Below are 56,978 nucleotides of genomic sequence, written 5' to 3' on the forward strand. Positions count from 1 at the left end.
ACCCACGAGCGCACGAGCGTGCGTTCGTGCTGATTCCGTGGCTGGACGTCGAACCCGACGCCGTGCTGCCGGTCGACGGGACGACGACCCGGGTGGACGCGCTGCTGCCACTGCTGGGCGACGACGAACGGGCCGGTGTGCACCGGACGCAGCTCGTTCTGGACCGGCGGTCGCGATGAAGCCGGAACCGACGGGCACGATGAAACCCACCCGGATCTGGGATCTGCTGTTCCTGGCCGCTCTCGCCGTCGCCGCCACCTGGATTCTGGTCCGTGTGTTCTACGGTTCGTTTCCGCCGATTCCCGTGTACGCCGGGGCGTCGCTGTATCCGGTCGCGCTGATCGAGGTCGTGCTCGCGTTCATGGTGCGATCCCGGGTCAGCAACCATCAGGTGGGCGACGGACCGCGTCAGCTGCACCCGATCACCGCCGCCCGGGTGGCGGCGCTAGCCAAGGCGTCCGCGCTCGTCGGTGCCGCGACGGCCGGGGTGTGGGGCGGCTTCCTGCTGTACCTGCTTCCGCAGCGTTCGGTGCTCCGGGCCGCGGGCTCGGACACTCCCGGCGCGTGGGTGGGCCTTGTCGCCGCACTGGCCCTCGTCGGCGCGGCACTGTGGCTGGAACACTGTTGCCGCACCCCCGACGACCCCTCGGACGAGCCGGCGCATTGAGGACATGGAGGATCGCCGCAGGTCCGATGGAATGCGCGGTGCACCCTTCGCGGCCAAGTACCCTGGCACCATGACGAATCCTGGTCGCCTCAAGTCTGCGCGCCGCAACAAGCGCAGCGCGAGCCAGATGATTGTTGCGGGGTTGCTCGCCCTCGCGGTGATCGCGTCCCTCTTCCTGATCTTCAGCGACAGCGTCCAACTCCTGAGGGTGGGCCTGGTCGCCGCGCTGTGGGCTGCCACGGTCGGCGCCATCGCCATGACGAAGTACCGGCGCGAGTCGGCGCTCGACAAGGCGAAGGTCAACGACCTGCAGACCGTCTACGAGTTGCAGCTCGAGCGGGAGATCTCGGCACGGCGTGAATACGAGCTCACCGTCGAGAAGCGGGTGCGCAGCGAGGTGCGCGCCGACGCCGAAGAACTCGCCGCGCTGCGTGCCGAACTCGCGTCGCTCCGCAAGAATCTCGAGGCCCTGTTCGACGGCGCGATGCCGACCGAACGGATTGCGCTGCGGGCGGATTCGACGCGTGTGCAGGAACTCGCAGGCGGGTCGTACAGCAGCTATCAGCCGGCTGCGTCGGGCCTGTACATCCCGGGAGCAGGGCATGCCGCCGGGGCCGGGCATCAGAGCGGTTCCGCCCAGTCGTCTCACCACTTCGCGAATCCGGACGACGATCCGGTCACCGCCGAGACGTCCATCGTGGAACCCGCCTACGCCGGGCAGACCGAACCTGAGATCGAGGTCGAACCGGAACCGGAACCGGAGCCCGAGCCGGTTGCCGAGACCCGGCCGACACCCGAGCCGGAGCCTGTCGCCCCGGTCGAGCCCGAATCGGTCCGCGAGCCCGACTCAGAGGCAGAGGCAGAGGCTGAGGCTGAGCCCGAAGCGCGGCAGGGCCGCCGTCGGGCGCCCGAGGACGACGAACCGTCGGGTGCGCACTCGAACGGGCTGTCCGTCGCCGAGATCATGGCCAACATGCAGTCGGCATCCGGGACCGGCCAGAGCACCGGTGGCCGGCGTCGCCGGGCCGAGTAAGGCCGGACGCGCCCGAGGATCAACCCGCATCGTGTGAGGCATATATCACTCTGCCGGCGCATGGCGGGGTGCGTTCGAGCCGGGCTATCCTCACCCTGGAACGTCTGGTACCCGCCGAGCGGGACTGGAACGAACGAGAGGACGAAGGTGACCTCTTTCGGGATCACTAATGGCCCTGCGCCTGCGAGGTTGACGGTAGGAATCGTCTCCGCCGGCCGGGTCGGTACAGCAATCGGTGCCGCGTTGGAGCGGGCAGGTCACGTCGTCGTCGCCTGCTCGGCTGTCTCCGACGCTTCACGTCACCGGGCACGGACCCGGCTCCCCGAGACCGAGATTCTGCCGGTGGCCGAGGTCGCGGCCCGATCCGAACTGCTCATTCTCGCCGTCCCCGACGCCGAACTGCCGTCACTGATTGCGGGGCTTGCCTCCACCCGTGCGGTGCCGAGTCGCGCGATCGTTGCGCACACCTCCGGCGCGAACGGCATCGGGATCCTCGACCCCCTCACCGAGCAGGGCGTCGTTCCGCTCGCGATTCACCCCGCAATGACGTTCACCGGGCACGACGAGGACACCGTCCGTCTCGCGTCCGCCTGTTTCGGCATCACCGCCGCCGACGACATCGGTTACGCGATCGCACAGTCGCTGGTCCTCGAGATCGGCGGCGAGCCCGTCCGGGTTCGCGAGGACATGCGACCGCTGTACCACGCCGCCCTCGCGCACGGCAGCAACCACCTGGTGACGCTCGTCGTCGACGCCGTGGCCGCGCTGCGCGTCGCCCTCGAAGGCCAGGAACTGCTCGGCCAGGAGTTGATCGGCGACGATCCGAACGGCCTGGCCGAACGAGTCCTCCAGCCGCTGCTCTCCGCGGCGCTCGACAACGCCCTGCGGCGTGGGCCGTCGGCACTGACCGGGCCGGTCGCGCGGGGCGATTCGGAAGCGGTGGCCACGCATCTGCGGGTACTCGAAGAGGTCGATCCGCGGATCGCGGCCGGCTACCGTGCCCTGTCTCTGAGGTCGGCGCAACGCGCCGGCGCGACACCTGAACTGCTGGAAATCCTGGAAGACCGGAGGTGAGTTCCGTGAGCGATCTGCAGGGCGGATACAAGCGCGGCGAACTGACCGTGCACCACGACCCGAACGTGCTGACCCGGGTCTCGAAGGCGCTCCGCGGTGTCGGCCGCCAGGTCGCGCTCGTGCCGACGATGGGAGCCCTCCACACGGGTCACCTGGAACTGGTGCGGCAGGCCAAGCTCACCGGCGCGGTGGTGATCGTCTCGATCTTCGTCAACCCGTTGCAGTTCGGCGCCGGCGAAGACCTCGACGCCTACCCGCGCACCCTCGACGCCGATCTCGAACTGCTGCGCGAGGCCGGAGTCGAGCTGGCGTTCGTGCCCACCGCAGCCACCATGTACCCGGCAGGACCACGGACCACGATCCATCCCGGACCGCTGGGTGCCGAGCTGGAGGGCGCGTCCCGGCCGACGCACTTCGCGGGCATGCTCACCGTCGTCGCCAAGCTGCTGCAGATCGCGGCGCCGAACGTCGCGTATTTCGGCGAGAAGGACTACCAGCAGCTGACACTGATCCGGCAGATGGTGACCGACCTGAACTTCGACGTCCGAATCTTCGGCGTGCCCACGGTGCGTGAACACGACGGGCTGGCACTGTCCTCGCGCAACCGCTACCTCGACGAGGGGCAGCGCACCGCGGCGACGGCACTGTCCGCGGCGCTCATCGCCGGCGCCCACGCCGCGGCCGGTGGCGCCGAGGCGATCCTGGCCACCGCGCGCGAGGTGCTGGCCTCCGTCCCGGAGGTGGAGGTCGACTACCTCGAAGTGCGGGGCGTCGATCTCGGCCCCGCCCCCGAACGAGGCGACGGCCGGCTGCTCGTCGCCGCCAAGCTCGGAACCACCCGATTGATCGACAACGTCGGTGTCGCCGTCGGCACCGGTTTCCTCGAACGCGACGCCGAACCACCGTCGGGCGCGGCCACAGACGAACTTCTTTCCCGCTAGAAGAGTAAGGACCGGAACATGTTTCGCACCATGATGAAGTCGAAGATTCACCGCGCCACCGTCACACACGCCGACCTGCACTACGTGGGCTCGGTGACGGTCGACCAGGATCTGATGGACGCCGCCGACCTCCTCGAGGGCGAGCAGGTGTGCATCGTCGACATCGACAACGGCGCGCGGCTCGAAACCTATGTGATCGCCGGCGAGCGGGGAAGTGGCGTCATCGGGATCAACGGTGCGGCAGCGCATCTGGTCAAGCCCGGCGACCTCGTCATCCTCATCGCCTACGGCGTCATGAACGAGCAGGAGGTGCGCGACTACGAGCCGCGCGTCGTGTTCGTCGACGCCGCCAACTCGCCGATCGAGCTCGGTGCCGACCCGGCGCACGCGCCGGAGGGCTCCGGTCTCATCACCCCGCGCATGCTGTCGACGCTCGACGCCGAGCGCGAATCCAGTTTGGTGTAACCCATGCTCCTCACCGTCGACGTCCGGAACACGAACATCGTTCTCGGACTGTTCACCGGTACCGGTGAACACTCGAAGTTGGTGCAGGACTGGCGGATGCGCACCGACGCGAGGATGACGGCCGACGAGCTGGCCCTCATCTTCCGGGGGCTCCTCGGCGCGCACACCGATCAGATCACCGGTGTATCCGCGCTGTCGACGGTGCCGTCGGTGCTGCGGGAGATCCGCGTGATGCTGACGCGGTACTGGGGGCACGTCCCGCACGTGCTGGTGGAACCCGGGGTGCGAACCGGTGTTCCGCTGCTCGTCGACAACCCCAAGGAGGTGGGCGCCGACCGGATCGTGAACAGTCTTGCGGCGCATCACCTCTACGACGCACCGTGCATCGTGGTCGACTTCGGGACGTCCACGTGCGTCGACGTCGTGTCCGCCAAGGGCGAGTTCCTCGGCGGCGCCATCGCGCCGGGCCTCGAGATCTCCTCGGACGCACTCGCGTCGCAGTCGGCGGCTCTGCGCAAGGTCGAACTGGTGCGGCCCCGCTCCGTCGTCGGCAAGAACACCGTCGAGTGCATGCAGTCGGGTGCGGTGTTCGGTTTCGCCGGGCTCGTCGACGGGCTGGTCCGCCGCGTGCGCAAGGAACTGCCCGCCTTCTCCGGTTCCGACGTGGTGGTGATCGCGACCGGTGACCGCGCGCCGCTGATCATGCCCGAGACGGAAACCGTCGACGAGCACGAACCGGATCTCACGCTCGAAGGGCTGCGCCTGGTCTACGAGCGGAATCAGGCTCGCCGAGGGGCGCGTCGCAGCCCGCTCGAGTGACGGGTTCCCTCTTCGCGGAAGTTATGTCAGAATGGTCCCCGTGAATCTCTGCACGAGTGCTCAGGAGTGTTGTCGAGGCTGAACGCTGCCTTGACCAATTCACACTTCTGGGAGTCTCTCTCGTGCTCGCTACGTATTCTTCTGCATCTGTACCCACCCGTCTTCGCCCGGCTGACCTGCTGCGCATCACCGACCAGGGTGCTTCCGAGGTCCTCGACGGCCGCCACGACGTCCTGCTCCCGCAGAGCTGGCCCACCCACGAGCGCTGGTCGACCCGGCTGTACTCGGACGACGTCGTCGACGTCTGGCTGATCAGCTGGGTTCCCGACCTGAACACCGAATTGCACGACCACGCAGGCTCTTTCGGCGCGCTCACCGTTCTCAGCGGCGCGTTGTCCGAGTTCCGTTGGGCGGGTGACCGTCTGCGTCACCGCACTCTCGAGGCAGGCGATCAGGCCTCGTTCCCGCTCGGCTGGGTCCACGACGTCGTGCGGGCGCCGGACGCACCGGGGGCGGAGGTGGTGACGCCGACGCTGAGCGTGCACGCCTACTCGCCGCCGCTATCGGCCATGTCCTATTACGAGGTCACCGACCACGGCACGCTGCGCCGTACCCGGACCGAGCTCACCGATCTCCCCGAGGGTGGTTCGAAGTGAACATCGACCAGATGCTCGAAGAGGCCCGCACCCAGATCGACCGCATGTACGCATTCGAGCTGCCCGAGGCCGTGGCGCGCGGCGCGATCGTGGTGGACATCCGCCCGCAGGCGCAGCGAGCGATCGAGGGAACGCTGCCCGGTGCGCTCGCGATCGAACGCAACGTTCTCGAGTGGCGTTGCGATCCCACCAGCTCGGCGCACCTGGCGCTGGCAGTGGACCACGACGTCGAGTGGATCATCGTCTGCTCCGAGGGCTACACGTCGAGTCTCGCCGCGGCGGCGCTGCAGCAGCTGGGTATGCACAAGGCGACCGATCTCGTCGGCGGGTACAAGGCGATCAAGGCGGCGGGACTGCTGGGCTCGCTCATCGCCACGCAGCACTGTGTGCGGGAGCTGGCCACCGTCTCGGCTCACTGACGGCGAGCCGTCGGTTGACACTGACGGCGAGCCGTCGGTTGACACTGACGGCGAGCCGTCGGTTGACGCTGACCTCGAAATAGGGGCACGATCGGCTGTCGATTAGGCTGGTGACCCGTGAGTGAAGTAGCAGCCCAGCCAGTCGACGACACCCCCGAGCAGCTTCGGATCCGCCAGGAGAAGCGTGAGCGCATCCTCGCGGAGGGACGCGAGGCGTACCCGGTGTCGGTGGCGCGCACCCACTCGCTGGCGGAGATCCGGGCCAAGTACCCGGAACTCGAGCCGGACACGGCCACCGGTGACCAGGTCGGCGTCGTCGGCCGGGTGATCTTCGTGCGCAACACGGGCAAGTTGTGCTTCGCGACGCTGCAGGAAGGCGACGGCACCCAGCTGCAGGCGATGATCAGTCTCGCCGCGGTCGGGGAGGACGCTCTGGCCTCGTGGAAGGCCGATGTCGACCTCGGTGACTTCGTGTTCGTGCACGGTGAGGTGATCAGTTCGCGTCGCGGTGAGCTGAGCGTCATGGCCGATTCGTGGCAGATCGCGTCCAAGTCGCTCCGGCCGCTGCCGGTTGCGCACAAGGAGATGAACGAGGAGTCGCGGGTCCGGCAGCGCTACGCCGATCTGATCGTGCGCTCCGAGGCGCGGGAGAATGCGCGTAAGCGGGTGGCTGTCGTCCGTGAGCTCCGGAACGCGCTCGAGCGTCGCGGGTTCCTCGAGGTCGAGACGCCGATGCTGCAGACGGTGGCGGGTGGCGCGGCGGCCCGTCCCTTCATCACGCGTTCCAATGCCCTCGATATCGATCTCTACCTCCGTATCGCGCCCGAACTGTTCCTGAAGCGGTGCGTCGTCGGCGGTATCGAGAAGGTCTTCGAGATCAACCGGAATTTCCGCAACGAGGGTGTCGACTCGACGCACTCGCCGGAATTCGCGATGCTCGAGACGTACGAGGCGTACGGCACGTACGACGATTCCGCCGTCATGATCCGCGAACTCGTCCAGGAAGTGGCGCAGGCCGCTTTCGGTTCGCAGGTCGTCACTCTCGCCGACGGCACCGAATACGACTTCAGTGGTGAATGGAAGACCCTCGAGATGTACCCGTCGCTGTCGCAGGCGATCGGTGTCGAGGTCACTCCGTATAGCACCGTCGAGGAATTACTGGCGCTCGCCGAGAAGGTAGGCCTGGAGGTCCCCAAGGACAAGGGGTACGGGCACGGAAAGCTCGTCGAGGAACTGTGGGAGCACCAGTGCGGCGACCAGTTGTTCGAGCCGACGTTCGTCCGTGATTTCCCGGTCGAGACGTCGCCGCTGACTCGTGACCACCGCAGCAAGGCCGGGGTGACCGAGAAGTGGGACCTCTACATCCGCGGGTTCGAGTTGGCCACGGGCTATTCGGAATTGGTCGATCCGGTCATCCAGCGTGAGCGGTTCGTCGATCAGGCGCGTCTCGCGTCGGCCGGCGACGACGAGGCGATGGCCCTCGACGAAGAATTCCTCGCCGCAATGGAGCAGGGAATGCCGCCGACTACCGGTACCGGAATGGGAATCGACCGTCTGCTCATGGCTTTGACGGGATTGGGAATCCGCGAAACAATCCTCTTTCCCATTGTTCGTCCTTCCACTCGCTGATTCACCAGGGTGAATTCGCGCGGATAAATTCGATCCATTCCTCGTATTCCGAATCGGAAGAACAGGGGTATGGTTACCTCCGGGTCGTAGCTCACGTTGACGATGAGACGTCGCTTCATTCGAGAGGAATTTCATCCCATGGCTAAGAAGGTCACTGTCACCCTGATCGACGATGTCGATCAAGAGGCGTCTGCCGACGAGACGGTCGAGTTCGGACTCGACGGTGTTCAGTACGAGATCGACCTTTCCTCGGAGAATGCGGCGAAATTGCGCGAGCAGCTCGACGTGTGGGTTTCCCACGCGCGCAAGGTGAGCTCGCGCAAGCGCGGCAAGACCGTGGCGGCTCCAGCCGCCACCAAGTCCCGAGTTTCGGTCGATCGGGAACAGAGCGCCGCTATCCGGGAATGGGCGCGCAAGAACAACAAAAAGGTTTCTGCGCGCGGGCGTATCTCCGCGGAAATTATCGACGCCTACAACAAGGCGAACTGAAAGTTAGCTGGGGACCGAATTCGCTGATTCGCTACGCGACGTGACCTGGACTGTTAGCGTCCCGCACTGATCCGTTAATCGGGAGTTCGGGGGGTAGCTGTGCGGCGCTGCGTGACCGTTTCAGGGATTCTGTTCCTGGCGTTCGTGATGTGGTCCGGGGTGGCGTCCGCAGCGCCGACCTATCCGGTGCCGGATTCCTTCCTCGCCGGAGTGCCCCTCGAATTGGGAAATCCGGGCGGTTCGGCCCCGGGTTCGAACGACTGGTCCTGCGTGCCGAGTGACGCGCATCCCGAACCGGTGGTCCTCGTCCACGGGACGGGAGGCGCACGCCAGACCAACTGGGCGGTGTACGCGCCGCTTCTCGCCAACGAAGGCTACTGCGTGTATTCCCTCACCTACGGCAACTTCCCCGAACTGCCGTGGCCGCTCGATGCGATCGGCGGGATGACTCCCATCGACACCGGCACCGCTCAGATCGCCACGTTCGTCGATCAGGTGCTGTCGAGCACGGGGGCCTCGAAAGTCGATCTCGTCGGACATTCCCAGGGCACTCTGCAGGCGAACAACTACGTGAAGTTCTTCGGCGGCGCAGACAAAGTCTCGAAGATCGTGTCACTGTCACCGCCGTGGCGCGGAACGTACGGCAGCGATCAGATCAGCGTCGGGCGGTCCATGCGGGCGCTCGGCATCGACGACGAGGTGGCGGCAGGTTTCCCCGTCTGTGGGGCCTGCCCCGAGATGTTCCAGGGGTCCGCGTTCATCGACCGCATGCGGGCGGACGGGGTCTACGTTTCCGGCATCGAGTACACGAATATCGCCACCCGCTACGACGAACTGGTCGTCCCGTACACGAGCGGCATCGAGCCGGGTCCGAACACCACGAACATCGTCGTCCAGGACGATTGCGAGCAGGACTACTCCGACCACGTCGCCGTCGCCGGTTCGGCACGGGCCGCCGGATTCGTGCTCAACGCGCTCGATCCCGCCCACCCGCGCGACGTGCCGTGCCGTTTCGTCGCCCCCGTCGCGGGGTAGCCCTTTCTCGCCTCCTAGCCGGTTACCGGGGGAGGTCCTGAGCAACCCGCTGGGTATCGCGGCCGACGCCGGCGGAAAGGTATGGGTGGCGAACTCACAGCTCATCGACATACCCTGTCCGGACACGCAGGTCTCGCTTCCTTCGGGGAACGGGTCGCGAACTTCGCGGGCAAGAGGTTGTCGCATTTCTGCGACACCACGGTCACGACGTACCCGCAGGGTCCCGTCCAGGTACGTCTGGATGGTGAACAACTGGAAAGAAGTGTCCATTCGAGCCAGTCCCGGCGGCTACGAAATGGTGGTCCACATCGGCATCGCGGAGCCTGTTCGCTCCAGGCGTACAGCGAAGGGGAAACGATTGCCGGAGCTGGGGCGTTAAATACGGGTAAGCAGGCCTGCTCGTCCATCTAAAGGGGTGGAGGGGCAGCAGGTCGATCGGCAGCCAACTAGAGTAATAGCTGGGGTCGTGGAACCTTCGTCGGTTCGGGGCTTCGGCCCTCGGAGCAGGCGCTGGCGATCTGCTTGTAGTGCCGGAGCGAAACGCGGCGAACAGGGACGAGACACCCGGTCTCGTGACTGCACGTCGGAAAGTGTGAGGGAGAGCGATGTTCGAGAGGTTCACCGATCGCGCACGGCGCGTTGTTGTCCTGGCTCAAGAAGAAGCCAGGATGCTCAACCACAACTACATCGGTACGGAGCACATCCTGCTCGGCCTCATTCACGAGGGCGAAGGTGTCGCTGCCAAGTCGCTGGAGTCGTTGGGCATCTCCCTCGAAGGAGTGCGCAGCCAGGTCGAGGAGATCATCGGCCAGGGCCAGCAGGCCCCGTCCGGCCACATCCCCTTCACCCCGCGTGCCAAAAAAGTCCTGGAGCTCAGCCTGCGCGAGGCACTGCAGCTCGGACACAACTACATCGGTACGGAGCACATCCTGCTCGGCCTCATCCGCGAGGGTGAAGGCGTCGCAGCGCAGGTGCTGGTCAAGCTCGGTGCCGACCTCAACCGGGTGCGTCAGCAGGTGATCCAGCTGCTCTCCGGCTACCAGGGCAAGGAGCCGGCCGAGGCCGGCGGCACTCGCGGCGAGGCGGGCACCCCGTCCACGTCGCTGGTGCTCGACCAGTTCGGTCGCAACCTCACCCAGGCCGCCCTCGAAGGCAAGCTCGATCCCGTCATCGGCCGCTCGAAGGAAATCGAGCGCGTCATGCAGGTGCTGTCGCGCCGTACCAAGAACAACCCGGTGCTGATCGGCGAGCCCGGTGTCGGTAAGACCGCCGTCGTCGAGGGTCTCGCTCAGGCCATCGTCAACGGCGAGGTCCCCGAGACGCTCAAGGACAAGCAGCTGTACACGCTCGACCTCGGGTCGCTCGTGGCCGGCAGCCGTTACCGCGGTGACTTCGAAGAGCGCCTGAAGAAGGTCCTCAAGGAGATCAACACCCGCGGCGACATCATCCTGTTCATCGACGAGCTGCACACCCTCGTGGGTGCAGGCGCGGCCGAGGGCGCCATCGACGCGGCCTCGATCCTCAAGCCGAAGCTCGCCCGCGGTGAGCTGCAGACCATTGGTGCCACCACCCTCGACGAGTACCGCAAGTACATCGAGAAGGATGCCGCACTCGAGCGCCGCTTCCAGCCGGTGCAGGTCGGCGAGCCGACGGTGGAACACACCATCGAGATCCTCAAGGGTCTTCGCGACCGTTACGAGGCGCACCACCGCGTGTCCATCACGGACGGTGCACTCGTCGCCGCGGCCACCCTGGCCGATCGCTACATCAACGACCGCTTCCTGCCGGACAAGGCCATCGACCTCATCGACGAGGCCGGAGCCCGGATGCGCATCCGCCGGATGACCGCACCGCCGGACCTCCGCGAGTTCGACGACAAGATCGCCGACGCCCGCCGCGAGAAGGAGTCCGCGATCGACGCGCAGGACTTCGAGAAGGCCGCGAACCTGCGCGACAAGGAGAAGACCCTCGTCGCTCAGCGTGCGGAGCGGGAGAAGCAGTGGCGTTCCGGTGACCTGGACGTCATCGCCGAGGTCGACGACGAGCAGATCGCCGAGGTCCTGGGTAACTGGACCGGTATCCCCGTGTTCAAGCTCACCGAGGAGGAGACCACGCGTCTGCTCCGCATGGAGGAGGAGCTGCACAAGCGGATCATCGGTCAGGAAGACGCGGTCAAGGCTGTCGCCAAGGCCATCCGTCGTACCCGTGCCGGCCTGAAGGACCCGAAGCGTCCGTCCGGTTCGTTCATCTTCGCCGGCCCGTCCGGTGTCGGTAAGACCGAGCTGGCCAAGTCGCTCGCCAACTTCCTGTTCGGTGAGGACGACGCTCTCATCCAGATCGACATGGGTGAGTTCCACGACCGCTTCACCGCGTCGCGGCTGTTCGGTGCCCCTCCCGGCTACGTCGGCTACGAAGAGGGCGGCCAGCTCACCGAGAAGGTGCGCCGCAAGCCGTTCAGCGTGGTGCTGTTCGACGAGATCGAGAAGGCACACCAGGAGATCTACAACACGCTCCTGCAGGTGCTTGAAGACGGCCGTCTCACCGACGGTCAGGGCCGGACCGTGGACTTCAAGAACACGGTGCTCATCTTCACCTCGAACCTCGGTACCTCGGACATCTCCAAGGCTGTGGGTCTCGGCTTCACGTCCGGTAAGGGCGACGAGTCGAACTACGAGCGGATGAAGCTCAAGGTGCACGACGAGCTGAAGAAGCACTTCCGTCCCGAGTTCCTCAACCGCATCGACGACATCGTCGTGTTCCACCAGCTCACCACCGAGCAGATCGTTCAGATGGTGGACCTGATGGTGGCACGCGTCGAGGTGGCCTTGAAGAACAAGGACATGACGATGGAGGTCACCGACAAGGCCAAGTCGCTGCTGGCCAAGCGCGGCTTCGATCCGGTCCTGGGTGCGCGGCCGCTGCGTCGCACCATCCAGCGCGAGATCGAGGACCAGCTGTCGGAGAAGATTCTCTTCGGCGAGGTCGGCCCCGGTCAGATCGTGTACGTCGACGTCGAGAACTGGGACGGCGAAGGCGCGGGCGAGGATGCGAAGTTCACGTTCCGCGGCGAGACGAAGCCGGTCACGGTCCCCGACGAGGTTCCGGTCGACCTGGCCAAGTCGGGCGCAGCAGACTCGGAGTAGACAAGGCAGTAGTCGAACGACAACGGGCCGCCGGTGGTTTCCACCGGCGGCCCGTTCGTGTGTGCGGCGTCAGATGCTCTTGCGTCCCGACCAGTTGGCGAGGCGCTCGGTGGGACCGGCGGTGGGGTGCGGCTCGACCACGTCCGCGAACGGCACGTGCCCGCCGCGCGTCTCCGCCGGGATCGCGTGCCGTGCGACGGCGAGCATGGCCTCGGCGAGCTCCGGGCGGGTTTCGGAGGGTTGGCTGGTGGCGACGGCCAGGTCCCATCCGTGCACGAGGGTCTCGTTGATGTAGCCCCAGATGGCGGCACGGCCGGGGACCGTGCCCCACGGCGCCGTCACCGTCGCGTCGAGCCGGCTGTCGTCGGTCCAGACGGACCACATGCGGTCCGTGGCGGACCGGTAGGCGTCCGCGTAGCCGTCGCCGGGGAAGTCGGTGACGACGAGCGGAACGGTGCTCGGGTCACCGCCCTCACCGATCACGCGCGCACGCTCCACGGTGGCGACCAGGTGGCCGAGCAGGGTGCGGACGTCGAAGTCGGCGCACGGAGTGGATGCCGTCAGCTGGTCCTCGCGGACTTTCTCGATGAGGCCGGTCGTCCAGGTGAGGGCTTCGAGGTACAGGGGCCGGGGATCTGTCGTGTTCGTCATGAGGCAACTATCGCCGAAAATCATGACATCTCCTGTCATGTATTTCTGACAGACTCTTCCCATGCGCGCCGACCGCCTGCTCTCGCTCGTCCTCCTGCTCCGCAACCGCGGGCGAATGTCGGCGTCGGCGCTGGCCCGCGAACTCGAGGTGTCCCCGCGCACCGTGCTGCGGGACATCGACGCATTGTCGACGGCGGGGATACCGGTGTACGCCGAACGCGGCCGTGACGGCGGCTTCGAGTTGCTGCCGGGATTCACCACCGACCTCACAGGCCTGACTGTCGACGAGGCCAAGGCCCTGCTGGCGGCCGGCTCGGCGGTGACGTCGGAATCACTGGGCATGGCGCCGGCGTTCGCGTCGGCGATGCGCAAGGTGGTGGCGGCGCTGCCGGACGCGCACCGGGCCGCGGCGACGAAGGTGGCGGAGCGGGTGTTCGTCACCCAGGGAACGTGGCTGACCGATCCGGAACCGGTCGACGATCACCTCGGGCTGATCCAGCAGGCGGTTTTCGTGGGCAGGCGGCTGAGCATCCTCTACCCGTCGCGGGGCAACGATGCGGTGTGGCGCGTCATCGACCCGCAGGGCCTCATCCATGCGGCGGGACGGTGGTATCTGGTGGCGACGGACGCCGGCCGCGACCGGACGTACCGGCTCGAGCGGATCGAGGACGTCCGCGAACTCGACGAGCCGGCGCAGAGATCGGCCGACATCGACCTCGCCGCGATCTGGGAGCGTCGCCGTTCGGCGTTCCGGGCGCGCGGGACACCGGTGGTCGCCGATGTTCTCGTGCACCGTGAGCGTCGCGACGACCTGGTGGAGCGTGCCTATGCCGTCCGATCCGAGCAGTCGGTCGACGGCGACCGGGTGCGCCTGGAAGTGGTGTTCGGCGACGACTCCCACGCACGCGGGGTTCTGTGGGCGTTCGGTGAGGACGCGGAAGTGCTGGCACCGGACGCTCTGCGGGCCGCCCTGCGTTCCCGCGCGCTGCGGATGGCCGCCCGGTACGAGTAGGTTCGACACGTAAACCGAAGAACCACGAGAGGATGTGGCATGCCGACACGTACCGCACGGACCGCTTGGAACGGATCGCTCGAACAGGGAAGCGGCCAGGTGGAACTCACCAGTTCCGGTGTCGCGACGTTCGACGTCTCGTTCCCCAAGCGGGCGGCCGAAGAGGCGGGTGGAACCACCAGCCCGGAGGAGCTGATCGCCGCGGCGCATTCCTCCTGCTACGCGATGCAGCTGTCCGCACTCATCGCAGAGGCAGGCGGCACCCCGCAGAGCCTCGAGGTGAAGGCGGATGTCTCACTCGGACCGGACAACCCGGGTTTCAAGCTCACCGGCATCAAGCTGACGGTCCGCGGCGAGGTGGACGGTCTCGACGCCGACGGCTTCGCGAAGGCAGCTCAGGCCGCCAAGGAGTCGTGCCCCGTGAGCAAGGCGCTCACCGGAGTCGAGATCACGCTGGACGCGGCACTCGAGTCCTGAGTGCGGCGGGCTACTGACGGTTGAACCGTGCCCGCACTTCCTCCATCTTCGCCTGGAGTTCGTCCGGGCTGATGACGCCCTTGTCCATCAACGCGTGAGCGGTGGCGACGACGGACCGGGAGCGGACGGGGAAGTCGCGGTACACGGTTTCGCCCAGCTGGTCCTCGGTGTGGCGCCTGTCGAGATTGTCCCAGGCGCCACGCCAGGACAGGCATTCCGCGGTGGCCTGCATGCTCGATTCCCACGGGTCGGGCTTGCGGTCGAGGTCCGGCAGCGTCACGTCGTCGCGGGTCGTCTCCGGCGTCAGCGTGTTCAGGATGACGTCGTATGCCTTGTCCGTCATCATCGCGCGGTTCCTCCGTTGTCCGAGGGTGGTGTGGTCGCGGTCCAATCGACCTGTGGGAGGGCAACACCGATCATGGTGTCGCGGGTGACGATCGACGCCAGTTGTTCCTCGCTCCATCCCTCGGTGCCCTCGGGGCGCATCGGCATCACCATGAACCGTGATTTTTGGTTCGAATCATGCACGCGCACTTCGACATCCGACGGGAAGTGCAAGCCGAACTCCGCGATTACCTCGCGGGGCCAGCGCACCAACCGGCGGCGATAGTTGGGGGTGCGGTACCAGTCCGGAGACATACCGAGAACGGGCCGCGGATAGCACGAACACAACGTGCAGACGATGACGTTGTGGACCTTCGGGGTGTTCTCCAGCACGTAGAAGTACGTGTAGTCGCTCGGCGTGCCCGATCCGGTCGGGTCGCGCCAGTCGATCCCCACTTCTTTGCAGGTTTCGGTGCCGTCGGCCAGCAGCCGCTTCTTGAATTCCGGGTCGACCCACGCTTTCGCGACCAATTTCGAACCACCCGAGGGCCCTACCGATTCGGCCCATTCGGAGAAGCGGCGGTGATCCTCCCGGGAGAACAGTCCGTGTTCGATGGACAGTTCCCGAATGGCGGTCTCCAGGATCTCGAACTCGCTGACCTCCTCCGAGGCCTGGATCGGGGCGTGATCGTCGTGCGAATGCGTCATGTGTCCGCCTCTCCTGCCGGCTCGAGCCACCGCTCGGAGCACTCGGTTTCCAACGTGTCGATCTCGAATCCGGTGTAGCGGGGCCAGAGGTCGGTCTGCCGGAAGCGGACGACGTAGAACGGCTCGGTCCGGCCATCTTCCACGCGACCCCACGCCTCGTCCTCGGGAATCACCCACTCCGGGCGGTGCTCGACGACGACTCCGGTGCGCCCGCGGATGAATGCCTGGGTTCGGGTGTGGAACATCGAGGTCGCGTCCTTGACGGTGACCCGGTCGCCGATCTCGAACTTCGTCATGACTGGCCTCCGGTCGCGTTCCCGCCACCCGACCGGGCCCGGACCTCGTCGATCTTGGCGGAGAGTTCGTCGGGCGTGATCAGGCCCTTGTTGATGAGCGTCTTGGCGGCCACCGTGATCCACCGCGCGTAGTACGGCAACCCGAAGTACAGCGTTGCGCCCAGGTCGTTCTCGGCGCGGCGGCGCTCCTCGGAGTTCCACACACCGCGCCATCCGAGGCATTCGCACGTCACGTACGTACTCATCTCCCAGTCCTCTTCGACCTTCTCCTCGTACTTGACGGGAAGGGCGGCCTGGCCGCCGACGTCGTGGAGAACGTGTCGTAACGCGTCGAACGCGGAATTGGACAGGTAATACGGCGAATCCATCTCTGCGTGATGGATCGGGCCGTACTCCGCGACCCTGTTCGCCTGTGCTTCGAAATCTGCTGGAGAGTTCATCGCGTGCTCCGGTGGTGGTGGAACTAGTGACAGGGAACTCCCAGGAGATGGCGGCCGTCGTGCATCAATTCGTGCAGGTACATGCCACTTCGGGAGATCGCACCCTGGTCGAATCCGACCAGGTAGAGGGTGAGCAGGGCGAGCAGGACGACTCCGACGACGATCAGCACGATTCCGAGTGACTCGACGGACTTGCTCGGTGAAGAGACGTAAACCATGGCTACTCCTGGAGGAGTTCGGGTTCCGCAACTGTCGGCCGTCGATTGTCCGGGCATCGCGACGAGCGCCCCTTGCTCAGCGGCACGATCGATACGACGTTACTCTCGCCGTGTCGATTCCATCACCGTACCGTTCGGTCGAATCCGGCGTGCGGAAATGCAGCGCGGCGAACCAAGACAAACACCGTGTCGAACCCGGCGGAACAGAATGCACCGGCGATTCGTTCCACTGAACTGTGACGACACAGCAGAACACCGACGGCGACATCGAGATCGAGATCTGGTCCGACGTCGCCTGCCCCTGGTGCTACATCGGCAAGCACCGTTTCCTGTCGGCCCTCGCGGAGTTCGAGGGGCGCGACCGGGTGAACGTGGTGTGGCGGTCGTATCAGCTGTCGCCGGAGACGCCGGTGGGGGAGCGGCGCAGCGAACTCGACGCCCTGGTGGAGAGCAAGGGCATGCCTGCCGAGCAGGTCCGTCAGATGTTCGGACACGTTGCGCGCACGGCGGCCGGCGAGGGGCTGAGTCTCGACTTCGACACCGTGATCGCCGCCAACACCTTCGACGCCCACCGGTTGATCCACCTGGCGGGCGACGAGCGAGATGCCGTGGTAGAGGAACTGTTCCGCGCCCACTTCGGTGCGGGAGCCGTGATCGACGATCGCGAGGTGCTCGTCGAGATCGCGTCGCGGTCCGGGCTCGACGCCGACACCGTCCGCGCCGAACTCGAATCCGATGCCGGTGCGGACGCGGTCCGCGCCGACCTCGAGACCGCCCGTCGACTGCAGGTGTCGGCGGTGCCGTTCTTCGTCGCCAACCGCCGCGTCGCCGTGTCCGGCGCGCAGCCGAAGGACGTGTTCCTGCAGCTTCTGACGCAGGCGGGCGCGGCGCCGGTGAACTAGCGGCGCGTGAAGTACCGGTTGGCGTCGGGCCGGAACATGAGTGCCACCGCCGCGATCACCGCCACGAGATGGGTGAGTCGGGCGGTCGCGATCACCGCGGCGTCGAGCGTCAGACCCGCGACGGCGGACATCGGGTCGTTGCCGGCGGACAGCCAGGCGAGCGGCTCCATCACGAGCGAAGCGACGCCGAAGACGCCGAGACCGATCGCGAGAGTGTTCCGCGCCCACGCCCCGCCACTGCGGAAACGGGTCATGACGAACAGCACCGCGCCGTAGACGGCGACGCGGACCGCGAGTTGTCCGGCGAGGCTGCCGACGTCGGCGTCCGGGCCCTCCAATGCCGTCGATGTGTGCGCGATGGCCTCGACCACGCCGGCGAACAGGGCGAGTCCGAGCAGCCAGTACGCGCGCTCGATCGCCTGCGGGACCGAGGGTGCAGTACGAGTGGTCATGTCCCCATGCTGGTATCGGCGACGTCGCGGCACATCACCCCACGGAGTGGAGTTCACCCCTACCCGGGTATCGATGCGACGTGCTTGCCATCACCCCGGACGAGGGGCACATTGAAAAGCACGTCGTCGGCAGGGAGGCACTGTGCGCGAGCAGACACGACCCGGAGATGCATGGCCGGCGTTGAAGGTGGACGACTGGACGTCGACGCGGGACACCCTGCACATGTGGACGCAGATAGTCGGGAAGATCCGCTTGGCCCACGCACCGTTGATCAACCACTGGTGGCAGGTCCCGCTGTACGTGAGCCCCCGCGGTCTCACGACGTCGACAGTCCCGTACGGCACCGACTGCTTCGACATCGAATTCGACTTCGCCGACCATCGACTGGTGATCCGCACGAGTACGGGCGGCACCGGGACGGTTGCCCTCGAACCGAAGTCGGTGTCCGATTTCTATGCGGAGACGATGGCCACGCTGGCCGAACTGGGCGTGGCGACGACGATTCTGGCCCGGCCCAACGAGGTGGACCCCGCCGTCCCGTTCGCGGAGGACAACCAGCACTGTTCGTACGACAGTGAGTCGGTGCATCAGTTCTGGCGGCAGCTCGTGCAGGCGGACCGCGTCCTGCACGAGTTCCGTTCCCATTTCATCGGGAAGGTCAGTCCGGTGCACTTCTTCTGGGGTGCGCTCGACCTGGCCTGCACCCGGTTCTCCGGGCGAACCGCACCGACTCATCCTGGGGGAGCACCGAACTGCGGAGACTGGGTGATGGTCGAGGGCTACTCGCACGAGCTGAGCAGCTGCGGTTTCTGGCCCGGCGGTGGCGTCGAAGGCGCGTTCTACGCGTACGCCTACCCGGAACCGGATGGTTTCGCCGACTACCCGGTCGGGCCCGACGGAGCCTTCTACAGCAAGGAGAACGGACAGTTCCTGCTGCCGTACGAGACCGTCCGAACCGCAGACGATCCCGATGCCGCACTCTTGAAGTTCCTGCACAGCACGTACGACGCGGCGGCCGAGCGGGGTGGCTGGGACCGGGCCGCCCTGGAGGCGGACCCGGCCCGATGGGACGAATCCCGCTGACGCCCTGACAGGTGGGTCAGGCGACGTTCGCCGACGCGGGCGTCGTGGCCCGGGTGGCACGCTCCGTGAGGAACGCGAATGCCAGTCCGAGAACCAGCCACAACGTGGCCTGCGTCGCGAGGGACGACAGGCGGAACTGCCACAGCAGCACTGCGGGGAAGTCGTCGCCCACTTCGTTGACGGTGGGCAGAACGAGGTATCCGATGGTCACCACCACGAGGAACGCGAGAACCGGCGCCGCGATCCGCACCGACAGGAACTCCTGCGCTGCGACGGCCTTCGCCGCGAAGACGGAGGCCACCACCGCGAGCAAGCCCAGCACGACTGCGGCAAGCCACAGCCCGGTGCGCTGGGTGATCGTTTCGGGGTCTCCGACAGCGGGCGGGTTGGCGGGGTACTTGAAGAACGGCACCGCCTCGATTGCCAACCAGCCCAACGTGGCCAGTGTCAACCCGAGCAACGGCCCCGACAGCGTCGTCAGCCGACGCGCGTAATTCGCGACGACGGCGAAGATCGCTCCCAGAGCCAGGCCCGCGAGGGAGGTGGCCAGGAACAGTCCGAAGCGCTGTCCGTCCCGGCTGACCAGTGCGTCTTCTTCGTCGTGCGAGTGCCCGGCCGGCTCCGCTGCCTGCGTGGCATCGTGCGAGTGGACTTCGGCTTCGGCAGCGCTGTTCGACTCTTCGATCGCGATGGCCGCATCGATGTGCGACTCACCGAGGACGAACGCGACGCCACCGGCCAGGATGCCTGCGATCAGGCCGGCCAGCAGGCCGCGGATGAGGAGTTTCGTGAAGGAATCGGTCAGTGGCATGGCAGACCCAGGAGGTGGCGCCCGTCGTGCATCAGTTCGTGCATGTACATGCCACTGCGCGAAATCGCGCCCTGGTCGAAACCAACGAGGTAGAGAGCGAGCATCGCGAACAGAACGATCGCGAAAGAGATGACGGCGAGTCGGGTCGTGTCGACCGACGAGCCGGGTGCGTAGGCGAGTGCCATAGTTCCTCCTGGGATTTCGCGTCCCCTAGGTCCAGGCGATGGCCGCAGTATCTGGCTGTCGAGGTGGTTCCGGTGAAGGACTACTCCGATTTACAGTGGCGCGACCGCTCCGGGATTGCACCGGATTCCTGCCGAACCATCGCTTTGTCCTGCGAACTTTTGCACCCGGCGGGCCGTCGTGTCAATCCTCCCGCTCGGCCCTGGCTCTCAGTTCTTGTTCGCCGCCGCGACGTCGAGAACGACCTCGAACTCGAGCAGCGAAGCTCCGGACGCCACCGGCTTCTTCTGTTCACCCGCGTGTGCCTCCCGGGCCGGACCGTCGCGCCACGCCGCGAATGCCTCTTCGCTCTCCCACTGGGTGACGACGAAGTAGCGGTTCTCGCCCTTGACGGGGCGCAGAAGCTGGAATCCGAGGAAGCCGGGGGAGTTCTCCACGGCGTGCGCGCGCGCTGCGAAGCGCTTCTCGAGTTCGGGGCCCGCGCCCTCGGGGATTTCGATTGCGTTGATCTTCACCACTGCCATGCGGGCGAGATTACTCCGCTAGCGTCGGAGGGGTGGCGGGTGAGAGTGCGTTGCACGACGAGGGCGGGACGGGACAGCCGATTCTGCTGTTGCACGGGCTGATGGGCAGCGCCCGGACGTGGGGCCGGCACGTGCCGTGGTTGCGCGAGCACGGCCACGTCTTCACGTTCGACGCCGCAGGTCACGGCAGGCCCGCACCGTCGCGGTTGACGACGGAAGCGTTCGTGGAAGACCTGGCCGCCGTACTCGCGCCCTTCACCGAGCCGTGGGTGGTGATCGGGCACTCGATGGGCGCCCTGCACGCGTGGTTCCTTGCGGCCGAACACCCAGAGAAGGTATCGGCGCTCGTGCTCGAAGACATGGCCCCCGACTTCCGGGGCCGCACCGCCGCGGACTGGGCGGCGATGATCTCGAACTGGCCGCAGCCGTTCGCGACCCGGGAAGACCTGTTCGAGTTCTTCGGTCCGGTTGCCGGACAGTACTTCCTGGATTCTTTCGAGAAGCGCGCCGACGGCTGGTACCTGCACGGGGACGTCGACACGTTCCGCGACATCTCCGAGGAGTGGGGCGGCAGGCACTTCTGGGACCAGTGGGCGTCGATCACGGTTCCGGCCCTGCTGATCGAGGGGGAGTTCACGATCACCCCCGACGGTCAGATGCGGACCATGGCGGAGCGGCATCCCGGCGCCGAGTACGTCCGCATCCAGCGGGCCGGGCACCTCGTCCACGACGACCAGCCGGAGCAGTACCGGAAAGTGGTCGAGGAGTTCCTCGACGGGCTGGGCTGAGAGCCACCTCGTCCGCTGCGCAGGAGATTGTGTTCTTTTTTTCGCTTTATGGTCGAGGTATGGCCGCTCTGATGAACCACACGGTGTTGCTGCCGGGCGCCGACGATCGGGCCTTCTCACCGCGTTGAAGTATGTTATCGCTGGTCAGGATGATGTGACGATCTCGACTCCGGAGGTTCGGCGCCGTTGCCGGACAGTGTCCGGAGGCTGCTCGTCGACGCGGTCACGGCTCTGGATCGGGGGCAGGCACCGGCGGGTGGAGTTGGCGGACGTGCTGGCCTTTCGACAACACGAGCGCGCGACGCGGTCAGGTGTTCGAGGAGATGGCGCACGAGGAAACCCCAGACCCCGGCGACGCCGCTGACGGCTTCGTCTCGACCCGCTGATCGAGGGGCAGGGCAACCGTGGCTGCCTGTCGGGTAGTTCTCGACGCGTGCGTCCGGCTTCCGCAGCTGACCGACGAGCAGATCGACTCGTTGCCGCCCGAGGTGCGGCAGACGTACCGGCAGCTTCGTGCGGTGGATCCGGCCGAACTGGTGCGGTTTCTCGGGCATACAGATCTGGTGAATGCGGCGTGGGCATTCCTGATGCCGGTGTGTGTGGACGGGGATCTGCTGTCGGTATGGCCGAACGTGGATCCCGACTTCCGGGCGGTACTGGCGCAGAAGTGGGTGCGTGCAACCACTATCGGATGACTGTTGACGATGGGATGGTGAGGCGGTTGAGGCGGCCCTTGCCGGGCCGCCGGATCATCCGCTGTGGGTGCATTTCGAGCGCGTGCACGTGCGGTCGTTCGGGGCGATGCTGCCAGATCCGGCGACGTGGGGAATCGGTTCAGCCACCAGGATGGTCGCCCCGGGGTCGAGGCGCTCTACGTATTCGACGCCTCGGCGCTGGAGGGCGATCTGTGGCAGCCGAACGATCCCCGGTACGTGTGCCCGGTCCTCATGCATCTCGTCGACGGGCGTTGGCTGGTGCGAAATCTGGGGTCGGAATCGGACCCTGCGATTACCACCTGAACCTACGTGGTGGGGGCGGGGGTGGATGGTTGCCAGCCCCTGGGTATCTATCGCGCGACGCGGTGAAACCTCACGCTGGTTGAACGCCCGGGAGTCCGGGAGTTCCACGTATTGCTGTACTCCACGACCTATTCGAAGGCGCACATGTATTTCGACTTCCGTGACAAGCCCGACCGTCTCTGTGTCAAAGAAATGGTTCATGGCTACAACATATCCAGCTGCTTGTTCGTAGCCGTCGAGCTGGAGCTCGCCGATCTGCTGGCGGGGGGCCCAATGGCGCTTGCCGACCTCGCCCAACGAAGCGGCACTGATCCCGATGCGCTGAAGCGGATCCTCCGCCTACTCATGAGCGCGGGGATCTTCTCCGTGGACGAGCAGGACAGATGCGCACTCACGCCGCGAGCCGAATTCTTGCGCAGGGATAATCCGGAATCGATCGCAAGCGAGGTGGAGCTCTTTGCCGGCGCAGAAACGTACCTGGCCTGGAGCGAGCTGCTCCAATGCGCACGTACGGGACAGACAGGATTCGGCCAGTTCTTCGGCAAATCGCTCTTCGACTACCTGGCCGAGCACCCCGACTCCGCCCAGCGCTTCCATCTGGGCTGGCACGAGATCTCGATCCGCACCGGTCTCGAGACCGCGGAAGCGATCGATTTCACGGACAATCGGCACGTCGTCGATGTCGGCGGTGGCTACGGCATCGTGACCGCCCAGCTGTTGCGCAAATACGATCATCTGCGGGGCACGATTTACGACCTGGAGTTCTCGCTGGCCAGGGCCGGTGACACCTTGCGGGAATATGGCGTCGATGAGCGGTGTGGCATTGTGCCCGGCGACGGTTTCACAGAGGTGCCTGGCGGGGGCGACGTCCACCTGCTCAAGAGCGTTCTTCACACGATGAACGACGACGACTCGGTACGCGTCCTCATCAATTGCGCGAACGCACTCGCGCCCGGCGGCAGGATCCTGGTCCTGGAGCGGGTGATCAGCGAGGACGGCGGATACGTCTGGGGAAATGTGGTGGACGTCGCCATGCTGGTCATGACGGGCGGCCGGGAGCGAACGATTCAGGACTACGCGCGCCTATACGAGCGCGCAGGCCTCGAACTCACCGGCAGTACGCTCCTGCCCTGCGGCTTCAGCGCAATCGAGGGCCGGAAGTGAGACCGGCCGGACGAGCGCGACCTCCGGGAATCAGCGGACCTCGAGGAGCTGGGTCGGCATGGCTCACATTTTGATCGTCGGCGGACATGACGAGACTTTCCGAATGATCGAAGATCTACCGGTCGAGCTGTCTGTGTTTCAGAATTCCGAATCGGTCACCGCGCGGCAGGCCAGGCGCGCCCACCGGCTGTGCGTATTCGACTACCGCAACCAGGCAGAGGCGCTCAGCATGGCGCAGGAGCTGCACGAGGTTGAACCCGTCGATGCCGTCGTGTCATTCACCGAGCACGGCCTCATGCCGGCCGCCGTGATCAAAGAGGCATTGGGCATCAAGGGCAATGCGCGGGAAGCCGTCCGGTTGACCCGCGACAAGATCGCCATGCGCGAGCACCTGGCCGGCCGTGATCTCGGAGCTGTGCTGACCCGAAGCTGCGATTCGGCCTCCGAGGTACGGAGCTTTCTTCAGTCAGTGGGCGGCCCGATCATCGTCAAGCCGGCTGAAGGCGCCGGCAGCTCCGGTGTTCTTCGCGTCTCCAGCCTTGACCAGGTCGAATCCGCATTCGCCTGCTCTCGCGGCGAGTACCCCGGGCCGACTCTCGTCGAAGAGTTCATCGACGGCCCCGAATACAGCGTCGAATCCTTCACCACGGATGGCCGGCACGAGATCATCGCGGTGACCGCAAAAACCACCACCGGCCCGCCACGGTATATCGAAACCGGTCATCTGATGCCGGCCGTGCTCGCGGCATCGGCCCTTGCCGAGCTCCGCGATCTCGTCACCGATTTCCTCAGTTCGATCGGTCATTCCTTTGGGCCGGCCCATACCGAAGTGCGTATCGGTTCGGCCGGGCCACGGATCATCGAGGGCAATACCCGTCCTGGAGGCGATTTCATTTGGGAGCTGGTGCACCGTGCGATGGGTCGCGATCTGGTCCGGGAGTCGATCTGTCATCTTGCCGGGCTGCCACCGCAATCGCGAGCACCCGGGCGCGGTGCAGGCTGCGTCGCATTCTTTGGTTACGAGAATGTGGTGATCGAACGCGTGCAGGGCATCGAAGCCGCGCGTCAGGCCGAGGGGGTCATCCGGTTGCAGTGTTCTCTCGAACCCGGGCAACACCTCGGTCCGCTCCGGTCCTCTGCGGATCGTCAAGGTGTCATAGTCGCGGTCGGCACTGATCTCGTGGACGCCGAGCGCCGGTTGGCTGAGGCGCAGGCTCGGATTCGGGTGGAGACGAGCGTCTACGTAGATCTCGTACTATCTGCCACTGGTGTGGCTGATGGTTGAGATATACGTGTGTCATGGCTACCCGCATCACCGTGTGGTGGTGTGGGTTGGACCGTCCCACACCGACGCTTCGGGTGCAGGAACATGCTGTTTCGGAGTCACCCCCCGCCCGCGGTGTCACGGTGCGGAGGCTGCGGCGGACCCGGCGATGCCGCGGCCGACGCGGTGTCGGACTGGTCTTGTCCCGGGACTTTCGGACCGGCGCGTGCTCGGCGACCCGAACCGCGGGCAGCTGCCCCCGCCGCCGGGTCACCTTGTTCTTACCGAGCAGCGCGCGTTTGGCCAGGTTCACCCCGGCAATCTGGTCGCGGTTGCCGCCGACCAGGCAGCGGGGACACCATGCGGTGTGACAGCCGCCGGGGCGGGTGAGCGGTTCGTCGCACCCCGGACACTGTGCCGAGGATCCGGGGGCGGGCACCGTGACCACCGCGACACCCACACCCGCGGCGGTGTGCGTGAGGGCGGCGGTCGCTTTACGGCGGGCGGACTGCGCGGCCCGGTTGTTGTTGACTCGTCCGTGTCCGCGGGTCTCGAGGGTGGTGAGGTCCTCGACCGCGATCACCTGCGCACCCGCGGTGGCGGCGTAGTCGGTGACCTGGCGGGCGAAGTGGAATCCCAGTTCCCGGTTGATCTTGCCCCGTTTGACGCCCACCGCAGTCCGATGCTCGTTGAGGACGGCGATCTTCCCCTCGAGTTGGGCGCGGACCTCGGGTTCGGCGGCGACGGCCAGCCGCGTCAACCGGGCCGCCTTGCGGTGCAGCATCTGGCCTTCGGTCTGTAGGCGTGCCAGTTTGATTCCGAGGCCGCGGTCGTCGTACGGCCAGCCCCGGTAATCCGACGACAACCCGGCCGGGCCGTCAGCGGTGATGGCGGCGGCGCCGAGTGTGGACGGGGACCAGTCGACCCCGACCGCGACCGTGCTGGCCATCAGATCGGCGGCGGGGACGAGTTCGGTCGCGGCGCACCGCAACAACAGACCCCCGGCGGTCGAGGACGAGGATCGGCAGATGCCAGTCGGTGATCGCCCGGCCGTGCAGGTGTGCGGGGATGGCCGCGGTCAGCCGGACCCGCCGCCACTGCGCCCGCCCTGCCGGGGCCGAGCAGGTCGGCAGCTTCACCGTCAACACCAACTCACGCCCGGCCGCGGTGATCTGCGTGAGCTGCCGATCCGCGGCAGAGAGTCGGGCCGTGGCGGCGACCTGCGGTGGTCCCTGGACGTCGGTGATCCGCAACCGCGCCGACTGCGCCCCGTCGGTGCAGCGGGCACGGGCGACGAGCTGACGCCGTACACCCCGGGCGAAACCCGCCGGCACCCAGTCCGCGGCGGCGGTGGGCGGGGCTATTCGGCCGGTGGCCGAGTCGAACCGCTCAGACAGCGCCGTGATCGCGGTGTCCCGGTAGGCGAGGGTCCGCAGGGACGCCATCACCTGCGCCGTCACCACCCTGCTCACCCGCGACGGACGTAGATTCCGTCCGGGTAGTGCGGGTTCCAGCCGAGGCGGGCGGCGGCGACATGCCCCTGCGCGGGCAGCCTGCGATCCTGCTGCATCTGCACCACCGTGAGCCTGCCACGGGTATGCCGTCGAGTATCCGGGCGCGCACCGGACCCTGCTTCTCGCGGCTCGGATCACGATCATCCGCAGACACAATGCATCTCATCTAGATCGGTTCTCCCGCAGCAGCTATTCCTGATCGGCCGACGACCCTCGTGCCCTGCCGAGCCCGACACCCCGCAATGCAGCTTCCACCATCTCCGCCGTCGCTGCCGCACCTTCCGGTATAGGCCCGCATCGGAGAGGCGCCGGTCGCGGTCGAAGAGTTGGTAATCCGAACCGATACGCAGAGAAGGCAACCGGCCTTCCGGCGGCGACCTTGCGCACCCCAATGACCGACGACCCACGTATTTCGCAGCGTCACCAATTCGCGGTGAAGAGACAAATACGAGAATCTGATAGATAGCTTTAGATAAATTGACAACAGCTGACAGCCCGCTCCCGCACTGACCGGGCAGATTCACGTTCTGTCCGGTCAGCCACGTGTGGGGCATTGCGTGGGCTGCTCAATCGGTACGACTTGCACGGTCGTCAGGATTTCGCGAATGAGTGAGGTCACTTCAGAGCTCGACCGGCCGGCGACGATACCGCTGACGGGCAATTCGAAATCGAAATAGCTCACGGTCTCCGGAAGAGAAGCGCCCGCATCCAGCTCCTTCCATCGAACAACGTCTGGGTGGGCCTGAAACCGTTCTCCACCCGATATCGCGCAGTACCGCGACGGAAGCAGGTGACCCGGGAACATGAAATCCCCGTAGACCGTACTGCTCGCCGTACTTTCGAACCACCGTTTCAGTGGATTGATTTCGAGAGGTGACCAATCGAGGTTGCAGGCCAAACCGGCCGCGACCAAGTCGATGCCTGTGGCAAGCCGGAATGTCTCCTTGATATGTCCGCCGCCAGGTCGGGCGCCGACCTCCAGGAAAACCATTCCATCTGCGGCCTCGATCATTTCGAGATGAAATGGGCCATTGTCGATACCCACGGCCCGAAGGTACTCGACCGCTACCTTGCAACGCCCACCGTCGTCGTCGACTTGAATCGATCCCTGCGGAACTCCCTGGGCAAACTCGAGGCAAGTGCCCAGATATCTGCTGGCGACGATCGCCACCGGCGCACCGGCAAGCATCACGCCATCAAAGTGGAAGATCGGCCCCTCCACATATTCTTCGAGCTGGAAGCGTTCCGGATCCCAGTCCTCCAGACCCGTAGGGTGGTTGAGAATCGCAGTGCCGGCGTCAGCGTAGGTGGCGAAAACGAAAACATCCTTGCTGGCGGTTCCATCGAGTGGTTTGAGCACGGTCTTCCCAGCCCACGGAGTGACATCGGCGGAGGAAGCGGTGAGCGCCTCATCGCAGCGAACAAATCTGGGCACGCGAAGTCCGCATCCTGCGACTGCGGCTTTCATCGCTACCTTGTCGTTCACGATGTGGACCTGCTCCGGTGATACTCCTTCTGTTCCGAGGCTCCGTCTTATCTGCGCTGCCTCCATCATCTCGTACTGGGAGACGCTGATGACTCGGTCGAAGGCATCGTCGGGGGAGAACAGGGTGCGAACTTCCTCGGCCAGACCTGCTCGACCCGGGCGTTCAACCCTCGTGCAAGGGAGGTCGGGCGGCACGGTCGCAAGTTGCGCGCTCGAGCCCACGTAGACGACATCGTGAATTCCATGATCGATTACACGATGGTATTCGATGAAGGAATACGGAACGCGATGGAGGATGAGCAGTTTCATTTAGAAGACCCCGCTGGATGGAATATCGTTCGGCGAAATGGACTTTCACCTTCCAGTACTATCCCGGGCCGACGGCCGTGAAGCTAGGAACCCTGGGGGGAAGGATGACCCACCTTGCTTGGTCGTCATCTGATCGCGGACCGGCCGTTGGTCAAGTGCCGATACTCGGTTGCAATCGCATCGACCACTGCGGACTTCCCATACCGGATCTCGTCGATGCCGGAAACCTCCATGATTTCGATCGCAGTCCCGCACAGAAATGCGGCGTCGAACGATCCGATCTCGCCGTAGGCGATGTCGCGTTCCGTTACCGAGAGCTTCAGTCGCGGACACAGCTCATCGATTATCACCCTTCGGGTAATCCCGTCGAGGGCCAATTCGGCAGTCGGCGTGAACAATGCGTTTCCCTTGACGAAGAACACGTTCGAGCCGCTCGACTCGCACACAGCGTCGGCTGTCGAGAGGAAGAGCACATCATCGTAGTCGTCGGCCCGCCCGCGGTGGCTCAAGTAGCTCAACGCGTAGGTAGACGACGTTTTCGCCTGATACGGGTGGCAGGAGGCGGGTGCACGCCGCCACGTTGCCGTCGAGAGCCGATATTGCTCCGCGGCCGAATTCGAAGGAAAGGGCAGGGCAAACAGGACCACCTTGGTGGAAGAGCCCTGCGCCTTGAAACTCACATCGGTGTCGTCATAGAAGACCAAGCACTTGATGTACGCATCGGCCAGATCGTTGGCCCTCACCAATTCGTGGCAAGCGTCGGCCAAGTCCGCATTCGAATAGTGCACGGTGTGCCCGAACAACTCGGCGGACCTCCGCAACCTCGCTATGTGGTCGTCGCATTTGAAGATGCTGCCGCCGTACGTGCGGATACCGTCGAACACCGACGTGGCATACGACAACCCATGGGTGGCAGGTGACAGGATCACCTCGTCGAATCGCACGCATCTTCCATCTGCCCAGGCTATTTCGCTGATCATCTCAGTCTCCATGTCGCGATCTCGCGTAGTCCTGCATCGCCTGTGTACGCTGTGTGTTGACCGGAATCAGCCAGTTGTCCAGGTTGACAATGTGAATTGCGCCCACCCGGACCTTCGCGTCGATGGCGCCTCGGCCGAGGCAGACGTCCGCGAAACCCAGCCGATCCGCGAAATGATACATTTGGTAGTAGTCGGCGATATACAGATTCAACCCACGCGGAATTCGGTCGTGGTCCAGTCCCCGAACGAGTTTCGTAAACACGCCACGGTGATCGTCGGCGTAGCTCAGTGATCCGGCCAACGGAGTATTCGAATACTTTTCGTAGTCCAGCTTCACGAAATATTTCTCACCTTCGGACGAGCGTGCCAACATACGCAGCACATCGCTCGTATAGAGGTTCTTGGCGTGTCCGTACTTGGCCACATTCAAGGCCTGAAGGCAGGCGAAATCGCGCAGGACCCGATTGTCTTCTGCCACGTCCGAGAGACGGTGTATCTCGGTTGTGCATGCCGCTTCGGCCTTCCTCGTGAGCCTGACGATTGATTTGTACTGGCTGGGTCCTACCGCGGTTCGCAAGGCGAGGTCCACACTTCGCGAGGACCGGAAGAACGCCGCCTTCATGAATGGAACTGCAATGACGTCGGCGCGCCGACGGCGATCGGATCTGCGAAGGGAAGGGACCAACAACCAGTCGGCGGTTGACGCCAGGCTCGACAACTCCGCCAATGTCCGATCGTCGGGCTCGTCGCACACGGGCATGTAGAAGTATCCGGGTGCGACGAACGCTCGCTCGTGATGCAGGGCGTCATTGCTGCTCACGCTGCCCTGGAGTACCGCGTTCCAGTGCGCGATGTTCCTCAGCGGAAGTTGTGGCCGTGGAACGTTGTGACTGTTACAGAACGCATCGCGTTGGGGCAGCCATTCCATGGTCTTCCTCCTTTCCATTCCAGTTCCGATCGGCTGTCGTGTGCGACTGGCCAGAATTCTCGAGGAGGCGTCGCTCGCCGTTGAAGTGGAAGACTCGGTTGGCAAGTTCGGTCAGCCCGGGATTGTGCGTGATGATGAAGAAGAGCGTGTCCGGCAAGGCAGATATCACGGCTTGCAATATCGAGAGCTCTGCTGTTGTACTCAACTCGGAAGTCGCTTCGTCGAGAATTGCGACCGCCGGGCGATTGATCAACAGGTCGAGGAGCGCCAGCCGCTGCAGTTCCGTCTTGCTCAGATTCAACTGACCCGTGGCAGGGACGGGCTCGTCGAATCCGGACGGTAGTCGCCCGACGACGTCTGCCACGTCGAGATAGTCGACGACGCGAGCCAATTCGAGCGGTAACGGGTTGTTGAAGTGTTCGATCAATCTGCCTGGCTTGAAGATCGGACTCGACGTCAGGAGGAGGATGTCTTCGGTGTGGGAATTCGAGACGTATCCCGTCGTTCGGCCCAATGTCGAGAGGACGCCTGTTGTCGGCTGTAGACTGCCCACCACCAGCTTCGCAAATGTCGACTTACCGACCCCGCTCGGGCCCATGATGACCACGACGTCTCGGCTGGCAAAGGACTCGGAAAGCTCTTCCAGCAGCACCGCCCCGGTGTGCGGCGCGACGTACGTTACCTCCGAAAATGCTACGGGCGCTGCGTCTTCAACTGCTGAGCCGGTCCAGCACGGCGCCGGGCCGGTCGGAGGCGTGAGGAGACGATCCGCGCTGTCGAGAACCTGTCTGAGGTCCACCAGACAACGGCCCACTCGGGCGAAAACAGCGATGAGGCTGTACGAGAGACTGAGCGCGAGAACACCGCTGAGGCCGGGTCCGCCGCCGGCCTGGACAAACACGGTTGAACCGACGACGACCGACAGGAAGAGCACACCCATCAAATCGAGCTTGTAATTGAACCAGCGGCGCGCGCCCGCATTGTCCATCGAAGCGAAGGCGCGATTCATCAAACTCTTGTTCAGCCAATTGACGAGGGCCGAGTTGTCGCGTGCCAAGTCGAATCTCGCTGAGCTCCAGGTAATGGCCTCGACCCGCTCCAACACGGTCGACGTCGTACCGATCTCTCTATCGTTGAAGTCCTGCAGTCGCCTTCCCGATCGCTTCGAACTGTGCCAGTAGGCGAAGCACATCCCGACAAGGGGCAGCAGGACGAATATGTTCTTGCTCAATACGAATGCGGCGGTCGTGAGCAGCAATGTAACCGCACCCAGCGTATTCAGAAGTACTTCTGGCAGAAGTTCGTCGATACGTCGTTGATCCCAAGTCAGTTTGCTCTGATAGTCCTGATCGACCTCGTCGAAGGCCGGCCTGGAGGGCTTTGGACTCATGACGGTCGAGAAGTAGTTCCGACATTTTCGGGATGCCGCCACGATGCTGCGTTTGACTATGAACAGGGAGGTGAAAATCGACAGGAGGGCCCCGGCGGACAGTGCGGTGATGAGGGTTGTCGCTGCTGTCCGCGCATTCGTGGTCGAAATGCCGCTGGCAGCTGTGTAGTCACCGACAATCGTCAGAACGTCGCGGCACGCAAACAGGACGCATGCGACAACCGCGACTTTCGCGACGCCCAGGCTCATCAGACTGCGGCGTGACGAAGTCGAGAATTCCGCTCGGTCCACGCCCTGGGGACAGCGAGCGAACGACCGAGCCTCGCGAGCGAGATGCCTTTTGCGTTCTCGAGCAGGATTCGCCGCACGCGGTGTGAGGTTTCGCATCACCTCCACGACTTCGCCTCCGGCCACTACCCATATCTCGTCTGCAGCATCTTTCTCATCGGACTTGTCCGTTGCATAAATGACCGTGGTGTCGTGCCACGGCCCGCGCAGAAGGGAGGCCAACAGCCCATTCGCCAGGTCGTCGTCCAGCCCTGCTGTGGGCTGATCCAGGTAAACGAACTTCGGTTCGGCCAATATTGCCCGTGCCAGTTCCAGCCGCTTCCCCTGACCGCGGGACACGTTCCAGCCCTCGGTCCGGTCTCGTGACTTGCTCGAGAGGTAATCGCCGTAGAAGGTTCCGGGAAGTCGGGACAGTGTCAAGGCTCGACGGGCCTCGTCGTCGGTAAATTCGCTTCGATAGAGACACAAATTCTCGTAGAGCCCGCCAGGGAATATCCACGGTTCATCCGGTACGAAGAACGTTTTGCTGTTCACCTGGCTGCTGTGGCGTGCACCGATTTTCAGAACGGATGTCTTGCCACTGCCTGCGGCGCCGACGACGGCGATGTGCTTCGCCGTTGTCGCCGGTAGGCGCGTTGCGGTCGCATCGGTGTCCAGCGAGTGCGGACTGGATAGATACTTCGCAACGTTGGAGTGCCCGACAATGCCCTGGGACAGACTCTGAACAATGAAGGGGATATTGTTGGCGACGGATTTCAAGCCTCCGACCAGCGCCATTGCGGACAACAGGCCTGCTGGATCGACGTAACCAACGTGGGCCAGCTGGGTAAACACCGCGGCAAGCATGGCAACGATCGGAGTGAGTGTCGATATGAGGTTGATCCGCGCGATGAGATGCGCCGCTTTCAGGAGCGCGCGCTCCTCGCCATCTCGCTTGTCGGCATAGCGCCGAAATAGTTCGTCATTCCAGTTCTTGAGCCACGCGAGCAGGCGATTGTTCAGCGAAAACAGGCCGACTTCGATGCGATCTGCCGCCGTCACCGACAGTGCAGCGTGCGCGGCATTCAATTGTTTTGCGTTCCAGTAGATCACCGCGGAACTGACGAGAATCACCGACAGTGCCGCCAGAGCGCTCAGTCCCAACGCCACGAAGAAGTACGCGGAGGTAAAGGTGATAGTTGCGAGTGCCAGAATGATGAAAATGAGTCCTGACCAAGCATTTTCGACGCGTGCTGCCTCCCGGTCCAGGAGCGTGACCAGGTCGGCCGGTTGGTCGGAAGGGGCAATGCTGCGTTTCTTGTGCAGCAGCCTTTGTTCGATGTATGTCCGGGCTCCGATGCCTACCACGTCGGCTTGCATGAAGGTGTGATTCAATGCAAGCCACGCCAAGTAGGTCAGCACGATGCAGGTGATACCAAGCGTGAGGTTCGTCATGAGTGCTGGATCGCCGGTGACGAGGTGCTGGATCAGCGATTTCAGCGTGATCGCAGCACCAAAGGCGCATCCTGCATTGACCGCGATGGCCACGAGCCCGAGCATGATGTCACGACGAAGTCCGCCGAAGACGGATCTGCTCAGTCGCTCGCCTCGGAGCGCGTTCACGCTGTCCCGCTGCGCCGCGTCACACCACCGCTGCCATCTGGCAAGGTGCGAGGCGTTGGGCACAGGGTCGAGTCGAGTTCGGGGTTTGGGAACCTCGAACCAGACGACTTTCCTGAGGACGCTCAGCATGTGGAGTACGTGGGGACCGCCGTGTCGGCCAGGGCGAGCGACGCGATTCTGTCGCACAATTGCGTGATCATCTTCCATCCCTCGGCGAGTGCTTCGCGGAGTTCTCGAATCTCGGCCGGCGTTGCGCGATCGAGCAGATCGATCCCCATACTCACGTGCTGGCCGTCGTCTTCTCCGTGTTCTTGGAAGTGCGGAATTGCCGGAAACGCTCGCGCCGCTTCCCGGTGCCAGATTTCGCCACTACCTTCAAGCACCACATGCATCAGCAGAGTGCGCACCATGTCGCTCCGGTACAGCATTTGATGCCTGAACCACTCCATTGTCGATACGAACGTCTCATCGGTGACCGGCGCGTGCGCTGATCCCCGTTGGTTGCGCAGGTTGTCGTTATGGCCCAGTTCCTCGACCAGATGGTCGAGCGCCACCTGCTTGTGCGCCGTATCGGTAGTCATCGCGACACGCAGGTGCAGCAGGTCCTGAAACACGTCCGACCAGGTCTGCTGGCAGTCGAGAAGCCGTTCCCGAACGTGGGGGTCGTCGAACGAGGGGGCATCGATCAGCCGCAACAGGCTGCTGGTACCAAATTGCTGCAGGTACTTCTCGTTGTCCGCCAGGAGCACAGCCGCCCGATTCGGTACCTCGCCTGCAAACACCGCGTTGGGCTTCTCGGCGTCCTCGTAGAGTGCCTTGCCGTTGAACTGGATCGAGAGCGCCCAGAAACCGTCCCGGGTTCCTTCGAAGCCGTGCCAGGAGTCGCCGGGGACGAGGATCATGTCTCCGGCACCGACCTCCTGCTCAGCACCGCCCATCGTTCGTCCGGAACCCTCGCAGATCAGGATCAGACTGGGCTCCGGGTGCTTGTGCACCGCCAGCACCTCACCGCACTCCAACCTGACCCAGCTGATCGCCAAATTGCTGGAAGCAGGAATGAATTGCGCCAACTGAGGGTGTTGGCTGAATATCTTGACGACACCCAGGTTGTGGACGCTCCCGCCGACAACGGCTTCGTTGATCGTCTCGAGTGCGCTTCTGGCGATTATGTGCATAGATTTCTTCCTTCTGTGGGATCGACCTGCCTCGAGTTCTGTATCGCTCCCAATCCTGGGCACGTGCCTGCGGGCGGAACAGGCACCCCAGGGTTGAAAACGTCACCCCCCCAGCGGAAAGGGTGTCGAGAAGTCTCCCTAGGGTGTCTATCCGCATTCGCCGCGCGTCGTCGAAGATAGCTGAACACCGCAGTACGGATGAGAGGCGAGTTTCGCATTGATTTCCGAAACGCTGCTCGAAGCCGAGCAGAAATTTGTTCGTTCCGGCGTGATCGGCGTCGGAGGCACGTGCCTTCAGGCTGCTGAAGCGACGACCGATGAATTGTCTGGACGCAATATCGAGAATGCGCTCCGACAATGGGAGGTGGGACACGCGGAGTTTCCCCATGCGGCCGTCGCGGCCCATTATCAGACGGTCGGGCGTAACGGGGTCCGGCCCCACCTGGTCGCCATGCTGCAAAACTTCCATAACAACAACCGTGAGCATCATGTTCTCGGTGCCTGGCTACCGATGACGTTCGATGCTCAGGATGGCGACTATCTGTCATATGTCGGGCTCGACTATTTCGACCAGGTCGTCCGGTCCGATGACGCGCAGCGCGTGGACGCATTCGTTGCTGCCGCGGCCATGGACCTCGCGTTGCTGGAGGCGCGAGCACTCGGGAGGTCGGCACACGCCCCCCAGGTGGTCCGGACGCGTGCAGTGACACGGGTCGTGACCCAACTCGACAGGCTCGCACCCGATTTCTCGCTCGATCCTTCCGTCGCTGCGGCCGGTCTTGCGGCGCTGGCTCAGCCGGGCGCCGACTACAGTTCGTTTGCTTCAAACGCCGCGCCGGCGCTGAACGGCGTCCCCGAAGAGATCGGAAGTGCAGTTCGGCTGACGTTGTTGCCGACGACGCGCCTGCACGACGAGCAGATGTTCATCCGCTGCATCCAGATCTTCGAAGGTCTGTATCGGCAAGTCGCAACAGCGATTTCGATGGCGATCCGTGACCTGCGCCACGGTCTGGCCGCAGCGGCAAAGGGTCGCCTCGACCGGGCGTCGATCCGCCTCGAAGCGGTGCCTGCGCTCTTCCGGGTTCTCACGACGATGCCGGTTGACGCCTTCTCGATTATTCGCGGCTTCACCCATGGGCGGAGCGCGGTGCAGTCGCGCGCGTTTCGTGAAGTCGAGTTCGCCTGCGCTCCACTCGATCCCCGTGACTTCGAGCATATTGGGAAGATCGATGTCGGGGACACCACGTTGCAGGACGTGTATCTCTCGATGAGGAAAACGCATCCGGATGCACACGTTCTCGAGGAGGCGATGCGGCGCCTGGACCGTGCGTGGGTTGCGATGAAGCGCGGCCACTGGGGCATCACCCTGAAAGTCATCGGAACGGTACCTGGCACCGGCGGTACGGCAGGCGCGTCGTATTTGAAAAATGCTGCGATGATGTCACTCTTCCCGCGGCTGTCCGAGGTGGCGTGAACATGAGCGATGTCAACCACCGAGTGAGAAAACAAATCATGGGATACATCGTTTCCCAATCTATTTCATCCGTGTGCGAACTGGGTGTGCCCGAACGATTGGCGGACGGTGCGTGCTTGCTCGGCGATCTCGCGGCGAGCGTGGGCGCCGACGCCGACGCACTCGGTCGATTCCTGCGGGTCCTCGTCGCGGAAGGCTTGTTTGCGGAAGTCGGTGCAGGGCGATTTGCGTTGACGGAGGCCGGTGAGCTGCTGCGGGCCTCCGCTCCGGGCTCGCTTCGTCACTTGGTCGGCTTGATGTCGAACGAGGCCTACCTCGTGTGGGGGCATGCAGCGCATTCGATCCGGACGGGGAAGGAATCGTTTTCAGCGGCGTTCGGAAAGCCGTACTTCGAATGGTTGTCCGAGAATCCGTCGGCAGCCGATGAGTTCGCACGGGGCCAAGCAGGGCTGGTCGAGTTGCGTTTGCTGCCTTTGCTCGACCACGACTGGTCTGACGTGGGAACGGTCGTCGACGTCGGTGGCGGGACCGGCGCGCTGATCACCCGGTTGCTCGATCGGCACGCGCATCTGCGCGGAATTTTGTTCGATCTGCCTCATGTGGTCGCGGAAGCGCCGTCGACGTTTGATTCGGCGGGCATCGGTGAACGAACGACAGTTGTGGGCGGAAGCTTCTTCGACGACGTCCCAGGCAATGGTGACGTGTACGTGCTGTCTCAGATTCTCCACGACTGGGATGACGCGTCCGCCGGCAAGATCCTCAGCAGTTGCCGGCAAGCGATTCCGCCAGGTGGACGATTGATGATTGTCGAGCAGGTCCTGCCGGAATCGGCGACAACCCACCCCATGGCTCTGCTGGATCTCCACATGCTGGTTCTCCTGGGAGGTCGTGAGCGCACGATCACCGAATGGCGCCGGCTGTTGACCGACCACGGATTCACGCTGGATTCGATCACGCAAGGTCCCCGGTCATCCGTCATCGAAGCGGTTCCGGTGTGAGCTAGCTGCCCTCGCCTGCGAGTGCGAAGAGGCCGTCGTCGGTCTGCTCGACGAGGCCGTCGATCAGCAGGGAGTGGAGGGCGCGGTCGCGTTGGCCCGGATCGCCCGGCCACACCTGGTCGAGCCGGACGCGTTCGACCGGGGCGGAGCTCTCGCGGAGTACGGCCATGAGCTTGCCGCGCACCTGACGGTCGGTGCCGGCGAATTTCTGGACCTTCCGGCGCTCACCGGTGTGCGGGGGACGTCCGGCATCCACCCAGGCGCAGCTGGGGAGTGGGCAGTCAGCGCATTCGGGCGAGCGGGCGGTGCACACGGTGGCCCCCAGTTCCATGATGGCCGCGGAGAACGTGGCGGCCCGCGCCCGGGTGCGGGGGAGCAGCGCGGACACGTCGGCGAGGTCACGCGTGGTCGAGGGATTTCCCGGCTCGGCGCGTCCGTGCACGGCCCTGGCGACCACCCGCCGGACGTTCGTGTCGACGACGGGGACGCGCTGTCCGTAGGCGAAGCAGGCGACGGCCCGCGCGGTGTAGGCACCGATGCCGGGCAGGCCGAGGAGGGTGTCGACGTCGCTCGGAACCACGTCGCCGTGCTCGGCGGCCAGTACTGCGGCGCACTCGTGGAGTCGCAGCGCGCGGCGCGGGTACCCGAGCTTGCCCCACGCGCGCAGTACGTCGGCTTGACTCGACGCGGCCATGCGGGACGGGACGGGCCAGCGCCGCACCCATTCCTCCCAGATCGGGGCCACTCGGACGACGGGCGTCTGCTGCAGCATGATCTCGCTCATCAGGATGTGCCAGGCGGTGACGCCGTCGCGGCGCCACGGCAGATCCCGGGCCTGTACGTCGTACCAGTTGATCAGCGCGGAGGAGTCAACGGCCACTTCGTCCTCACAAGTCCCTTCGTTCACGGGGGAAACAGATTTTCCGCGGTTGTCACATTCCCGTCGCGACGGTGCGACACGCCCGGTGCACAATGGTCCCATGCCTAATTCCAACCCCGTGTCCGCGTGGAAGGCCCTGCGTCAGGGTAACGACAGATTCGTGAGCGGTACCTCGCTCCATCCCAGCCAGGGCATCGCCGATCGCGCGAAGCTCGTCGGCGGCCAGCACCCCACGGCCGTCCTGTTCGGATGCGGAGACTCCCGCGTCGCCGCCGAGATCATCTTCGACCAGGGTCTGGGCGACATGTTCGTCGTCCGCACCGCCGGTCACGTGATCGACGACGCCGTGCTCGGGTCCATCGAGTACGCCGTCGGCGTGTTGAACGTGCCGCTCATCGTCGTGCTCGGTCACGACAGCTGCGGTGCCGTCAAGGCGACGCTCGACGCTCTCGACGACGGCAACGTGCCGCCCGGATTCATCCGCAGCATCGTGGAACGTGTCGCGCCGTCGATCCTCATGGGACGCCGTGAGGGCCTCACCACCGTCGACGAACTCGAAGGCCGCCACGTGGTGGAGACCGGGGCGCTGCTCATGCAGCGGTCGCGCATCATCGCGGAGAAGGTGGAGAGCGGGGCGTGCGCCATCGCGGGTGTCACCTACAAGCTGTCCGACGGCCGGACTCACCTGCAGGGCGCCGTCGGGGACATCGGTGAGCTCACGGACTGACCGCGACACGCCGCACCCGCTGAGCCGTTGCCGCGCGACGCCGAACTACCGTTGACGTCGTGCTGGAACCGAATGGACCGTTGCCCCCGAGATTTACTGGCGCCGCAGGGCGCTGGCGATCGGCGGCGCCATCGTCGTGTTGCTGCTCGTCGTGTGGTTGATCAACTCGCTTCGTGGTGGCGGTGACTCCGAGACGGATCCGGCGGCAGCGAGTTCCTCGTTGACCACTCCTGTGTCGATTTCCCCGACAGCCTCGGGTTCGTCCACGTCCAGCGGCGGTTCGGGCGGTTCCGGTGGTGGCGGCGGTGGCGCCGCTGCCGCCGGCGGCCAGGCCTCCTCGGGCACGTCCGGTTCATCCGGGGCGTCGAGCAGCGGCGCCTCGAGCAGCACGGCTCCCAGCGGCCAGCCGGTCGCCGCGGGACAGTGCCCGGACCAGTCGCTGGCCATCAAGGTGGCTGCCGACAAGCCGACGTACCTGGCGGGTGAGGAGCCGAGCTTCACGACGGTCGTCACCAACATCGGCACCACACCGTGCGAACGCGATCTGGGCAGCAGCCTCCAGCAGGTGCTCGTCTACACGATCGACGGTGCCGTGCGGCTGTGGTCCAACATCGACTGCTTCCCGCAGTCCGCGGCCGACGTGCGCACCCTCGCACCCGGCGAGCAGGCTCAGTTCACCGTGAAGTGGTCGGCCAAGACGTCCGCCCCCGACTGCCTGACGCAACCGGAACCCCAGCGTGATCCGGTGGGGCCCGGTGCGTACACCGTGGTCGGCCAGCTCGGTCAGCTCCGCAGCGCGCCGGAGCCGTTCAACCTCAGCTGATCCTCGGTGCGGGGTCGAGGCGCGAGCGCCGATCGAATTCCTTGTCGAGGTCGGTGTGCTCGGGGTCGGCGAGCAGCGCCGCGAGAAGGATGCGGGCCTGACCTGCTCTGAGGTCGGTGGAGAACAGTGCACCCGCCGAAACGAGGTCGTGCCCGCCGCCCCCACCGCCGTACGTGGCGGACGTCGGGCCCTGTGGCACCCGGGTGGTGACCACGACCGGGATCCCGGCGTTCGCGCAGTCCCGGACCGCCTCGACGATCGCCGGGTTCGCGTTCCCGGATCCGAGCCCGTCGAGCACCAGCCCCTGAGCCCCGGCGGCCCGGCACGCGTCGATCTGGACGCGGTCGGCCCCCGGATAGGCGGCGACGATGTCGACGCGGGTTCCGGAGATCGGATGCCACGGCAGCGGATCGAGACTTCGCCGCGGGGTGACACCGGCGGGGTGGACGGATCGGAACGCGTCGAGGGACGTCGTGTCGACCTTCCGCGTTCCTGCCGCCCGGTGCAGGGCGCTTCCGAACGCGATGAGGACACCCGCTCCGCGCAGAGCGGGGTCCGATCCCGCGGCGACCGCGTCGGCCAGATTGGCCTGGGCATCGGATTCCGGGTGGTCGAACGTGCGCTGCGCACCCGTGAACACCACCGGCCGCGGGTCGGCGTGGTGGAGGTCGACCAGGTACGCGGTCTCCTCCATGGTGTCGGTTCCGTGGAGCACGACCACCGCGTCGAGATCGGGATCGCGCAGTTCCGCGGTGACGGCGTCGCGGACGCGGTCCATGTCGGCGAACGTCATGCTCGAACTGTCCTTCGACATCACGTCGACGACACGGAGTTCCGTCCCGGTCCACGCACTGCCCAGCAGATCCGGGCCTGCGACCACCGGTCTGCTGACACCCTGCCCGTCCCGCCTGCTGGCGATGGTGCCTCCGGTGGTGACGACGGCGACTTTCGGCACTGTTGTCCTTTCTCGCTAAACGGTCGGGCGGTCCGAGGCCAGGGTGCGGATGCGGTTCCGCGCGGCGAACCAGCCGATCACCAACAGCGGGGCGATGATCGCGATGGACCCGACGGTCCAGGTTCCCACGGGGTGATCGAACGCCATCAGTATGACGACGCACGCGAGGAAGGCCAGGGTCAGGAGCCCGGTGTAGGGGGCGCCGAACATCCGGAAACCGGGCCGGGCGAGTTTCCCTTCCTTGGCGAATTTCCACAGTTTCAGCTGGCACAGCACGATCACGGCCCAGGCGCTGATGATCCCGAGCGCAGCGAGGTTCAGGACGATCTCGAACGCTTGCGCGGGAACGACGGCGTTGAGTCCGACGCCGAGCAGGATGACGAATCCGGTGAGGGCGATGCCGCCGTAGGGCACTCCTGCCTTGTTCATCCGGGCGGCGAACGAGGGCGCCGATCCGGCCATGGCCATCGAGTGCAGTATTCGGCCGGTGGAGTACAGGCCCGCGTTGAGTGAAGACAGCGCGGCCGTGAGCACCACGAGGTTCATGATCGCGTCGGCGCCCTGCACATTGATGGAGCCGAAGAACGTGACGAACGGGCTCTCGCCGGCGTGGTACTCGGTGTAGGGGAGCAGCAGCGACAGCAGCAGGACGGATCCGACGTAGAAGACGAGGATCCGGATGATGACAGTGTTGATCGCCTTGGGGATGACCTTCTGCGGGTTCTTCGTCTCGCCCGCAGTGGTTCCCACGAGTTCGATCGAGGCGTAGGCGAAGACGACGCCCTGGATCACCACGACGGCGGGCAGGATTCCGTTGGGGAAGAGTCCGCCGTTGTCGGTGATCATGCTGAAGCCCGACGAATGTCCTTCGATCGGCGTTCCGAACAGCACGAAGTAGATGCCGAAGCCGAGGAACGCGGCGAGGGCGACGACCTTGATGAGGGCGAACCAGAACTCCAGTTCACCGAACACCTTGACGGAGACGAGATTCAGGCCGAGGACCAGTACGACCGCGGCGAGGGCGAAGACCCATTGGTCGACGTTCCCGAGCGGTGCCCAGTACTTCTTGAAGAAGTTCATGTACAGCGCGACTGCGGTGACGTCGACGACGGCGGTCATCGCCCAGTTCATCCAGTACAGCCAGCCCGCGGCGAAGGCCATCTTCTCGCCGAAGAATTCCCGCGAGTACGACACGAACGACCCGGAGGTGGGTCGGTGCATCACGAGTTCGCCCAAGGCCCGCAGGATCAGGAAGGCGAAGAACCCGCAGAGAGCGTAGACGAGGACGAGTGCGGGGCCTGCCTGGTGGAGGCGTCCGCCCGCGCCCATGAACAGGCCGGTGCCGATCGCTCCACCGATCGCGATCATCTGGATCTGTCGGGGGCCGAGCGCTTTCCGGTAGCCGAGGTCTTCCTCGACGAAGATGTCGACGCCGGAGGTGTCGTCCTTCTCGATCGTCACGAGACCACCTCCGCGGCAGCGGCGACGGGTGTCTGCCGTGGCGAACCGGACGCTCTCAAGTTGGCGAGATGCTCGGGGCTGAGGAGGCGGTCGAGTTCGTCACGGTCGAGCAGACCGGCCTCGATCACGAGGTCGGCGACCCGGCGGCCGGAGACCAGCGCTTCCTGCGCGATCCGGGTCGAGGCGGTGTAACCGATGTACGGGTTGAGCGCGGTGACGAGTCCGATGGAGTCCTCGACCCGGGCACGCAGCAGATCGGTGTTGGCCGTGATGCCGAGTACGCAGCGGTCGGCCAGGATCCGGCAGGCGGCGCCGAGGTGGCGCATCCCCTCGGACAGGGAGTGCACGATGATCGGTTCGAACGCATTGAGCTGGAGCTGGCCGGATTCGGCGGCCATCGTGATGGTGACGTCGTTGCCGATGACCTCGTAGGCCACCTGGTTGAGGACTTCCGGGATCACCGGATTGACCTTGCCGGGCATGATCGACGAACCAGCTTGTACCGGTGGGAGATTGATCTCGTTCAGGCCCGCGCGCGGTCCCGACGACAGCAGGCGGAGGTCGTTGCACACCTTCGACAACTTGACCGCGATCCGCTTGAGCACGCCCGAGAGGTGGACGAACTGACCGACGTCCTGTGTTGCCTCGACCAGGTCCGTGGCCAGGACGAGGGGGAATCCAGTGAGTTCCCGCAGCGTGTCGCACGCTGCCTCGGCGTAGCCGGCGGGTGCGTTCAGGCCCGTGCCGATCGCGGTGGCGCCGAGATTGATCTCGTGGACGAGGAGAGCGGCCTCGTCGAGGCGGGTGCGGTCCTCGTCGATCATCACCGAGTACGTGGCGAATTCCTGGCCGAGCGTCATCGGTACCGCGTCCTGGAGTTGGGTGCGCCCCATCTTCACGGTGTCGGCGAACTCGACCGCCTTCGTCGCGAAGGCCTCCTGCAGGACGCGCATCGCGTCCAGCAGGTCGTCGATCGCGAAGATCGTCGCGATGTTGACCGCGCTGGGGTAGACGTCGTTGGTCGACTGGCTGAGGTTCACGTGCTCGTTGGGGTGGAGCTCCGCGTACTCCCCGCGCCCGTGTCCGAGGATCTCGAGTGCCCGGTTGGCGATCACCTCGTTGGCGTTCATGTTGGTCGACGTCCCGGCGCCGCCCTGGATGACGTCGACGACGAACTGCTCGTGCCAGCGGCCGTCGACGATCTCCCGGCACGCCTGCCCGATAGCGTCGGCCCGGCGATGATCGAGGATCCCGAGTTTCTCGTTGGCGGTTGCCGCGGCCCATTTGACGTAGGCGAGCCCGCGAATCAGATACGGGTTGGTGGAGATCGGCCGGCCGGTGATGGGGAAGTTCTCCACGGCCCGCAGCGTGTGGATTCCCCAGTAGGAATCCGCGGGCACTTGGCGGTCGCCGAGCAGATCGTGTTCTGTTCGCGTTTCGAGCACTTGATCATTCCTCACGGGGATTCGCGCGAGCCGTTGCTCTGCACGGATGCGGCGGATGGAGTCTGCTGCTCGAAGAGGGTAGATTTCTCGGTCGAGCCACCCGGCTATCCACCTGCCAGGCTGTCAGACAGGTGCAATTGTTACCGCGCTCACTCGCAGGCGTCAACCCCCGGCAAGTGCCTCGTATTGACGTTGTCGCCGGTGCGTGAGCAGAATATCCACATGAACCTGTCAGACAGCTGGGCAGCCAGGCGCCCGGTCACGGCCCGGGTCAGCGCCGCGGAGGCGGTCCTCGCGGACCTTCGTGCCGCGATCACGTCGGGTGAGCTGACGGTCGGCGAACGACTTCCCTCCGAAGCGTCCCTCGCCGCGCGGCACGGGGTCAGCCGGTCGGTGATCCGGGAGGCCCTGCGGTCCTGCCATGCGCTCGGACTCACGGAGACGAAGTCGGGCCTCGGAACGTTCGTCGTCAGCGATTCGATCGCTCGCGACCTCGACTTCGGGAACTACGCGGCCAACGAGCTCGTGGAGGCGCGTCCGCACGTGGAGATTCCCGCCGCCGGATGGGCGGCGCAGCGGCACACCGCCGAAGACCTGGCCGCCCTGCGCGGCCTCGTGGACCAGATGCGGGACGAGGACGATCCCCTGGTGTGGGTGTCTCTGGATGCGCAGTTCCACGCGTTCATCGCCAGGACGAGCCGCAACCGCGTGTTCGAATCCGTGATCGTCGATATTCGCGAGGCCCTCACCCGGCAGTCCGAGACGCTGAATCTCGTTGCGGGGCGGCAACAGAAGTCGAACGACGAGCACGACCGGATCGTGGAGGGCATCGCCTCCAAGAGTTACGACAAGGCCGCCCGCGCCATGGCCGAACACCTGGACGCCGTCCGGGTCGCCCTGGAATCCGTGGTCGGAGAAGCCGGCCCGAACCGCCGACGGTAAGGACGAGAACAAGCCCTAGTCGTACGGGCCGGAGATCGACGTCTCGGCGAGCCGGGACAGGCCCTCACGGATGTGCCGGGCCCACAGCCCACCGATCCCCTCCACCGACTGCAGGTCGGCGGCCGTCGCGGCCAGTAGTGACTGCAGCGTCCCGAACGAGCCGACGAGCCGGTGAATCTGGTTGAACTGCAGTCGGGGAACGCGGGTGAGGACGCGGTAGCCGCGAGGACTCATCGGCGCCTCGAGCGCTTCGATGGTGCCCGGGTAGCCGAATGCGCGGGCCAACGTCGTGAGGTCGAGGAGGTCTGCGTCCGTGATCCTGTCGAGCGCGGAGAGCGACTTCTCGACGTCCTCCGCGGGCGCCGGGCCGGTGCCGGCCAGGTAGTCGCGCACGATGAGTTCCCTCGCCACGTCGTTGTCGCCGACGAGTTCCTCGAGTTGCAGTGCGAGCTGACGTCCGTCCGTGCCGAGCTCGAGCACGTCCTGCTCGATCTCGACGGACACGCGCCGCACCATCTCCAGTCGCTGCACCACGGTCAGGGCGTCGCGGAGCGTGACGAAATCCTCGATCTCGACCACCGACAGCTGGCGGGTCACCTCGTCGAGCCGCGCCTTGTACCGCTCGAGGGTGGCCACCGCCTGATTGGCACGCGACAGGATCGTGGCGGACCCGTCGATGACGTGCCGGATGCCGCCGACGTACACGCTGACGATGCTCATCGACTGGCTGACCGACACCACGGGGTACCCGGTCTGCATGGCCGTCCGCTCGGCGGCGCGGTGACGCGTGCCGGACTCGACGGTCGGGATCTTGTGGTCGGGGACCAGCTGGACGTTGGCGCGCACGATGCGGGACCCGTCGGTGGACAGAACCACGGCGCCGTCCATCTTCGACAGCTCACGCAGGCGGGTCGGCGCGAACTCCACGTCGAGCTCGAAGCCGCCGTCGCAGATCTCTTCCATCTGCTCGTCGTAACCGAGGACGATCAGGGCGCCCGTGCGACCGCGCAGAATGCGCTCCAGTCCGTCGCGGAGTGCCGTTCCGGGAGCCAGCCGGGCTATCGTTTCGCGCAGCGCAGACGACGACTCGGCATCGTTCATCGCGCAATACTCCCGCCGAGGTAGACGTCACTTGTCGGGGCCCGCCGCGGAAACACGTCCGGACCCGCGTTTAGATTACCTATCCATGAGTAGTACCTGGACTTTGCCCGACGACCTGACCCTGCCCGCACCGGTCGGCAGCTTCCCCGCCGCAGGTCAGCCCGTGCCGCAGCACTGGTCACGGTGCTTCGGGTGCGGCGACCAGTCTCCTGCCGGGATGTCGATGAGCTTCACGGCTGGGGAGGGGCTCGACGTGTGGGGCCGGCTCGAGGTGGCACCTCGCTACCAGGGCGGTCCGGGAGTGATCCACGGCGGCATCCTCTCGACCGCGTTCGACGAGGCGCTGGGCATGGTGTGCCGATCGATCGTCGACGGACCGGTGGTGACGGGTCATCTGGAGATCGACTTCGCCAAGCCCATCCCGCTGGGTTCCGTCCTCGAATTCCACGCGCGCATCGACGGGTCGATCCGCCGCAAGGTGTACGCGAGCGCCGAGGCGCGCATCGTCGAGGGGCCGACGGCCGATCCCGACGTGGTCGTGGCGACGTCGCGGGGGCTGTTCCTCACCGTCACGGCCGAGCACTTCGAGAAGACCAAGGACTTCGTCGACGGTGTGCCGGAGCGCCCGTTCGGCACCTCGTCGATCTGAGCGTCACCGCGATCCGAGCGTCACCGCAGTGACGCGATGGCTGCCCCCAGGTTTCCGACCTCGGTGACCTTCATGCCCTTCGGGGCCGCCCCGGAGTCGAGGGGAACGATCGCGCGGGTGAATCCGAGGCGGTAGGCCTCGGCGAGCCTGCGCCCGACGCCGGGTACCCGGCGAACCTCGCCGGCCAGTCCCACTTCGCCGAGGATCACCAGTCCGTCGGGAACGGGCTTGTCCTTCACGGCGGACGCGACGGCGAGCGCCAACGCGAGATCGGCGGAGGGCTCGGTCATCCGCATTCCGCCGACGGTGGCCGCGTAGACGTCGTTCTTCGCGATCGGCACCCCGCACCGGCGGTCGAGCACGGCCAGGACCATGGCCACGCGGGCGCTGTCGAGCCCGCTCACGGCGCGCCGGGGTGCGGGCATGGACGTGGCGGCCACGAGGGCCTGCACCTCACCGAGGAGAGGCCGTTTGCCGTCCATCATGACGGTGACGGCGGTTCCGGGAACGGCCTCTGCACGGTGATGGAGGAACAGTCCGGACGGGTCGCTGATGCCGGCGATGCCGTCTTCCCGCAGTTCGAAGCAACCGACCTCGTCGGCGGCGCCGAAACGGTTCTTGACGCCGCGCACCATCCGCAGCGTGGAGTGTTTGTCGCCCTCGAAGTGCAGCACCACGTCGACGAGATGCTCGAGCGACCGCGGTCCGGCGACCGCACCGTCCTTGGTGACGTGGCCGATGAGGAGCACCGGCACGCCGCTGGCCTTCGCGAGGGAGGTGAGGGCGCTGGTGACGGCCTTCACCTGGGTGACTCCGCCGACCACGCCGTCGACGTCCGCGGCCAGCATGGTCTGCACGGAGTCGACGATCAGCAGGGTGGGACGCACCTGCTCCACGTGGCCGAGGATGGTCGCGAGGTCGGATTCGGCGGCGAGATAGACCCGCTCGTGGACGGCGCCAGTGCGGTCGGCACGCAGCCGCACCTGTCCGGCGGATTCCTCGCCGGTGACGTAGAGGGACCGGTCGTCCGGGCCGCGGCGGGCCCACTGGTGGACCACCTCGAGGAGCAGGGTCGACTTGCCGACGCCGGGTTCGCCGGCGAGAAGAACGACGGAACCGGGCACCACACCGCCGCCGAGGACACGGTCGAGTTCGTCGATGCCGGTGGGCTTGGCGCGGGTGGACGTGCTGTCGATCCGCGTGATCGGTGTGGCCGGGGTGGACGGAAGTACCGCTCCGGCCCCGGCTTTCGCGAGCGAGGCACCGGGGCGGCTGGCGACGGACGCGACGATCGGGGCCTCGTCCATCGATCCCCAGCTACCGCACTCGGGGCACCGGCCGACCCATTTGGGAACGGTGCACTGGCACGACGAGCAGCGGAAGCTGGTTTTGAGTTTGGCCACCGGGCCAGCCTAGGTACCGGGTCCGACAGCGGACCCGGTCCGGCTGTTAGTGTCCGCCGCCCTCGGCTTCGGATCCGGGGGACGTGTCGGAGACGTGGCGCTCGGTCTCGTGGCCCGCGTCGACGGGAACGGACACGGTGACGTCTCCGGCCTTCTCGAACGCGAACGTGACGGGGAAGGTGAGGCCCGGGCGGACGCCTTCCTTCAGGCCGTCCAGGGTGACGAGGACGACGTCGGTGGGTGCGTCGGCACTTTCGTCCGTCTGGCCGGCGGCGTCGGCGCTCGCTTCGGCGTCCTCGCCCGGAAGTCCGGCGACGAGCGCGGTCTGCGGCGCGATCTCGAGGCCGCCCGCCTTGTCGCCGAGGGTGACGGACTGCGCGAAGTCGGTGCTGATCCGGGTCAGCTTGTCGGGGGTGTCCTCGTTGTTGTTGATCGCGGTGAACGCGAGGACGGCGTTGCCGCCCGGCTCGAGGCTGTACTCGGCGGAGTTGGGGTAGACCACGTGCACGTTGCGCAGGGCGATCGACCCGACGTCCGCGCTGTTGCCGTTGACCGCGGCGACCTGACTCGACGTCTGAGTGATCTGGCCCGCGCTGCAGGCGGACAGCACGAGTGCTGCGCCGGCAGCGAGAGCGACGGCGGTAGCGACTCGGCGAGTCGACTTGTCGAGAGCAGTCACGAGTTGTCCTCCGGTGTCAGGTTCGCACTTCAACTAGGCAGAGTAGTAGTTCGTCCGCACGGCCTGCTCGCTGGGTACTCACAATGGTTGTCTGCGTGCGGTTTCGGCGCTGGAGAACCGCCCGATCGGGGTGTCCGGAATGCACGTATCGGGGACCCTGTCAACCCCTACGGTCAGGCCATGATGCCCCTGACCTGCACCGTTGATGAGACCAGGTTCCGGACACGTGTTAAACTCGAATGATCGAAAGGGGCACGGGACAGATGATTTTTAAGGTCGGAGACACCGTCGTATACCCCCATCACGGTGCGGCGCTGATCGAAGCTATTGAAACCCGCACCATCAAGGGTGAGCAGAAGGAATATCTCGTTCTCAAGGTTGCTCAGGGCGATCTCACCGTACGGGTTCCCGCAGACAACGCAGAGTACGTGGGCGTACGCGACGTCGTCGGCCAGGAAGGTCTCGACAAGGTCTTCCAGGTACTGCGGGCACCGCACACCGAAGAACCCACCAACTGGTCGCGCCGCTACAAGGCGAATCTCGAAAAGCTCGCGTCAGGTGACGTCAACAAGGTCGCCGAGGTCGTTCGGGACCTGTGGCGTCGCGAGCAGGATCGCGGCCTGTCCGCAGGAGAGAAGCGCATGCTCGCGAAGGCGCGGCAGATTCTTGTCGGCGAACTCGCACTGGCCGAAGGCACCGACAGCGACAAGGCCGAGACCATCCTCGACGAGGTCCTCGCGGCCGCGTCCTAGACAGTCGCGATACCCACAGTGGCCGAGGAAAAAGGTCCTGTAGTCGCACTGGTTCCCGCCGCAGGTCAGGGAGTGCGTTTGGGCGAGAACAAGCCCAAGGCATTCGTTGATCTGGGTGGGACCACCATGCTTGCACGCGCGGTCGACGGGCTCCTGCAGTCGGGGGCTGTCGACCGCGTCGTCGTGATCGTTCCGGAGGAGCTCGTCGAGTCGACGCGAACCCTCCTCCCCGGTGACGTCACCGTCGTGGCCGGCGGTAGCGAGCGGACCGATTCGGTTCGCGCCGGACTCGCCGTCGCGGACGACGCCGAATACGTGCTCGTGCACGACGCCGCCCGAGCGCTCACACCACCGTCGCTCATCGCGCGGGTGGTCGCGGAGCTGCGGTGCGGCCGCAGCGCGGTCATCCCCGTCCTCCCGGTGGCGGACACCATCAAGACCGTCGACGTTCTCGGTGCGGTTACCGGCACCCCCCAGCGGTCCGAACTGCGGGCCGTGCAGACTCCGCAGGGTTTCACCGCGGAACTGCTCCGGCGCGCCTACGACGCCGCCGACGGCATCGCCACGGACGACGCCGGACTGGTGGAGCGCCTCGGGGAACGGGTCCGCAGCATCGTCGGAGAACCCACAGCATTCAAGATCACCACGCCGCTGGACCTCGTGCTGGCCCGCGCGCTGGTGGAAGAGGGAGCGCACTAGTGCGAGTCGGAATCGGGACGGACGTTCACCCGATCGAGCAGGGACGGCCGTGCTGGATGGCCGGCCTGCTCTTCGAGGACGAGAACGGCTGCGCGGGTCATTCCGACGGCGACGTGGCCGTTCACGCACTCTGCGACGCCCTGCTCTCCGCCGCCGGACTCGGCGATCTCGGTTCCGTCTTCGGAACCGGCAGGCCCGAATGGTCCGGGGTGAGCGGTGCCGCGATGCTCGCCGAGGTACGCCGCCTCCTCGAAGAAGACGACTTCGGTGTCGCCAACGCCGCGGTCCAGGTGATCGGGAACCGGCCGAAGATCGGCCCGCGCAGAAACGAGGCGCAGAAGGTGCTCAGCGACATTTTGGGCGCGCCGGTTTCGGTGTCCGCGACCACCACGGACGGGCTCGGCCTCACCGGGCGCGGCGAGGGGATCGCCGCCATGGCCACCGCGTTGGTCATTCCCGATCGAAGCGCCAGGTAGGATCGCTGGTCGTGACCCTGCGCCTATTCGACACCGAGACGCGGGCCATGCGTGACTTCGTTCCGCTGGCCCCTGGACACGCATCGGTGTACCTGTGTGGCGCCACGGTGCAGGGCGACCCCCATATCGGCCACGTACGCAGCGGCGTCGCATTCGACGTGCTGCGACGCTGGCTGCTCGCCCACGACTACGACGTGGCGTTCGTCCGCAACGTCACGGACATCGAAGACAAGATCCTGAACAAGGCCGCGGAGGCGGGCAGGCCGTGGTGGGAGTGGGCCGCCACGTTCGAGCGGTCCTTCACGTGGGCCTATCAGCAGCTGGGTGTGCTGCCGCCGTCCGTCGAGCCGCGAGCCACCGGCCACATCACGCAGATGGTCGAGATGATGCAGCGCCTCATCGACAACGGCCACGCGTACGCCGCGGGCGGGGACGTCTACTTCGACGTCCGCAGCTACCCCCGGTACGGCAGCCTGTCCGGGCACAAGCTCGACGACGTGCACCAGGGCGAGAGCGCCGGCGAATGCAAGCGTGATCCCCGCGACTTCACGCTGTGGAAGGCGGAGAAGCCGGGCGAGCCGTCGTGGCCGACGCCGTGGGGCCGGGGTCGGCCTGGCTGGCACCTCGAGTGCTCGGCGATGGCCGAGTTCTATCTCGGGGCGGCGTTCGACATCCACTGCGGTGGCCTGGACCTGGTGTTCCCGCACCACGAGAACGAGATCGCGCAGGCCAAGTGCTCCGGCGACGACTTCGCGCAGTACTGGCTGCACAACGGCTGGGTCACCATGGGTGGCGAGAAGATGTCGAAGTCGCTCGGCAACGTTCTCTCGGTGCCGAACGTGTTGAAAAAGGTTCGGCCGCAAGAGCTTCGCTACTACCTGGGCAGTGCCCACTACCGGTCGATGCTCGAGTACTCCGACACCGCGCTCGACGAGGGGGCCGCGGCGTTCCGCCGGATCGAGTCGTTCGTCATGCGCACGCAGGAGCGTGCCGGTGAGGTGCCGGTCGGGCGGTGGACGGAGGCGTTCGCTCGCGCGCTCGACGACGACCTCGCCGTCCCCGCCGCGCTCGCCGAGGTGCACGGCAAGGTCCGCGAGGGCAACATCGCCCTCGACGGCGGAGATCTCGAGGGTGCGCGCGAGATCGCGTCGCAGGTCCGGGCCATGCTCGGAATCCTCGGCGTCGACCCGCTGGACGAGCACTGGACTCAGGAGACCGCGGATGCGTCCGCGGCAACCGATGCCCTGGACGTTCTGGTCCGGGCCGAACTCGAGCGCAGGCAGAGTGCCCGCGCCGAGAAGAACTGGGCTGTGGCCGACGAGGTGCGTGACCGTCTCATCCGGGCGGGCATCGAGGTCACCGATACCCCCAACGGGCCCGAGTGGTCTCTCAAGGCAGGACAGTAGTAATGGCTGGAAATTCGAGTAGGCGCGGAGCCATCCGCAAGGCCGGTACCAAGAAGGGGCAGGTCGCCGGTTCCGGTGGCCAGCGCCGCAAGGGGCTGGAAGGCCGCGGCGCCACCCCGCCCGCGGAAGCCCGCACCAAGCACCCCGCCGCCAAGCGCGCCGCCCGCGCGGCCAGGGAAGCCGACAAGCAGCCCGGCCGCGGTCGTCAGACCGCCGGACGCAAGGTGCTCGACGGCCCCGAGAACGTGCTGGGCCGCAACCCCGTCGTCGAGTGCCTGCGCGCCGGCGTCCCCGCGACCGCGCTGTACGTCGCGGTCGGGACCGAGAGCGACGATCGCCTGAAGGAATCCGTTCAGCGGGCTGCCGACGCGGGCATCTCCATCCTCGAGGTTCCCCGGACCGATCTCGACCGGCTCAGCGCCAACGGCATGCACCAGGGCATCGCGTTGCAGGTGCCCCCGTACCGTTACGCGCACCCTGACGACCTGATCGCGGAAGCCCGCAAGCATCAGGAGGCGCCGCTGCTCGTGGCCCTCGACAACATCACCGATCCCCGCAACCTCGGTGCCGTCGTGCGTTCGGTGGCCGCGTTCGGTGGTCACGGTGTGGTGATCCCGGAGCGCCGCAGTGCGTCGGTCACCGCGGTCGCGTGGCGGACGAGCGCCGGCGCGGCAGCCCGCCTGCCGATCGCCCGCGCCACCAATCTCACTCGCACACTGAAGGATTGGGCGTCCAAGGGCGTCCAGGTGGTTGGTCTCGATGCGGGTGGCGATACCACCCTCGACGAGTTCGACGGCAGCGGCCCCGTGGTGGTCGTGGTCGGCTCGGAGGGCAAGGGACTGTCGCGCCTGGTCCGCGAGAACTGCGACGCCATCCTCAGCATTCCGATGGCGGGCCCCGTCGAATCGCTCAACGCATCCGTCGCCGCGGGTGTCGTGCTCGCCGATATCGCCCGTCGTCGCCGCGGCTAGGCTCCCCGACCCGCGAACAGCAGGTTGTCGTCGGGCAAGCCCGCACGGTCGGTAGCGGGCTGAGGGCGCCGCTTCAACACTGTCGGCACCTACCGTAGACCTACAGTGTTGACAGGCTGCTACCAGCGGCGGTCACTGAGGTCATCAGTGACCGCGAGGTTGGAGGCCGGTCATGGCAATCACCGATATCAAGGAATACGCGCACCTCACCCAGCACGACGTCGAGGCGCTCGGATTCGAACTCGACGCACTACGCCGCGACGTCGCGGAGTCCCTCGGGGCGAAGGACGCGACGTACATCCGCCGCACCATCGCGTTCCAGCGCGTGCTCGACGGACTCGCCCGACTGATGATCCACGGGAGCCGGTCGTCCACGGGCGTGGTCCTCGGGACGACGGCACTGGGTGTGGCCAAGAGCGTCGAGAACATGGAGATCGGCCACAACGTCTCGCACGGGCAGTGGGATTGGATGAACGATCCCGAGATCCACTCGAGCACCTGGGAGTGGGATCAGGTGGGTCCGTCGTCGCAGTGGAAGTATGCGCACAACTTCCGTCACCACAAGTACACCAACGTGCTCGGGATGGACGATGACGTCGGGTTCGGCGTCATGCGCGTCACTCCTGATCAGGAAAGGCGTCCGATCCACCTGCTACAGCCGATTCAGAATCTGCTGCTCGCGGCGTCGTTCGAATGGGGCATCGCGCTCCACGATCTGCTTCCGCCCAGTGCCGAAGACAAGGCGAGCCGGCGTCTGCGTCCACCGGTGCGAGATCTGCTCGGCAAGATCGCGCGGCAGATGGGCAAGGACTACGTGCTGTTCCCCGTTCTCAGCGGGCGGCGGTGGCGACGAACGCTGAAGGCGAATCTCGTTGCCAACCTGCTGCGGAACGTGTGGTCGTACGTCGTGATCTTCTGCGGGCACGTCCCCGACGGAGCCGAAAAGTTCACGCTTGCGGAACTCGAGGACGAAAGCCGGGCCCGCCAGATGCTCGGCACCGCGAACTTCCGGGCCGGCGCCGTCATGGCCTTCATGAGCGGCAACCTGTGCTATCAGATCGAGCACCATCTCTTCCCTGACATTCCCAGCAATCGGTACGCCGAGATCTCGACCGCGGTGCGCGGCCTGTGCGAGAAGTACGACCTGCCGTACACCACCGGTTCGCTTGCGCGGCAATACCTTCTGACGCTGCGCACCATTCACAAACTGGCGCTGCCCAACCGATTCCTCCGGGCGACGTCGGACGACGCGCCGGAGACGGCCTCGGAAGTGAAGTTCCGTGGGCGGGCGGCGGTCGGGGCCGATCCCGTGACCGGACGGCTTCGCGGGCTCCGAACCGCGCTGGCAGCGAGGTAGGGCGTCACCGCGGAATGGTCGGCGCCACCATCCGGTGGAAGCGGACCCGGTGCCCGGGCCGCAACTGCGCAGCCACCGGCAAATCGGCCTCGGCGACCACGGCGATCACCGGATAGCCGCCGGTCACCGGATGATCGGCCAGGAACAGGATGGGCCGACCGTTGGGCGGCACCTGCAGCGCCCCCGCCACCATGGCCTCGCTCGGCATCTCCTCCGTCACCGCGCGGTGCAACGGTCCCGGACCCTCGAGTCGTGCCCCCACGCGATTGGTGTCGGAGCTGACCGTCCACGTCTCGCGGAGAAGGGCCTCGACGGACGCGGGGGTGAACCAGTCGTCCCGCGGTCCGAGCCGGACGCGCATCATCAGCGGATCCTCGGGGGCGGCCGGTGGGGGGATGATCTCGTCCGCAGGCCAGTCGCCGGCATCCGCACCGACCAGCAGCCGATCACCCTCGGCGACGGGATCGGGGCCGATCCCCGACAGAGTGTCGGTGGACCGGCTCCCCATCACCGTGGGCACGTCGAAACCTCCGCGCACCGCGACATAGCTGCGGAGTCCTTCCGATGCGAACGCGATCTCCAGCAGGTCGCCGGTGTTCAGGTGCAGCATCGTGTAGGCGGGCCGGGGTTCGGAATTGACGGTGACGGGGTTCCGGGCGCCCGTGACGGCAACAGAGACGGTCCCGGCCGCACGTACCGCGAGCCCACCGAGCGTGACCTCCAACGTGGCTGCGCCGGAATGGTTGCCCACCAACCGGTTTGCGCTGTCGTGCGCGTCGCGGTCGGCGGCACCCGACTCGCCGACGCCGATCGACGCGTAACCGGGGCGGCCCCGATCCTGCACGGTGGTGAAGGGTCCGGTGCGCACGACCTCGAGCCAAGCCATCCTTCGATTGTCCCGCAACCGCAGGTCTGCTGGATACGCTCTCGTCGGATCAATCGCTCAGGAGACTGCGGTGTAGCTGTGCGCGGCAGCGACTTCGGCGGACAGCAGCTGTCCGTTGTGGGTGGACAGGCCGTCGGCGAGTCCGGGGACGGTCGCGGTGGCCTCTTTCCAGCCCTTGTCGGCGAGGGCGGCGACGTAGGGGAGGGTGGCGTTGGTGAGGGCGTAGGTGGAGGTGCGGGGGACGGCGCCGGGCATGTTGGCGACGCAGTAGAAGACGGAGTCGTGGACCTGGTAGGTGGGTTCGGCGTGGGTGGTGGGACGTGAGTCGGCGAAGCAGCCGCCCTGGTCGATGGCGATGTCGACGAGGACCGAGCCGGGCTTCATCCGCGAGACGAGGTTGTTGGAGACGAGGGTGGGGGCCTTGGCGCCGGGGACGAGGACGGCGCCGATGACCAGGTCGGCGCCCTCGACGGCCTGTTCGAGTTCGAGGCTGTTGGAGGTGATGGTCTTGACCTGGCCGTGGTAGAGGGCGTCGATCTCGCGGAGGCGGGCGATGGACAGGTCGAGGACGGTGACGTCGGCGTGCATGCCGTGGGCGATGGCGATGGCGTTGCGGCCGGAGACGCCGGCGCCGATGACGACGACCTTGGCCGGGCGCACGCCGGGGACGCCGCCCATCAGGACGCCGCGGCCGCCGCCCTGGCGCATGAGGTGGTAGGCGCCGGCCTGTGGGGCGAGTCGTCCGGCGACCTCGCTCATCGGGGCGAGCAGGGGGAGGGAGCCGTCGGCGCCGATGACGGTTTCGTAGGCGATGGCGGTGGTCTTGGACGCGAGCAGGGCGTCGGTGCAGTCCTTGGAGGCGGCGAGGTGCAGGTAGGTGAAGAGCACTTGGTCCTGGCGCAGGCGGGTGTATTCCTCGGCGATGGGTTCTTTGACCTTCAGGAGCAGGTCGGCGGTGTCCCATACCTGGTCGGCGGCCTGGAGGATGTGGGCGCCTGCGGCTTTGAAGTCCTCATCCGCGAAGGAGGAGCCGATGCCGGCTTCGGATTCGATGATCACCTCGTGGCCGCGTTCGGTGAGTTCGTGGACACCGGCGGGGGTGATGGCCACCCGGTATTCGTGGTTCTTGATTTCGCGGGGGATACCGATCTTCATGAGAGCTCCGTGCTGTCGGAAATTCGATTGGTAGGTGCCAATGGTGAAGAAAGCGTCCGTCTCTGCCAATAGTCATGAAGATAATTCTCTATGTTGGGGTACTGGCTCGCGACAATTCGAATGCCGGCACCCTGTTCCGGTCGTCGTCGAACGATGTTCGGAGAGTGGCTCCGCCCCGTGAGTACTTATTAACCGCCCGCCGTTAACAAGTACTCACGGGTGGCGGAGCCGCAGGATCAGCATGGCCGTGTGCAGCGACGTCCGGGACTCGGCGTCGTCCAGGTCGACACCGAGCAGGCGCTGGATCATAGCTAGCTTCGCGTAGAGCGTGGGGCGAGAGAGGTGGAGCTGTTTCGCGAGTTCCGTCTTGTTGCCGCCGAGTTCGAGGAAGCTGCGCAGGACGTCGACACTGTCGCCGCCGTGTCGCGCCTGATGCTCCAGCAGGCCGCGGAGTTCGGTCTCGGCGAAGGCCTGCACCCGCGGATCGGTCCGGATGAGGGCGAGCAGACCGCGCAACCGGATGTCGGCTGCTCGGTGAAAGACCCTGTCGCCAGGTGGCAACGACAGCGCGACCTCGGCGATGTGAGCGGATTCCGTCAGGCCGCCGGCGGCGTCCAGGAGCCGGGTCGATTCGGGGCCGACACCGATCGTGCAGTGGAGGACGCCGTCGAGCCGGGTGAGCGCGGCACGGATCGCCGCACAGAGTTCGGACAGCGCGTCGGGTGTGGACGCCGGCGGATGCGACAGGAGCAGGTCGATCTGTCCGGCGCGGGTGTTCGCGGTGAGTGCGGTTTGCCGCGACGTCCGGACCGCGTGGCGGACGGCGTCCAGCATGTTCACACGCCGCCGCTGCGCGAGAACCTGGTCGGCGCTGGCGGTTTCGCTGACCCGGACCGTCATCGGCAGGTAGGTCAGTGCCGGCCGGAGGCCGAGCGCATGGGCGCGCGCCGTCGCCTCGGCCTCGTCCTGGATGCGTCCGCGGCGGAGTTCGTCGATGAGCCCGCTCTGGGCCTGCTGCTCGAGCGCGGTCCGGTCCTGCTCGACCATGCGGTTCAGTGCGAGCGCCTGCGCGGCACGCTCGAGGGCCATCCGCGCCCGACCTTCGGCGGCGACGGGGCGAGGGGCGACGAGTCGTCCCCATTCCTGCCGATGCGCGCCGACGGGCGTCGTCGTCCACGACTCCGGGCCGTCGATCGCGGTCTGATGCGATACGGGCGTCAGCCGCGACCGACGTTCCCACTCGGCGAGGAGATCCGCCGCCGTGGTTCCCTGCGCCGCGAAGGCCAGTACCTGCCGGTTGAGGTCCTCGAGCACGATCGGGGCGCCGAGCATTCCGGCCGCGGCGTCGACGATCTCACCGAGCGATGCCCGCTTCATGCT

57 protein-coding genes, 2 pseudogenes and 1 riboswitch (2 of these 60 running past the window's edge) are annotated in these 56,978 nt (G+C 65.9%); of the genes and pseudogenes, 33 read left to right on the forward strand and 26 right to left on the reverse strand.

The genetic code is table 11. From position 1 onward, the window contains the following. The 13 genes from folK to FND50_RS04345 all read left to right on the forward strand — a co-directional run. A protein-coding gene (gene folK, locus FND50_RS04285) for a 2-amino-4-hydroxy-6-hydroxymethyldihydropteridine diphosphokinase (RefSeq protein ID WP_144284860.1) crosses the window boundary here: on the forward strand, positions 1 to 179 show its final stretch. 334 nt of this gene lie to the left of the window's left edge; 179 of the gene's 513 nt are visible here — the last part of the coding sequence; its start codon lies beyond the left edge, outside the window; its stop codon occupies positions 177 to 179. Between the two features lie 20 nt (positions 180 to 199). Next, positions 200 to 667 carry a DUF3180 domain-containing protein gene (locus FND50_RS04290; protein ID WP_182624050.1) on the forward strand — a complete coding sequence of 156 codons (468 nt, stop codon included), beginning with the start codon at positions 200 to 202 and terminating at the stop codon, positions 665 to 667. A 70-nt stretch (positions 668 to 737) separates the two neighbouring features. Beyond that, positions 738 to 1,700: a DUF6779 domain-containing protein gene (locus tag FND50_RS04295; protein WP_186301232.1), complete on the forward strand. Its 963-nt coding sequence runs from the start codon at positions 738 to 740 to the stop codon at positions 1,698 to 1,700. 147 nt (positions 1,701 to 1,847) lie between these two features. Continuing rightward, a complete protein-coding gene (locus tag FND50_RS04300) occupies positions 1,848 to 2,774 on the forward strand; it encodes a Rossmann-like and DUF2520 domain-containing protein (protein WP_037242324.1) in 927 nt (308 codons plus the stop codon). A 5-nt stretch (positions 2,775 to 2,779) separates the two neighbouring features. Continuing rightward, positions 2,780 to 3,715, forward strand: a complete 936-nt coding sequence (gene panC / locus FND50_RS04305) for a pantoate--beta-alanine ligase (protein ID WP_144284862.1) — start codon at positions 2,780 to 2,782, stop codon at positions 3,713 to 3,715. An 18-nt stretch (positions 3,716 to 3,733) separates the two neighbouring features. Beyond that, on the forward strand, positions 3,734 to 4,180 hold the full coding sequence (panD, locus tag FND50_RS04310; RefSeq protein ID WP_005262154.1) for an aspartate 1-decarboxylase: 447 nt from the start codon (positions 3,734 to 3,736) through the stop codon (positions 4,178 to 4,180). Positions 4,181 to 4,183: 3 nt separating this feature from the next. Continuing rightward, a complete protein-coding gene (locus FND50_RS04315; protein ID WP_005244962.1) occupies positions 4,184 to 4,999 on the forward strand; it encodes a type III pantothenate kinase in 816 nt (271 codons plus the stop codon). Between the two features lie 122 nt (positions 5,000 to 5,121). After that, on the forward strand, positions 5,122 to 5,655 hold the full coding sequence (locus FND50_RS04320) for a cysteine dioxygenase (protein WP_144284863.1): 534 nt from the start codon (positions 5,122 to 5,124) through the stop codon (positions 5,653 to 5,655). Then, entirely contained in the window at positions 5,652 to 6,074 is a 423-nt protein-coding gene (locus FND50_RS04325) for a rhodanese-like domain-containing protein (RefSeq protein ID WP_144284864.1), read from the forward strand. The genes FND50_RS04320 and FND50_RS04325 overlap by 4 nt, the downstream gene beginning before the upstream one ends. A gap of 117 nt (positions 6,075 to 6,191) precedes the next feature. Then, positions 6,192 to 7,703 carry a lysine--tRNA ligase gene (gene lysS / locus FND50_RS04330; RefSeq protein ID WP_005262157.1) on the forward strand — a complete coding sequence of 504 codons (1,512 nt, stop codon included), beginning with the start codon at positions 6,192 to 6,194 and terminating at the stop codon, positions 7,701 to 7,703. 138 nt (positions 7,704 to 7,841) lie between these two features. After that, the gene (locus FND50_RS04335) at positions 7,842 to 8,192 is read left to right on the forward strand and encodes an Lsr2 family protein (RefSeq protein ID WP_005262159.1); all 351 of its coding nucleotides are present in this window, start codon (positions 7,842 to 7,844) and stop codon (positions 8,190 to 8,192) included. Between the two features lie 99 nt (positions 8,193 to 8,291). Further along, complete coding sequence (locus FND50_RS04340) at positions 8,292 to 9,227, forward strand: triacylglycerol lipase (RefSeq protein ID WP_144284865.1); 936 nt, start codon at positions 8,292 to 8,294, stop codon at positions 9,225 to 9,227. Between the two features lie 605 nt (positions 9,228 to 9,832). Then, entirely contained in the window at positions 9,833 to 12,370 is a 2,538-nt protein-coding gene (locus tag FND50_RS04345; protein ID WP_005244954.1) for an ATP-dependent Clp protease ATP-binding subunit, read from the forward strand. 69 nt (positions 12,371 to 12,439) lie between these two features. Here FND50_RS04345 and FND50_RS04350 read toward each other — a convergent pair whose 3' ends face one another. Then, positions 12,440 to 13,021, reverse strand: coding sequence for a TIGR03086 family metal-binding protein (locus FND50_RS04350; protein ID WP_144284866.1), 582 nt, complete (start codon positions 13,019 to 13,021; stop codon positions 12,440 to 12,442). 61 nt (positions 13,022 to 13,082) lie between these two features. Between FND50_RS04350 and FND50_RS04355 the strand changes: the two genes are divergently transcribed. After that, positions 13,083 to 14,033 (forward strand): YafY family protein, encoded by a 951-nt coding sequence (locus FND50_RS04355; RefSeq protein ID WP_144284867.1) that lies wholly within the window; start codon positions 13,083 to 13,085, stop codon positions 14,031 to 14,033. A gap of 39 nt (positions 14,034 to 14,072) precedes the next feature. Next, entirely contained in the window at positions 14,073 to 14,510 is a 438-nt protein-coding gene (locus FND50_RS04360; protein WP_005244949.1) for an OsmC family protein, read from the forward strand. A gap of 10 nt (positions 14,511 to 14,520) precedes the next feature. On the opposite strand, the gene FND50_RS04365 is transcribed toward FND50_RS04360, so the two are convergent. The 5 genes from FND50_RS04365 to FND50_RS04385 are packed head-to-tail and all read right to left on the reverse strand — an operon-like array spanning position 14,521 to position 16,496. After that, the gene (locus FND50_RS04365) at positions 14,521 to 14,856 is read right to left on the reverse strand and encodes an SH3-like domain-containing protein (protein WP_005262166.1); all 336 of its coding nucleotides are present in this window, start codon (positions 14,854 to 14,856) and stop codon (positions 14,521 to 14,523) included. Next, the gene (scnC, locus tag FND50_RS04370; protein WP_144284868.1) at positions 14,853 to 15,542 is read right to left on the reverse strand and encodes a thiocyanate hydrolase subunit gamma; all 690 of its coding nucleotides are present in this window, start codon (positions 15,540 to 15,542) and stop codon (positions 14,853 to 14,855) included. The genes FND50_RS04365 and scnC overlap by 4 nt, the downstream gene beginning before the upstream one ends. Beyond that, positions 15,539 to 15,838 (reverse strand): SH3-like domain-containing protein, encoded by a 300-nt coding sequence (locus FND50_RS04375; protein WP_005262167.1) that lies wholly within the window; start codon positions 15,836 to 15,838, stop codon positions 15,539 to 15,541. The genes scnC and FND50_RS04375 overlap by 4 nt, the downstream gene beginning before the upstream one ends. Further along, positions 15,835 to 16,278 carry an SH3-like domain-containing protein gene (locus FND50_RS04380; RefSeq protein WP_005262168.1) on the reverse strand — a complete coding sequence of 148 codons (444 nt, stop codon included), beginning with the start codon at positions 16,276 to 16,278 and terminating at the stop codon, positions 15,835 to 15,837. The genes FND50_RS04375 and FND50_RS04380 overlap by 4 nt, the downstream gene beginning before the upstream one ends. 23 nt (positions 16,279 to 16,301) lie before the next feature. Then, entirely contained in the window at positions 16,302 to 16,496 is a 195-nt protein-coding gene (locus FND50_RS04385) for a CbtB domain-containing protein (RefSeq protein WP_144284869.1), read from the reverse strand. Between the two features lie 236 nt (positions 16,497 to 16,732). On the opposite strand from FND50_RS04385, the gene FND50_RS04390 reads away from it, so the two are divergent. Further along, positions 16,733 to 17,398: a DsbA family protein gene (locus tag FND50_RS04390; protein WP_144284870.1), complete on the forward strand. Its 666-nt coding sequence runs from the start codon at positions 16,733 to 16,735 to the stop codon at positions 17,396 to 17,398. Here the strand turns inward: FND50_RS04390 and FND50_RS04395 are convergent. After that, positions 17,395 to 17,850, reverse strand: coding sequence for a hypothetical protein (locus FND50_RS04395; protein WP_144284871.1), 456 nt, complete (start codon positions 17,848 to 17,850; stop codon positions 17,395 to 17,397). The two genes, FND50_RS04390 and FND50_RS04395, sit on opposite strands and share 4 nt — an antisense overlap. Before the next feature lie 142 nt (positions 17,851 to 17,992). Between FND50_RS04395 and FND50_RS04400 the strand changes: the two genes are divergently transcribed. Beyond that, positions 17,993 to 18,934, forward strand: coding sequence for a DUF5996 family protein (locus tag FND50_RS04400; RefSeq protein WP_144284872.1), 942 nt, complete (start codon positions 17,993 to 17,995; stop codon positions 18,932 to 18,934). 16 nt (positions 18,935 to 18,950) lie between these two features. On the opposite strand, the gene FND50_RS04405 is transcribed toward FND50_RS04400, so the two are convergent. The 3 genes from FND50_RS04405 to FND50_RS04415 form a co-directional block, all read right to left on the reverse strand. Further along, entirely contained in the window at positions 18,951 to 19,745 is a 795-nt protein-coding gene (locus FND50_RS04405; protein ID WP_144284873.1) for a CbtA family protein, read from the reverse strand. Next, a complete protein-coding gene (locus FND50_RS04410; RefSeq protein WP_005244930.1) occupies positions 19,736 to 19,930 on the reverse strand; it encodes a CbtB domain-containing protein in 195 nt (64 codons plus the stop codon). The genes FND50_RS04405 and FND50_RS04410 overlap by 10 nt, the downstream gene beginning before the upstream one ends. Before the next feature lie 22 nt (positions 19,931 to 19,952). Beyond that, a riboswitch (cobalamin riboswitch) is annotated at positions 19,953 to 20,086 on the reverse strand. Positions 20,087 to 20,137: 51 nt separating this feature from the next. Further along, positions 20,138 to 20,452 (reverse strand): antibiotic biosynthesis monooxygenase, encoded by a 315-nt coding sequence (locus FND50_RS04415; RefSeq protein ID WP_005244929.1) that lies wholly within the window; start codon positions 20,450 to 20,452, stop codon positions 20,138 to 20,140. 32 nt (positions 20,453 to 20,484) lie between these two features. On the opposite strand from FND50_RS04415, the gene FND50_RS04420 reads away from it, so the two are divergent. From FND50_RS04420 to FND50_RS04440, 4 genes are all read left to right on the forward strand, one after another. Beyond that, on the forward strand, positions 20,485 to 21,240 hold the full coding sequence (locus tag FND50_RS04420) for an alpha/beta fold hydrolase (RefSeq protein WP_144284874.1): 756 nt from the start codon (positions 20,485 to 20,487) through the stop codon (positions 21,238 to 21,240). A gap of 404 nt (positions 21,241 to 21,644) precedes the next feature. Next, positions 21,645 to 21,935, forward strand: coding sequence for a hypothetical protein (locus tag FND50_RS35970; protein WP_186301233.1), 291 nt, complete (start codon positions 21,645 to 21,647; stop codon positions 21,933 to 21,935). Between the two features lie 468 nt (positions 21,936 to 22,403). Further along, complete coding sequence (locus FND50_RS04435; RefSeq protein ID WP_144284875.1) at positions 22,404 to 23,423, forward strand: methyltransferase; 1,020 nt, start codon at positions 22,404 to 22,406, stop codon at positions 23,421 to 23,423. A 58-nt stretch (positions 23,424 to 23,481) separates the two neighbouring features. Beyond that, positions 23,482 to 24,708, forward strand: coding sequence for an ATP-grasp domain-containing protein (locus FND50_RS04440; RefSeq protein WP_144284876.1), 1,227 nt, complete (start codon positions 23,482 to 23,484; stop codon positions 24,706 to 24,708). Here FND50_RS04440 and FND50_RS36655 read toward each other — a convergent pair. The 6 genes and pseudogenes from FND50_RS36655 to FND50_RS04475 all read right to left on the reverse strand — a co-directional run. After that, positions 24,663 to 26,254: pseudogene (locus FND50_RS36655) on the reverse strand (zinc ribbon domain-containing protein); the annotation flags it as partial. The gene FND50_RS04440 and the pseudogene FND50_RS36655 sit on opposite strands and share 46 nt — an antisense overlap. 482 nt (positions 26,255 to 26,736) lie before the next feature. Then, positions 26,737 to 27,996, reverse strand: a complete 1,260-nt coding sequence (locus FND50_RS04455; protein ID WP_144284877.1) for an acetyl-CoA carboxylase biotin carboxylase subunit family protein — start codon at positions 27,994 to 27,996, stop codon at positions 26,737 to 26,739. 125 nt (positions 27,997 to 28,121) lie between these two features. Continuing rightward, complete coding sequence (locus FND50_RS04460; RefSeq protein WP_260850897.1) at positions 28,122 to 28,940, reverse strand: aminotransferase class IV; 819 nt, start codon at positions 28,938 to 28,940, stop codon at positions 28,122 to 28,124. Between the two features lie 37 nt (positions 28,941 to 28,977). Further along, the gene (locus FND50_RS04465) at positions 28,978 to 29,904 is read right to left on the reverse strand and encodes a hypothetical protein (protein WP_144284879.1); all 927 of its coding nucleotides are present in this window, start codon (positions 29,902 to 29,904) and stop codon (positions 28,978 to 28,980) included. After that, on the reverse strand, positions 29,870 to 33,313 hold the full coding sequence (locus tag FND50_RS04470) for an ATP-binding cassette domain-containing protein (RefSeq protein ID WP_144284880.1): 3,444 nt from the start codon (positions 33,311 to 33,313) through the stop codon (positions 29,870 to 29,872). Before FND50_RS04470 ends, FND50_RS04465 begins: the two co-directional genes overlap by 35 nt. Further along, entirely contained in the window at positions 33,307 to 34,359 is a 1,053-nt protein-coding gene (locus FND50_RS04475; RefSeq protein ID WP_144284881.1) for a cupin domain-containing protein, read from the reverse strand. Before FND50_RS04475 ends, FND50_RS04470 begins: the two co-directional genes overlap by 7 nt. Positions 34,360 to 34,576: 217 nt before the next feature. On the opposite strand from FND50_RS04475, the gene FND50_RS04480 reads away from it, so the two are divergent. After that, complete coding sequence (locus FND50_RS04480) at positions 34,577 to 35,833, forward strand: hypothetical protein (protein WP_144284882.1); 1,257 nt, start codon at positions 34,577 to 34,579, stop codon at positions 35,831 to 35,833. A gap of 2 nt (positions 35,834 to 35,835) precedes the next feature. Further along, on the forward strand, positions 35,836 to 36,831 hold the full coding sequence (locus tag FND50_RS04485; RefSeq protein WP_144284883.1) for a methyltransferase: 996 nt from the start codon (positions 35,836 to 35,838) through the stop codon (positions 36,829 to 36,831). Position 36,832: 1 nt separating this feature from the next. On the opposite strand, the gene FND50_RS04490 is transcribed toward FND50_RS04485, so the two are convergent. Then, entirely contained in the window at positions 36,833 to 37,711 is an 879-nt protein-coding gene (locus tag FND50_RS04490; RefSeq protein ID WP_144284884.1) for an A/G-specific adenine glycosylase, read from the reverse strand. 100 nt (positions 37,712 to 37,811) lie between these two features. On the opposite strand from FND50_RS04490, the gene FND50_RS04495 reads away from it, so the two are divergent. Continuing rightward, positions 37,812 to 38,438 carry a carbonic anhydrase gene (locus FND50_RS04495; protein WP_005262194.1) on the forward strand — a complete coding sequence of 209 codons (627 nt, stop codon included), beginning with the start codon at positions 37,812 to 37,814 and terminating at the stop codon, positions 38,436 to 38,438. 59 nt (positions 38,439 to 38,497) lie between these two features. After that, positions 38,498 to 39,261 (forward strand): annotated as a pseudogene (locus FND50_RS04500) (hypothetical protein). On the opposite strand, the gene FND50_RS04505 reads toward FND50_RS04500, so the two are convergent. The 3 genes from FND50_RS04505 to FND50_RS04515 are packed head-to-tail and all read right to left on the reverse strand — an operon-like array spanning position 39,254 to position 43,122. Further along, positions 39,254 to 40,216, reverse strand: a complete 963-nt coding sequence (locus FND50_RS04505) for an asparaginase (protein WP_144284886.1) — start codon at positions 40,214 to 40,216, stop codon at positions 39,254 to 39,256. The pseudogene FND50_RS04500 and the gene FND50_RS04505 overlap by 8 nt on opposite strands. Before the next feature lie 15 nt (positions 40,217 to 40,231). After that, positions 40,232 to 41,677, reverse strand: coding sequence for an amino acid permease (locus FND50_RS04510; protein ID WP_005262200.1), 1,446 nt, complete (start codon positions 41,675 to 41,677; stop codon positions 40,232 to 40,234). After that, positions 41,674 to 43,122 carry an aspartate ammonia-lyase gene (locus FND50_RS04515; protein ID WP_005262202.1) on the reverse strand — a complete coding sequence of 483 codons (1,449 nt, stop codon included), beginning with the start codon at positions 43,120 to 43,122 and terminating at the stop codon, positions 41,674 to 41,676. Before FND50_RS04515 ends, FND50_RS04510 begins: the two co-directional genes overlap by 4 nt. 222 nt (positions 43,123 to 43,344) lie before the next feature. Here FND50_RS04515 and FND50_RS04520 point away from each other — a divergent pair, with 222 nt between their 5' ends. Further along, a complete protein-coding gene (locus FND50_RS04520; protein ID WP_144284887.1) occupies positions 43,345 to 44,064 on the forward strand; it encodes a FadR/GntR family transcriptional regulator in 720 nt (239 codons plus the stop codon). A gap of 15 nt (positions 44,065 to 44,079) precedes the next feature. Here the strand turns inward: FND50_RS04520 and disA are convergent, their stop codons facing one another. Beyond that, positions 44,080 to 45,165: a DNA integrity scanning diadenylate cyclase DisA gene (gene disA, locus FND50_RS04525; RefSeq protein ID WP_005262207.1), complete on the reverse strand. Its 1,086-nt coding sequence runs from the start codon at positions 45,163 to 45,165 to the stop codon at positions 44,080 to 44,082. A gap of 85 nt (positions 45,166 to 45,250) precedes the next feature. Between disA and FND50_RS04530 the strand changes: the two genes are divergently transcribed. Then, positions 45,251 to 45,814 carry a PaaI family thioesterase gene (locus FND50_RS04530; protein WP_037179973.1) on the forward strand — a complete coding sequence of 188 codons (564 nt, stop codon included), beginning with the start codon at positions 45,251 to 45,253 and terminating at the stop codon, positions 45,812 to 45,814. A gap of 20 nt (positions 45,815 to 45,834) precedes the next feature. Here FND50_RS04530 and radA read toward each other — a convergent pair whose 3' ends face one another. Beyond that, entirely contained in the window at positions 45,835 to 47,217 is a 1,383-nt protein-coding gene (radA, locus tag FND50_RS04535) for a DNA repair protein RadA (RefSeq protein ID WP_037206067.1), read from the reverse strand. A gap of 46 nt (positions 47,218 to 47,263) precedes the next feature. Beyond that, entirely contained in the window at positions 47,264 to 47,896 is a 633-nt protein-coding gene (locus FND50_RS04540) for a copper chaperone PCu(A)C (protein ID WP_144284888.1), read from the reverse strand. Positions 47,897 to 48,159: 263 nt separating this feature from the next. Between FND50_RS04540 and carD the strand changes: the two genes are divergently transcribed. The 6 genes from carD to FND50_RS04570 all read left to right on the forward strand — a co-directional run bounded on the left by carD (position 48,160) and on the right by FND50_RS04570 (position 53,557). Next, positions 48,160 to 48,648, forward strand: a complete 489-nt coding sequence (gene carD, locus FND50_RS04545) for an RNA polymerase-binding transcription factor CarD (RefSeq protein WP_005262216.1) — start codon at positions 48,160 to 48,162, stop codon at positions 48,646 to 48,648. 18 nt (positions 48,649 to 48,666) lie between these two features. Next, complete coding sequence (gene ispD / locus FND50_RS04550) at positions 48,667 to 49,347, forward strand: 2-C-methyl-D-erythritol 4-phosphate cytidylyltransferase (protein ID WP_144284889.1); 681 nt, start codon at positions 48,667 to 48,669, stop codon at positions 49,345 to 49,347. Then, positions 49,347 to 49,823, forward strand: a complete 477-nt coding sequence (gene ispF / locus FND50_RS04555) for a 2-C-methyl-D-erythritol 2,4-cyclodiphosphate synthase (protein ID WP_005244898.1) — start codon at positions 49,347 to 49,349, stop codon at positions 49,821 to 49,823. The genes ispD and ispF overlap by 1 nt, the downstream gene beginning before the upstream one ends. An 11-nt stretch (positions 49,824 to 49,834) precedes the next feature. After that, a complete protein-coding gene (cysS, locus tag FND50_RS04560) occupies positions 49,835 to 51,229 on the forward strand; it encodes a cysteine--tRNA ligase (protein WP_005262233.1) in 1,395 nt (464 codons plus the stop codon). A 2-nt stretch (positions 51,230 to 51,231) separates the two neighbouring features. Next, positions 51,232 to 52,200 (forward strand): 23S rRNA (guanosine(2251)-2'-O)-methyltransferase RlmB, encoded by a 969-nt coding sequence (rlmB, locus tag FND50_RS04565; RefSeq protein WP_007301532.1) that lies wholly within the window; start codon positions 51,232 to 51,234, stop codon positions 52,198 to 52,200. 172 nt (positions 52,201 to 52,372) lie between these two features. Continuing rightward, positions 52,373 to 53,557, forward strand: a complete 1,185-nt coding sequence (locus FND50_RS04570; protein ID WP_144284890.1) for a fatty acid desaturase — start codon at positions 52,373 to 52,375, stop codon at positions 53,555 to 53,557. Positions 53,558 to 53,561: 4 nt separating this feature from the next. Here the strand turns inward: FND50_RS04570 and FND50_RS04575 are convergent, their stop codons facing one another. From FND50_RS04575 to FND50_RS04585, 3 genes are all read right to left on the reverse strand, one after another. Next, entirely contained in the window at positions 53,562 to 54,443 is an 882-nt protein-coding gene (locus tag FND50_RS04575; RefSeq protein ID WP_144284891.1) for a biotin-dependent carboxyltransferase family protein, read from the reverse strand. A gap of 57 nt (positions 54,444 to 54,500) precedes the next feature. Beyond that, positions 54,501 to 55,598, reverse strand: a complete 1,098-nt coding sequence (gene ald / locus FND50_RS04580; RefSeq protein ID WP_144284892.1) for an alanine dehydrogenase — start codon at positions 55,596 to 55,598, stop codon at positions 54,501 to 54,503. Between the two features lie 213 nt (positions 55,599 to 55,811). Further along, positions 55,812 to 56,978, reverse strand: the 3' portion of a protein-coding gene (locus FND50_RS04585) for a PucR family transcriptional regulator (RefSeq protein WP_144284893.1). 441 nt of this gene lie beyond the right edge of the window; 1,167 of the gene's 1,608 nt are visible here — the last part of the coding sequence; the start codon falls outside the window, past its right edge; it ends in the stop codon at positions 55,812 to 55,814.

The organism is Rhodococcus sp. WB9 (genome assembly GCF_007558985.1).
Taxonomy (GTDB): domain Bacteria; phylum Actinomycetota; class Actinomycetes; order Mycobacteriales; family Mycobacteriaceae; genus Rhodococcus_F; species Rhodococcus_F opacus.

Bases quoted from the DNA above. Each gene is read 5' to 3' on its own strand.
- FND50_RS04290 (WP_182624050.1), top strand. From the start codon at position 200: ATGAAACCCACCCGGATCTGGGATCTGCTGTTCCTGGCCGCTCTCGCC.
- FND50_RS04295 (WP_186301232.1), top strand. From the start codon at position 738: ATGACGAATCCTGGTCGCCTCAAGTCTGCGCGCCGCAACAAGCGCAGC.
- panD (WP_005262154.1), top strand. From the start codon at position 3,734: ATGTTTCGCACCATGATGAAGTCGAAGATTCACCGCGCCACCGTCACA.
- FND50_RS04315 (WP_005244962.1), top strand. From the start codon at position 4,184: ATGCTCCTCACCGTCGACGTCCGGAACACGAACATCGTTCTCGGACTG.
- FND50_RS04335 (WP_005262159.1), top strand. From the start codon at position 7,842: ATGGCTAAGAAGGTCACTGTCACCCTGATCGACGATGTCGATCAAGAG.
- FND50_RS04345 (WP_005244954.1), top strand. From the start codon at position 9,833: ATGTTCGAGAGGTTCACCGATCGCGCACGGCGCGTTGTTGTCCTGGCT.
- FND50_RS04350 (WP_144284866.1), bottom strand. From the start codon at position 13,021: ATGACGAACACGACAGATCCCCGGCCCCTGTACCTCGAAGCCCTCACC.
- FND50_RS04355 (WP_144284867.1), top strand. From the start codon at position 13,083: ATGCGCGCCGACCGCCTGCTCTCGCTCGTCCTCCTGCTCCGCAACCGC.
- FND50_RS04360 (WP_005244949.1), top strand. From the start codon at position 14,073: ATGCCGACACGTACCGCACGGACCGCTTGGAACGGATCGCTCGAACAG.
- FND50_RS04365 (WP_005262166.1), bottom strand. From the start codon at position 14,856: ATGATGACGGACAAGGCATACGACGTCATCCTGAACACGCTGACGCCG.
- scnC (WP_144284868.1), bottom strand. From the start codon at position 15,542: ATGACGCATTCGCACGACGATCACGCCCCGATCCAGGCCTCGGAGGAG.
- FND50_RS04375 (WP_005262167.1), bottom strand. From the start codon at position 15,838: ATGACGAAGTTCGAGATCGGCGACCGGGTCACCGTCAAGGACGCGACC.
- FND50_RS04380 (WP_005262168.1), bottom strand. From the start codon at position 16,278: ATGAACTCTCCAGCAGATTTCGAAGCACAGGCGAACAGGGTCGCGGAG.
- FND50_RS04385 (WP_144284869.1), bottom strand. From the start codon at position 16,496: ATGGTTTACGTCTCTTCACCGAGCAAGTCCGTCGAGTCACTCGGAATC.
- FND50_RS04395 (WP_144284871.1), bottom strand. From the start codon at position 17,850: ATGACCACTCGTACTGCACCCTCGGTCCCGCAGGCGATCGAGCGCGCG.
- FND50_RS04405 (WP_144284873.1), bottom strand. From the start codon at position 19,745: ATGCCACTGACCGATTCCTTCACGAAACTCCTCATCCGCGGCCTGCTG.
- FND50_RS04410 (WP_005244930.1), bottom strand. From the start codon at position 19,930: ATGGCACTCGCCTACGCACCCGGCTCGTCGGTCGACACGACCCGACTC.
- FND50_RS04415 (WP_005244929.1), bottom strand. From the start codon at position 20,452: ATGGCAGTGGTGAAGATCAACGCAATCGAAATCCCCGAGGGCGCGGGC.
- FND50_RS04435 (WP_144284875.1), top strand. From the start codon at position 22,404: ATGTATTTCGACTTCCGTGACAAGCCCGACCGTCTCTGTGTCAAAGAA.
- FND50_RS04440 (WP_144284876.1), top strand. From the start codon at position 23,482: ATGGCTCACATTTTGATCGTCGGCGGACATGACGAGACTTTCCGAATG.
- FND50_RS04455 (WP_144284877.1), bottom strand. From the start codon at position 27,996: ATGAAACTGCTCATCCTCCATCGCGTTCCGTATTCCTTCATCGAATAC.
- FND50_RS04465 (WP_144284879.1), bottom strand. From the start codon at position 29,904: ATGGAATGGCTGCCCCAACGCGATGCGTTCTGTAACAGTCACAACGTT.
- FND50_RS04470 (WP_144284880.1), bottom strand. From the start codon at position 33,313: ATGCTGAGCGTCCTCAGGAAAGTCGTCTGGTTCGAGGTTCCCAAACCC.
- FND50_RS04475 (WP_144284881.1), bottom strand. From the start codon at position 34,359: ATGCACATAATCGCCAGAAGCGCACTCGAGACGATCAACGAAGCCGTT.
- FND50_RS04485 (WP_144284883.1), top strand. From the start codon at position 35,836: ATGAGCGATGTCAACCACCGAGTGAGAAAACAAATCATGGGATACATC.
- FND50_RS04495 (WP_005262194.1), top strand. From the start codon at position 37,812: ATGCCTAATTCCAACCCCGTGTCCGCGTGGAAGGCCCTGCGTCAGGGT.
- FND50_RS04520 (WP_144284887.1), top strand. From the start codon at position 43,345: ATGAACCTGTCAGACAGCTGGGCAGCCAGGCGCCCGGTCACGGCCCGG.
- disA (WP_005262207.1), bottom strand. From the start codon at position 45,165: ATGAACGATGCCGAGTCGTCGTCTGCGCTGCGCGAAACGATAGCCCGG.
- FND50_RS04530 (WP_037179973.1), top strand. From the start codon at position 45,251: ATGAGTAGTACCTGGACTTTGCCCGACGACCTGACCCTGCCCGCACCG.
- carD (WP_005262216.1), top strand. From the start codon at position 48,160: ATGATTTTTAAGGTCGGAGACACCGTCGTATACCCCCATCACGGTGCG.
- rlmB (WP_007301532.1), top strand. From the start codon at position 51,232: ATGGCTGGAAATTCGAGTAGGCGCGGAGCCATCCGCAAGGCCGGTACC.
- FND50_RS04570 (WP_144284890.1), top strand. From the start codon at position 52,373: ATGGCAATCACCGATATCAAGGAATACGCGCACCTCACCCAGCACGAC.
- FND50_RS04575 (WP_144284891.1), bottom strand. From the start codon at position 54,443: ATGGCTTGGCTCGAGGTCGTGCGCACCGGACCCTTCACCACCGTGCAG.
- ald (WP_144284892.1), bottom strand. From the start codon at position 55,598: ATGAAGATCGGTATCCCCCGCGAAATCAAGAACCACGAATACCGGGTG.